Annotated in this window: 55 protein-coding genes and 1 pseudogene (1 of these 56 running past the window's edge); 33 read left to right on the forward strand and 23 right to left on the reverse strand. The window is 66.9% G+C overall.

Annotated features, from left to right (window positions below):
* On the reverse strand, positions 1-124 hold the 5' end (the start) of the coding sequence (locus tag AC07WJ_RS21425) for a pyridoxamine 5'-phosphate oxidase family protein (RefSeq protein ID WP_494936669.1). 488 nt of this gene lie to the left of the window's left edge; 124 of the gene's 612 nt are visible here — the first part of the coding sequence; the start codon lies at positions 122-124; its stop codon lies off the left edge, out of view.
* 149 nt (positions 125-273) lie between these two features.
* Positions 274-1188 carry an NAD-dependent epimerase/dehydratase family protein gene (locus AC07WJ_RS21430; RefSeq protein ID WP_494936670.1) on the reverse strand — a complete coding sequence of 305 codons (915 nt, stop codon included), beginning with the start codon at positions 1186-1188 and terminating at the stop codon, positions 274-276.
* Between the two features lie 105 nt (positions 1189-1293).
* Between AC07WJ_RS21430 and AC07WJ_RS21435 the strand changes: the two genes are divergently transcribed.
* Positions 1294-1860, forward strand: a complete 567-nt coding sequence (locus AC07WJ_RS21435; RefSeq protein WP_494936671.1) for a helix-turn-helix transcriptional regulator — start codon at positions 1294-1296, stop codon at positions 1858-1860.
* Between the two features lie 88 nt (positions 1861-1948).
* Positions 1949-2335, forward strand: coding sequence for an OsmC family protein (locus AC07WJ_RS21440; RefSeq protein WP_494936672.1), 387 nt, complete (start codon positions 1949-1951; stop codon positions 2333-2335).
* Positions 2336-2367: 32 nt separating this feature from the next.
* On the opposite strand, the gene AC07WJ_RS21445 is transcribed toward AC07WJ_RS21440, so the two are convergent.
* From AC07WJ_RS21445 to AC07WJ_RS21470, 6 genes are all read right to left on the reverse strand, one after another.
* Positions 2368-3708: an acetyl-CoA hydrolase/transferase family protein gene (locus tag AC07WJ_RS21445; RefSeq protein ID WP_494936673.1), complete on the reverse strand. Its 1341-nt coding sequence runs from the start codon at positions 3706-3708 to the stop codon at positions 2368-2370.
* A gap of 232 nt (positions 3709-3940) precedes the next feature.
* Positions 3941-7090 carry an efflux RND transporter permease subunit gene (locus AC07WJ_RS21450; RefSeq protein WP_494936674.1) on the reverse strand — a complete coding sequence of 1050 codons (3150 nt, stop codon included), beginning with the start codon at positions 7088-7090 and terminating at the stop codon, positions 3941-3943.
* A 34-nt stretch (positions 7091-7124) separates the two neighbouring features.
* Positions 7125-8567 carry an efflux RND transporter periplasmic adaptor subunit gene (locus tag AC07WJ_RS21455; protein WP_494936675.1) on the reverse strand — a complete coding sequence of 481 codons (1443 nt, stop codon included), beginning with the start codon at positions 8565-8567 and terminating at the stop codon, positions 7125-7127.
* Between the two features lie 46 nt (positions 8568-8613).
* Positions 8614-9288 (reverse strand): response regulator transcription factor, encoded by a 675-nt coding sequence (locus AC07WJ_RS21460; RefSeq protein WP_494936676.1) that lies wholly within the window; start codon positions 9286-9288, stop codon positions 8614-8616.
* 282 nt (positions 9289-9570) lie between these two features.
* Positions 9571-10161, reverse strand: a complete 591-nt coding sequence (locus tag AC07WJ_RS21465; RefSeq protein WP_494936677.1) for a hypothetical protein — start codon at positions 10159-10161, stop codon at positions 9571-9573.
* A gap of 163 nt (positions 10162-10324) precedes the next feature.
* Positions 10325-10978: a GntR family transcriptional regulator gene (locus AC07WJ_RS21470; protein ID WP_494936678.1), complete on the reverse strand. Its 654-nt coding sequence runs from the start codon at positions 10976-10978 to the stop codon at positions 10325-10327.
* A 137-nt stretch (positions 10979-11115) separates the two neighbouring features.
* On the opposite strand from AC07WJ_RS21470, the gene AC07WJ_RS21475 reads away from it, so the two are divergent.
* The 17 genes from AC07WJ_RS21475 (at position 11116) to AC07WJ_RS21555 (ending at position 29361) form a co-directional block, all read left to right on the forward strand.
* Positions 11116-12234, forward strand: a complete 1119-nt coding sequence (locus tag AC07WJ_RS21475; RefSeq protein WP_494936679.1) for an ABC transporter substrate-binding protein — start codon at positions 11116-11118, stop codon at positions 12232-12234.
* 4 nt (positions 12235-12238) lie between these two features.
* Entirely contained in the window at positions 12239-13963 is a 1725-nt protein-coding gene (locus AC07WJ_RS21480) for an ABC transporter permease (protein ID WP_494936680.1), read from the forward strand.
* Complete coding sequence (locus AC07WJ_RS21485; protein ID WP_494936681.1) at positions 13956-15056, forward strand: ABC transporter ATP-binding protein; 1101 nt, start codon at positions 13956-13958, stop codon at positions 15054-15056. Before AC07WJ_RS21480 ends, AC07WJ_RS21485 begins: the two co-directional genes overlap by 8 nt.
* A complete protein-coding gene (locus tag AC07WJ_RS21490; protein WP_494936682.1) occupies positions 15040-16299 on the forward strand; it encodes a CaiB/BaiF CoA transferase family protein in 1260 nt (419 codons plus the stop codon). Before AC07WJ_RS21485 ends, AC07WJ_RS21490 begins: the two co-directional genes overlap by 17 nt.
* On the forward strand, positions 16296-17192 hold the full coding sequence (locus AC07WJ_RS21495) for an HpcH/HpaI aldolase/citrate lyase family protein (protein WP_494936683.1): 897 nt from the start codon (positions 16296-16298) through the stop codon (positions 17190-17192). The genes AC07WJ_RS21490 and AC07WJ_RS21495 overlap by 4 nt, the downstream gene beginning before the upstream one ends.
* Positions 17193-17321: 129 nt before the next feature.
* Positions 17322-17582 (forward strand): hypothetical protein, encoded by a 261-nt coding sequence (locus AC07WJ_RS21500; protein ID WP_494936684.1) that lies wholly within the window; start codon positions 17322-17324, stop codon positions 17580-17582.
* Positions 17579-18538: a metallophosphoesterase family protein gene (locus AC07WJ_RS21505; RefSeq protein ID WP_494936685.1), complete on the forward strand. Its 960-nt coding sequence runs from the start codon at positions 17579-17581 to the stop codon at positions 18536-18538. The genes AC07WJ_RS21500 and AC07WJ_RS21505 overlap by 4 nt, the downstream gene beginning before the upstream one ends.
* A 10-nt stretch (positions 18539-18548) precedes the next feature.
* Positions 18549-18881: a cupredoxin domain-containing protein gene (locus AC07WJ_RS21510; RefSeq protein WP_494936686.1), complete on the forward strand. Its 333-nt coding sequence runs from the start codon at positions 18549-18551 to the stop codon at positions 18879-18881.
* Between the two features lie 29 nt (positions 18882-18910).
* Positions 18911-19450, forward strand: a complete 540-nt coding sequence (locus AC07WJ_RS21515; RefSeq protein WP_494936687.1) for a sigma-70 family RNA polymerase sigma factor — start codon at positions 18911-18913, stop codon at positions 19448-19450.
* Positions 19447-20235: an anti-sigma factor family protein gene (locus AC07WJ_RS21520; protein ID WP_494936688.1), complete on the forward strand. Its 789-nt coding sequence runs from the start codon at positions 19447-19449 to the stop codon at positions 20233-20235. Before AC07WJ_RS21515 ends, AC07WJ_RS21520 begins: the two co-directional genes overlap by 4 nt.
* A gap of 350 nt (positions 20236-20585) precedes the next feature.
* Positions 20586-21686, forward strand: a complete 1101-nt coding sequence (locus AC07WJ_RS21525) for an efflux RND transporter periplasmic adaptor subunit (RefSeq protein WP_494936689.1) — start codon at positions 20586-20588, stop codon at positions 21684-21686.
* Positions 21683-22774, forward strand: coding sequence for an efflux RND transporter periplasmic adaptor subunit (locus AC07WJ_RS21530; RefSeq protein ID WP_494936690.1), 1092 nt, complete (start codon positions 21683-21685; stop codon positions 22772-22774). The genes AC07WJ_RS21525 and AC07WJ_RS21530 overlap by 4 nt, the downstream gene beginning before the upstream one ends.
* Complete coding sequence (locus tag AC07WJ_RS21535; RefSeq protein ID WP_494936691.1) at positions 22771-25854, forward strand: efflux RND transporter permease subunit; 3084 nt, start codon at positions 22771-22773, stop codon at positions 25852-25854. Before AC07WJ_RS21530 ends, AC07WJ_RS21535 begins: the two co-directional genes overlap by 4 nt.
* Before the next feature lie 351 nt (positions 25855-26205).
* Positions 26206-26895 (forward strand): hypothetical protein, encoded by a 690-nt coding sequence (locus AC07WJ_RS21540; protein ID WP_494936692.1) that lies wholly within the window; start codon positions 26206-26208, stop codon positions 26893-26895.
* Between the two features lie 42 nt (positions 26896-26937).
* On the forward strand, positions 26938-27255 hold the full coding sequence (locus AC07WJ_RS21545) for a hypothetical protein (RefSeq protein WP_494936693.1): 318 nt from the start codon (positions 26938-26940) through the stop codon (positions 27253-27255).
* Positions 27256-27386: 131 nt separating this feature from the next.
* Complete coding sequence (locus AC07WJ_RS21550) at positions 27387-28682, forward strand: hemolysin family protein (RefSeq protein WP_494936694.1); 1296 nt, start codon at positions 27387-27389, stop codon at positions 28680-28682.
* Between the two features lie 46 nt (positions 28683-28728).
* Positions 28729-29361, forward strand: coding sequence for a hypothetical protein (locus tag AC07WJ_RS21555; RefSeq protein WP_494936695.1), 633 nt, complete (start codon positions 28729-28731; stop codon positions 29359-29361).
* A gap of 156 nt (positions 29362-29517) precedes the next feature.
* Here the strand turns inward: AC07WJ_RS21555 and AC07WJ_RS21560 are convergent, their stop codons facing one another.
* The 3 genes from AC07WJ_RS21560 to AC07WJ_RS21570 form a co-directional block, all read right to left on the reverse strand.
* Positions 29518-30336 (reverse strand): hypothetical protein, encoded by an 819-nt coding sequence (locus AC07WJ_RS21560; protein ID WP_494936696.1) that lies wholly within the window; start codon positions 30334-30336, stop codon positions 29518-29520.
* Positions 30337-30382: 46 nt separating this feature from the next.
* Positions 30383-30733: a DMT family protein gene (locus tag AC07WJ_RS21565; RefSeq protein ID WP_494936697.1), complete on the reverse strand. Its 351-nt coding sequence runs from the start codon at positions 30731-30733 to the stop codon at positions 30383-30385.
* A 92-nt stretch (positions 30734-30825) separates the two neighbouring features.
* Positions 30826-31671: a hypothetical protein gene (locus tag AC07WJ_RS21570; protein ID WP_494936698.1), complete on the reverse strand. Its 846-nt coding sequence runs from the start codon at positions 31669-31671 to the stop codon at positions 30826-30828.
* Between the two features lie 163 nt (positions 31672-31834).
* On the opposite strand from AC07WJ_RS21570, the gene AC07WJ_RS21575 reads away from it, so the two are divergent.
* From AC07WJ_RS21575 to AC07WJ_RS21585, 3 genes are all read left to right on the forward strand, one after another.
* Positions 31835-32515: a response regulator transcription factor gene (locus AC07WJ_RS21575; RefSeq protein ID WP_494936699.1), complete on the forward strand. Its 681-nt coding sequence runs from the start codon at positions 31835-31837 to the stop codon at positions 32513-32515.
* Positions 32502-33842 carry an ATP-binding protein gene (locus AC07WJ_RS21580; protein WP_494936700.1) on the forward strand — a complete coding sequence of 447 codons (1341 nt, stop codon included), beginning with the start codon at positions 32502-32504 and terminating at the stop codon, positions 33840-33842. Before AC07WJ_RS21575 ends, AC07WJ_RS21580 begins: the two co-directional genes overlap by 14 nt.
* Before the next feature lie 75 nt (positions 33843-33917).
* A complete protein-coding gene (locus AC07WJ_RS21585) occupies positions 33918-35531 on the forward strand; it encodes an outer membrane protein (RefSeq protein ID WP_494936701.1) in 1614 nt (537 codons plus the stop codon).
* 107 nt (positions 35532-35638) lie between these two features.
* Here AC07WJ_RS21585 and AC07WJ_RS21590 read toward each other — a convergent pair whose 3' ends face one another.
* Complete coding sequence (locus AC07WJ_RS21590) at positions 35639-36082, reverse strand: MaoC family dehydratase (RefSeq protein ID WP_494936702.1); 444 nt, start codon at positions 36080-36082, stop codon at positions 35639-35641.
* Between the two features lie 67 nt (positions 36083-36149).
* Here AC07WJ_RS21590 and AC07WJ_RS21595 point away from each other — a divergent pair, with 67 nt between their 5' ends.
* A complete protein-coding gene (locus tag AC07WJ_RS21595; RefSeq protein WP_494936703.1) occupies positions 36150-36671 on the forward strand; it encodes a winged helix-turn-helix transcriptional regulator in 522 nt (173 codons plus the stop codon).
* Positions 36664-37404, forward strand: a complete 741-nt coding sequence (locus AC07WJ_RS21600) for an SDR family NAD(P)-dependent oxidoreductase (RefSeq protein ID WP_494936704.1) — start codon at positions 36664-36666, stop codon at positions 37402-37404. Before AC07WJ_RS21595 ends, AC07WJ_RS21600 begins: the two co-directional genes overlap by 8 nt.
* A 16-nt stretch (positions 37405-37420) precedes the next feature.
* On the opposite strand, the gene dmeF is transcribed toward AC07WJ_RS21600, so the two are convergent.
* The 3 genes and pseudogenes from dmeF to AC07WJ_RS21615 form a co-directional block, all read right to left on the reverse strand.
* A complete protein-coding gene (dmeF, locus tag AC07WJ_RS21605) occupies positions 37421-38380 on the reverse strand; it encodes a CDF family Co(II)/Ni(II) efflux transporter DmeF (RefSeq protein WP_494936705.1) in 960 nt (319 codons plus the stop codon).
* A 29-nt stretch (positions 38381-38409) separates the two neighbouring features.
* Complete coding sequence (locus AC07WJ_RS21610) at positions 38410-38691, reverse strand: metal/formaldehyde-sensitive transcriptional repressor (RefSeq protein ID WP_494936706.1); 282 nt, start codon at positions 38689-38691, stop codon at positions 38410-38412.
* Between the two features lie 153 nt (positions 38692-38844).
* Positions 38845-39546: pseudogene (locus AC07WJ_RS21615) on the reverse strand (YoaK family protein); the annotation flags it as partial.
* Between AC07WJ_RS21615 and AC07WJ_RS21620 the strand changes: the two are divergent.
* Positions 39442-40338, forward strand: coding sequence for a hypothetical protein (locus AC07WJ_RS21620; protein WP_494936833.1), 897 nt, complete (start codon positions 39442-39444; stop codon positions 40336-40338). The pseudogene AC07WJ_RS21615 and the gene AC07WJ_RS21620 overlap by 105 nt on opposite strands.
* A gap of 66 nt (positions 40339-40404) precedes the next feature.
* On the opposite strand, the gene AC07WJ_RS21625 is transcribed toward AC07WJ_RS21620, so the two are convergent.
* The 3 genes from AC07WJ_RS21625 to AC07WJ_RS21635 all read right to left on the reverse strand — a co-directional run bounded on the left by AC07WJ_RS21625 (position 40405) and on the right by AC07WJ_RS21635 (position 43276).
* Complete coding sequence (locus AC07WJ_RS21625) at positions 40405-41247, reverse strand: ABC transporter permease (RefSeq protein ID WP_494936707.1); 843 nt, start codon at positions 41245-41247, stop codon at positions 40405-40407.
* Positions 41225-42079, reverse strand: a complete 855-nt coding sequence (locus AC07WJ_RS21630; protein WP_494936708.1) for an ABC transporter ATP-binding protein — start codon at positions 42077-42079, stop codon at positions 41225-41227. Before AC07WJ_RS21630 ends, AC07WJ_RS21625 begins: the two co-directional genes overlap by 23 nt.
* 66 nt (positions 42080-42145) lie before the next feature.
* Positions 42146-43276 carry an ABC transporter substrate-binding protein gene (locus AC07WJ_RS21635; RefSeq protein ID WP_494936709.1) on the reverse strand — a complete coding sequence of 377 codons (1131 nt, stop codon included), beginning with the start codon at positions 43274-43276 and terminating at the stop codon, positions 42146-42148.
* A gap of 272 nt (positions 43277-43548) precedes the next feature.
* On the opposite strand from AC07WJ_RS21635, the gene AC07WJ_RS21640 reads away from it, so the two are divergent.
* The 5 genes from AC07WJ_RS21640 to AC07WJ_RS21660 all read left to right on the forward strand — a co-directional run bounded on the left by AC07WJ_RS21640 (position 43549) and on the right by AC07WJ_RS21660 (position 48097).
* The gene (locus AC07WJ_RS21640) at positions 43549-44706 is read left to right on the forward strand and encodes a M24 family metallopeptidase (RefSeq protein ID WP_494936710.1); all 1158 of its coding nucleotides are present in this window, start codon (positions 43549-43551) and stop codon (positions 44704-44706) included.
* Positions 44707-44859: 153 nt separating this feature from the next.
* Positions 44860-45513 carry an NADPH-dependent FMN reductase gene (locus AC07WJ_RS21645; protein ID WP_494936711.1) on the forward strand — a complete coding sequence of 218 codons (654 nt, stop codon included), beginning with the start codon at positions 44860-44862 and terminating at the stop codon, positions 45511-45513.
* A 5-nt stretch (positions 45514-45518) separates the two neighbouring features.
* On the forward strand, positions 45519-45845 hold the full coding sequence (locus tag AC07WJ_RS21650) for an antibiotic biosynthesis monooxygenase family protein (protein ID WP_494936712.1): 327 nt from the start codon (positions 45519-45521) through the stop codon (positions 45843-45845).
* A 67-nt stretch (positions 45846-45912) separates the two neighbouring features.
* Positions 45913-47082 carry an acetylornithine deacetylase gene (gene argE / locus AC07WJ_RS21655; RefSeq protein ID WP_494936713.1) on the forward strand — a complete coding sequence of 390 codons (1170 nt, stop codon included), beginning with the start codon at positions 45913-45915 and terminating at the stop codon, positions 47080-47082.
* 76 nt (positions 47083-47158) lie between these two features.
* Positions 47159-48097 carry a LysR family transcriptional regulator gene (locus tag AC07WJ_RS21660; RefSeq protein ID WP_494936714.1) on the forward strand — a complete coding sequence of 313 codons (939 nt, stop codon included), beginning with the start codon at positions 47159-47161 and terminating at the stop codon, positions 48095-48097.
* A 6-nt stretch (positions 48098-48103) separates the two neighbouring features.
* On the opposite strand, the gene AC07WJ_RS21665 is transcribed toward AC07WJ_RS21660, so the two are convergent.
* Together AC07WJ_RS21665 and AC07WJ_RS21670 are read right to left on the reverse strand one after the other, a co-directional pair.
* A complete protein-coding gene (locus tag AC07WJ_RS21665; protein WP_494936715.1) occupies positions 48104-49258 on the reverse strand; it encodes a M24 family metallopeptidase in 1155 nt (384 codons plus the stop codon).
* A 35-nt stretch (positions 49259-49293) separates the two neighbouring features.
* Positions 49294-50379, reverse strand: a complete 1086-nt coding sequence (locus tag AC07WJ_RS21670) for an LLM class flavin-dependent oxidoreductase (protein ID WP_494936716.1) — start codon at positions 50377-50379, stop codon at positions 49294-49296.
* A 159-nt stretch (positions 50380-50538) separates the two neighbouring features.
* Here AC07WJ_RS21670 and AC07WJ_RS21675 point away from each other — a divergent pair, with 159 nt between their 5' ends.
* The 3 genes from AC07WJ_RS21675 to AC07WJ_RS21685 all read left to right on the forward strand — a co-directional run bounded on the left by AC07WJ_RS21675 (position 50539) and on the right by AC07WJ_RS21685 (position 53938).
* Entirely contained in the window at positions 50539-51459 is a 921-nt protein-coding gene (locus tag AC07WJ_RS21675; protein WP_494936717.1) for a dihydrodipicolinate synthase family protein, read from the forward strand.
* Between the two features lie 70 nt (positions 51460-51529).
* Entirely contained in the window at positions 51530-53257 is a 1728-nt protein-coding gene (locus AC07WJ_RS21680; RefSeq protein WP_494936718.1) for a SulP family inorganic anion transporter, read from the forward strand.
* Positions 53258-53290: 33 nt separating this feature from the next.
* Positions 53291-53938 carry a glutathione S-transferase family protein gene (locus AC07WJ_RS21685; protein WP_494936719.1) on the forward strand — a complete coding sequence of 216 codons (648 nt, stop codon included), beginning with the start codon at positions 53291-53293 and terminating at the stop codon, positions 53936-53938.
* Positions 53939-53951: 13 nt separating this feature from the next.
* Here the strand turns inward: AC07WJ_RS21685 and AC07WJ_RS21690 are convergent, their stop codons facing one another.
* The 3 genes from AC07WJ_RS21690 to alkB all read right to left on the reverse strand — a co-directional run bounded on the left by AC07WJ_RS21690 (position 53952) and on the right by alkB (position 55953).
* Positions 53952-54575 (reverse strand): LysE family transporter, encoded by a 624-nt coding sequence (locus tag AC07WJ_RS21690; RefSeq protein WP_494936720.1) that lies wholly within the window; start codon positions 54573-54575, stop codon positions 53952-53954.
* A gap of 85 nt (positions 54576-54660) precedes the next feature.
* Positions 54661-55182, reverse strand: coding sequence for a methylated-DNA--[protein]-cysteine S-methyltransferase (locus AC07WJ_RS21695; protein ID WP_494936721.1), 522 nt, complete (start codon positions 55180-55182; stop codon positions 54661-54663).
* A gap of 120 nt (positions 55183-55302) precedes the next feature.
* Positions 55303-55953 (reverse strand): DNA oxidative demethylase AlkB, encoded by a 651-nt coding sequence (alkB, locus tag AC07WJ_RS21700; protein WP_494936722.1) that lies wholly within the window; start codon positions 55951-55953, stop codon positions 55303-55305.
* Positions 55954-56040 lie beyond the last annotated feature (87 nt).

Here is a 56040-nt window from a genome sequence, read left to right on the forward strand (position 1 = left end):
AGGGTGACAACGCGATGAACCGGCGGGCGTGGCCGTCGAGCCGGGGCATCACCTTCTTCAGCACGAGTTCACCCGGCTCGGCATAGGACTGCCGCAACGCCGTGGTGTCCTTGATCTCACTCATCGTCATCGCTTCCGGCCGTGGTTCTCGGGCGCGGGCCGCCCGATCGCGGCCATCATCCGCCCGGCGATAGCACGCCGGTTCCAGTGGCACAGCTTCGGCAGGGCCAGGAACTGTCGCGTTATGGCCATCGCCGACGGGAAGCCAGGGCTTCAGGCATCGCCGGCCAGCCCGCGAAGGACCTCGGCGAAGCCGGTCCTGCAAGTGAAGCCGAGCCGGCCGGCGGCGTGCGAGGCGTCGTAGACCCGATCGATGGAACTGAACATGGTCCAGCCGCGGCGCGCGTAGAGCGCCGGATAGTCGGGGAAATAGCGCGCCACCACGGCGGGGGCGTCGACCATCAGCGCCGCGCAGTCGTCCGGCCGGAACGGCGTCGGCGCCGAGACGATGAACAGGCCGAAGCCGAGGTCGGGCGCACGCTGCAGTGCCACGACATGGGCCTCCGCCGCGTCGGCGACGGTCAGCCTGCGAAACAGCAATTCGTTCGCCTTGGTGTTCTCGTCCGACTGGTCGATGGCATGGGCCATATCGTCGGCTTCAGGGAAGAACCGGGCGGTGCGCAGCACCACCACGGCGAGACCGAAAGCGTCGTGATAGAACCGGCAAAGCTTTTCGGCGGCGAGCTTGGTGACCCCATAGATATTACGCGGCTCGGGCGCCATGGCCTCGGTGAGCCAGGAGGCCTCGCGCATGCCCCCTGCCCGGCCGGCCCTTATCGCCGACGAGATCATCAGCGAGGTGGTCGAGGTGAAGACGAAGCGCGGAACACCTTGTTCGACCGCCTCGTCCAGCAGGTTGAAAGTGCCCTGGACGTTGACCGCCATGAAGGCATCGCGCGAATTCCTGTCGATGTCCGGCTTGTGCAGGCCACCGGCATGGATGATCGCCTCGAAACGCCCGTCGCGGAGCACCGAGCGCACCATTCCGCGGTCGGCGACCGAGCCGGTGATGGTGGTATGGTCGGCGGCGACGGGATCGAGCCCGATCACCTGATGGCCGAGGGCCTTCAGCCGTGGCGCCAAGGTCTGGCCGAGCCAGCCGGATGAGCCCGTCAAGAGAATGCGCATGCCTGTATCCTGTTCGATCCGCAGCGGCATTGTCGCGATGGCAGGCCGGCATGGCCACGTATAAATGATGCGCGCGGGTGGCAACCCGCATGTGGAGGCTTGATCATGACGGATCGGGAGACATCCAGGGTCGTGCCCCGGTTCGGGCCGGCCCTGAAGACGTGGCGGCTGCTGCGGCGGATCAAGCAGAGCCATGCAGCCGAGCTGATCGGTGTCTCACAGGCAACCATTTCGCGCTGGGAAAGCGGCGTCCAGGAGCCGGCCGGCAGCCAGGCCGAGCGGCTTGCCGCGCTGTTCGAGACCAGGCTCGACAGTGCCGCGGACCGGGCTTTGGCCGAGCTCGTCATGCATGCGTCGAGCGAAATCCATCTGATCTGTGACAGCACGCACAGGCTCCTGGCCGCCTCCGCGGCCCGCGAGCGGTGTTGGCGGGCGAGCGCCACCGAGCTCGCCGGCACCTCGCTCTGGCGCTTTGCGAGCGCCGAGATCGTCGAAGCAGAGGGGAAGCTCGGCGAGGCCGGCTGGTTCGAGCCGGTCGCTCCGGCGATCGAGCTCGCCACGGGATCGAATGCCTCGCCGATCGTGCCGATCCGGCCTGGCCGCGTGCGCTGGACACGCATGCGCCTGGCGGACGGTTCATTCGCCAGGCTGGTTCAGGCTGTCGCCGCTTGACCACTCGGGCTCTAGCGGATCAGGGCCCGCCGGTGCGATGATGCCCAGCCCGTGCCGTCCGGCCCGGATCTCCAGCGGAGGCGGTTCCATGGCCCACGTGCATGCCCATATCGGCAAGGAGCAATATGCGGTCGCGATCGAGGCGCGCGGCCACCAGCTGATCTCCGACGAACCCGAAGCGCTGTGCGGCGGCGACAAGGGCCCGGCGCCGTTCGACCTGCTGCTCTCGTCCCTCGGCGCCTGTACCGCCATCACGCTGAAAATGTATGCCGAGCGCAAGCAATGGCCGCTCGAGGGCCTTGGTGTCGAGCTGCGCTACATCAAGACGATCGAGGCCGTTCACATCGAGCGGGTGCTGACGCCGGAGGGCGAACTCGACGCCGAGCAGCGCACCCGGCTCGCCGAAATCGCCGAGAAGACGCCGGTGACACTTGCCCTGAAGCCGGGCATCGAGATCCGGACCGAGATGCGCTGAGGCGACGGAGCAGTCGCCGTCCCTCCCCTTGCTCAGGCGAGCGTGAGCCCCTTGGGGATCAGGCCATGGTCGCGCGCCTGGCGCTCCAGGGCCTCGCGGAAATCCGGGTGGGCAATGGAGATCAGCGCCTTGGCCCGCTCCGCCACCGACTTGCCCTTCAGATTGACCATGCCGTATTCGGTGACGACATACATCGTGTCGGTGCGCGGCGTGGTGACCACATTGCCGGGCGTCAGGTTGAGCACGATGCGGCTGCGGCGGTCGCCACGCTTCTCATAGGTCGAGGACAGGCAAATGAATGACTTGCCGCCGCGCGAGGCATAGGCGCCGCGGACGAATTGCAGCTGGCCACCGGTGCCGCTGAGATGCCGGTGTCCATCCGATTCCGAAGCCGCCTGGCCCTGCAGGTCGATCTGCGTGGTGTTGTTGATGGAAACGACATTGTCGTTCTGCATGATGTTGTGCGGCAGATTGGTATAATCGACCGGGTGGCACTGGGCGTCCGGATTGCGGTCGATCACCTCATACTGCCGGCGAGAACCGGCGGCGAAAGTGTAGACCATCTGGCCACGATCGAGGGTCTTGCGGGCGCCCGTCACCAGGCCGGCGTCGTAAAGCGCGATGATCCCGTCGGACATCATTTCGGTGTGAATGCCGAGATCGCGCACACCCGCATCCTTCAGCGTCGAGCAAACCGCATTGGGCATGCCGCCAATGCCGATCTGCAGGCAGGAACCGTCGGCGATCTCCTGGACGATGCGGGTGGCGACCAGCCGGTCGACCTCGGTCGGCGCCGGGTTACCGATTTCCGGGATTGGTTCGCCGTCACCCTGAATGACGTAGTCGACCTCGCTGGCATGCACGCCGTTGCCGGGCCCGAAGCAATAAGGCATGGCCGTGGACACCTCGACGATCACCCGGCGCGCGCGTTCGACCAGGGCGCGCTGGTAGGTGGCGGCGGCTCCGAAATTGAACATGCCCTCGGCATCCATCGGGCAGGTCTTCAGCACGACGATATCCACCGGCTCGATGAAGCGGCGGTAATAGTCCGGCGCCTCGCCGAAATTCATCGGGATGTAGTTGCAGCGCCCGGCATCGTGGCGTCCGCGGTCATAGCCGGAAAAATGCCAGCTGAACCAATGGAAATGGCGACCATCCGGGTCGCAGTCATGGGTCGGGCGGGCGCGCATGGTCAAGGCGGAACGGATCTTGACGTCGTGGAGCTCGTCGCGCCGTGCCGCCAGCGCCCGCTCGAAGACATCGGGCTGGCCCATGCCGAACCCATAGTCGAGCCACATGCCCGACGTGACCAGGGCCGCCGCCTCGGCCGCCGAGATCTGGATAGCCTGTTTCGCCGAAACCGCCGTCATCATGCTCATTCCTCTCCTGAGGACCAAGGCCCGCTCCCGCCCGGTCCATCCTGCCGTGGTCGCCGGGTTCTGCCGCCCGGCTTGATCGTTGCGCTCCAATAGCCGGCGTCCACGGCATGATAGCCCCGGGCCGGCACGAAGCCGCTATCGGTAGCGCAAGAGGCAGGCCTCGTCTTCTGCAAAAATGGCCGGCCGGGCGACGCCGCGCGATGACCTCGCGGCGCCGCGACCGCGGCTATTCAGCCGGGACCACCCGGGGCTGACGCGTCGGCGCCGGCTGGCGCCGCGAGAAGGTGGCGATCAACGCCGGCAGCACCAGCAGGATGAGCACCGGCGCCACCACAATGCCGCCGACCACCACGAAAGCCAGCGGCCGCTGCACCTGGCTGCCGATGCCGGTCGACATGGCCGCCGGCAGAAGGCCGACGCAAGCGGCCACGCAGGTCATCAGCACCGGGCGCATACGCACCCTGCAAGCCTCGGAAATGGCGTCGAAACGTGCCCGGCCGAGCTCGATCATGCTGTTGTAGTAGACGATGACCAGGATGCCCTCCATGACGGCGATGCCGAACAGGGCGATGAAGCCGATCGCCGCCGAAACGCCAAAGGGCGTGCCGGTCACCGCCAGCGCCAGGATGCCGCCGACCAGCGCCATGGGGATGACACTCAACGCCAGCAGCGTATCGGTGAAGGAGGCGAAATGGGCATAAAGCAGGAGAGCGATCAGCAGCAGCGTGATCGGCACGATCACCTTCAGACGCGCCACCGCGTCCTGCAGATTGCCGAATTCACCGACCCATTCGAGCCGTGAGCCGAACGGCAGGCTCACCTGATCGGCGACCCGCGCCTGGGCCTCCAGCACCGTGCTGCCGAGATCGCGGCCACGCACCGAGAACTTGATCGGCACGTAGCGCTGCTGGCCCTCGCGATAAATGTAGGAGGGGCCGGCGACGAGCCGCACGGTCGCGACCTCGCGCAGCGGGATCTGGGCGACGCCGCCATTGCCGTCGGGTACGCCGATGCGCAATTCGCCGATCGCCTCGGGGCTGGCGCGGTATTTTTCGGCGAGCCTGACCATGATCGGGAAATGCCGGTCGGAGCCCCGCTCATAGAGATCGCCCGGTGTGTCGCCGGCGATCGCGGTCTTGATCGCGGTGTTGATGTCGCCGGGCTGCAAGCCGAAGCGGCCGGCCTTCTCGCGATCGACCTCGATCTCGACGGTCGGCTGCCCCAGCGTGTTGAACACGGCGAGATCGCGCACGCCCGGCACATCGCGAATGGCGTCCCGGATCAGCGTCGCCGTGCGGGTCAATTCGACAAGGTCGTTGCCGAAGACCTTGATCGAGTTCTCGCCCTTCACGCCGGATGCGGCTTCCGCGACATTGTCTTCCAGATATTGCGAGAAGTTGAAGGCGACGCCGGGCAGTTCCTCGGTCAGCCGGGCATTGATCTCTTCGATCAGCTTTTCCTTGGTCAGTCCGGCCCGCCATTCGGTCTGCGGCTTCAGCGGCACGAAGACTTCGGCATTGTTGAAGCCGGCGACATCGGTACCGTCGTCAGGCCGACCCTGCTGGGAAATGGCCGTCTGGACCTCGGGGAATTCGGCGATCACCCGGCGCATCCGGTTGACGTAGCCATTGCCCTCCTGCAGCGAAATCGTCGGGTGGAAGGTCGCGCGCACCCACATATTGCCTTCCTCGAGCTTGGGCAGGAACTCGAGCCCGAGCGAGCGCAGCACCATGCCGGTGCCGGCGAGCATGAAGAGCGCCAGAAGCATGACCACAAGGCGCCGTTGGATCGCCAGCGCCAGCAGCGGTTCATAGACGCGCCGGATGACCCGCACCGCGATCGTCTCGGTCTCGTCGAGCCTGCCCCGGAGCAGGATCGCCGAGAGCGCCGGCGTCACCGTGAAGGTGGCGAACAGGCCGCCGGCGAGCGCATAGGCATAGGTCTTGGCCATGGGCGAGAAGATGTGGCCCTCGACGCCGCTCAGCATGAACAGCGGCAGGAAGCCGGTAATGATGATGGCGGAGGAGAAGAAGATCGGCCCGATCACCTCCTTGGCCGCGCCGAGCACGGTCGAGACGAAGTCGTCATGCCCCTCTTCGTCCGGCTTGAAGCGGCCATGGCCGCTGCTACGCTCGGCGAGATGCCGGAAGATGTTTTCGACCATGATGACGGTGGCGTCGACGATCAGGCCGAAATCGAGCGCACCGACCGACAGGAGATTGGCCGATTCCCCCATCATCACCATGACGATCACGGCGGTGAACAGCGCGAAGGGAATGGTGGCGGCGACCACCACCGCGCTCCTGAAATTGCCGAGGAACACCCATTGCACCAGGAACACGAAGAGCACACCGAACAGGAGACTGTGCAACACCGTATGGGTGGTGATGTCGATCAGTTCCTTGCGGTCGTAAAGGCGCTCGATCTTGACCCCCGCCGGCAGCACGCCGCCGGCATTGATCCTTTGAACCTCCGCCTCCACCCGCTGCAGCGTCGGCATGCTCTTTTCGCCGCGGCGCATCAGCACGATGCCCTGAACCACGTCGTCGACGTCGTTCATGCCGGCGATGCCAAGCCGTGGAAGGTGGCCGATCGTGACGGTCGCGATGTCGCGAACACGCACCGGAGTGCCGTTCGACTGGGTGATCAGCGTGCCGGAAATGTCCTCGATCGAGCGGATCAGGCCGACGCCACGCACCACGCCCGCCTGTGGCCCGATCTCGATGGTATTGCCGCCGACATTGATATTGGCGTTCTGCAGCGCCTGCATCACCTGGGTAAGGGTCAGGCCCGAGGCGATCAGCTTCTGAAAATCGACCGTGACCTCATAGGTCTTGGTGGTGCCGCCCCAGCCGGTGACGTCGACGACGCCGGGCACCGACTTGAACCGCCGGGACAGGATCCAGTCCTGGATGGTCTTCAGGTCGGTCAGCGAATAGCCTGGAGGACCAACGACGCGATAGCGGAAGATTTCGCCGATCGGGCTGACCGGCGAAATCTGCGGCTGGGCACCGCCCGGCAGGGCGGGAATCTGGCCGAGCCGGTTCAAAACCTGCTGCAGCGCCTGATCATAGGTATAGTCATAGGTGAACTGCAGCTTGACATCCGACAGGCCGAACACCGAAGTCGTGCGCATCACCTTGAGATTGGGCAGGCCGGCCATCTGGTTTTCGATGGGAATGGTGATGTAGCGCTCGATCTCCTCCGCCGAGAGCCCGGCCGATTGCGTGATGACATCGACGAGCGGCGGCACCGGATCCGGATAGGCTTCGATGTTCAGCCGGGTGAATGCGACCACGCCACCGGCAAGCACCAGCACGAAGGCGAGCGCCACCAGGACGCGGCGGTCGAGTGAAAAAGAAATGATCGCGTTCACGGATAGTCCCCGCTCATGATCGACAAGCCGCGGCTCAGCGGGCGTCCGATGCCATCTGATCGAGGAACAGGCTGCCCTGCACCACCACTTGATCGCCGGCGGCCAGGCCCTCGGTGACCTGGATGAAACCGCTCTGAATCATCCCGGTCTTGATCTCGCGCAACGCCACGCGGCCTTCGCCCGACACCAGCCAGACATGGGCGCGCTCGCCCTGGCGGATCACGGCTCGCCGCGGCACGGCCGGCCAGTCGGTCGCCTGCTCGGTGAAGATGGTGACGGTGGCGAACATCTCGCGCTTCAGGATGCCGCGCGCGTTGGGCACGGAAGCGCGCACCACCAGCCGGCGCGTCGCCGGGTCGAACAGAGGACTGACATGGCTGATGGCGGCGCGGAAAGTCTGGTCGGGACGGGCCAGCACCCGGAATTCGATCTCGTCGCCGATATCCACCGCCGGGCTGTCGCCTTCGCGCACGAAAGCCTGCAGCCAGACCGACGAGGTATCGTCGACCAGGAACAAGGCGTCGCCGCCCGACCCCTGGACGAACTGGCCAGGGCCGACCTTGCGCTGGGCGATGAGGCCGCCGATCGGCGCGACGATCGGGGTCTCGGAATTGATCGTGCCGCGCTCGCGCAACTGGTTGAGATCGGCCTCGGTCTTGCCCAGGATGCGCAGCCGGTTTTCCACCGCTCTGAGCGCCGCCACCGCGGCGCGTTCATCGGCCTGTGCGCCCTTCTGGTCGGCCTGCGCCTGTTCGAAGTCGCGCAAGGTCGCCGCGCGGCCGTTATAGAGATCGCGCTGGCGCCGTTCGTTGATGTCGGCAAGCCGCAACGCGGTACGGGCCTTTTCCAGCCCGGATACGGCGGCCACATAGTCGTTCTGGGCGGCCACCATGTCGGTCGCCTCGATCGTGCAGAGCACCTGGCCCTGCTGCACGATGTCGCCGGGCTTGACGAGAATGCGAACGACCTTGCCGGCATAGGGCGAAAGCACCGGGGTCGCCCGATCCTCATCGGTGGCGATCTTGCCTTCGGTGGTGAACTGCGGACGGAACGGCTTCAGCGAAACCGGTTCGATCACGATGTTGCGCCGCTCGTTGTTCGACAGCGCAATCGAGCCGTCGCCCTTGCCGGTCGACGGCGGCGGCGTCTCCGCGCTCGGCCGCCCGCCAACTCCCAGGCGATCGAGCAGCGACGCCGACAGCGTATTGGCGCGTCCCTCCGGAACCATGTCGCCCAACGCGAAATAACCGGCGGCCAGCGCCAGCAGCAGGGTGCCGGCCAAGACCAACGGCACGCTGGGCGCGCCAAACAGGGGGAATTGACGGCGGGCCATCGGCGAAACCTTGAGGATCATGGGAGCCCGGCCTGCGCCGAGACTCGCTACTCCGCCGCCCGCAGCATGGCTGCGAGCGGCGGAACTTGCTGTGAAATCACATGCTTGTTCTAAGCGATCCGGCTTTGCCCTTGCCTGACGCATGCCGTCAGGCTTCTGAAAGCTGAGGCCCGCAGCTCCAGCAGACGCCTCACGCGGCGCTCCCGACATCAGCCTCGACGACATAGCCGTGGCCGCGCACGGTCTTGATCACCGGCATGTCGAGCTTGCGCCTCAGCCGCGCGATCAGAACTTCTATGGCATTGGAATCGTTATCTTTATCATCGCTGTAGATATGTTCGCGAATTTCGCCCTGCGACACCACCCGCCCGCCCTGGTGCAGGAGATAGCTCAACAGCCGATATTCGAGCGGGGAAACGGCGACGGCGCTGCCATTCACCGTGACCGCCTTGCTGCGCGTATCGATCTCGAGCGGCCCCGCCGAAAGAATAGCCGACGCGTGTCCCGTGGCACGGCGTGCCAGGGCACGGACGCGCGCCACCAGCTCCTCCATGTGGAATGGCTTGGACACATGGTCATCGGCGCCGGCATCGATGCCCAGGACCTTTTCCCGCCAGCCGTCCCGGGCGGTCAGCAGCAGGACCGGCATGCCAAGCCCGGCCTGTCGCCAGCGGCGCAAAACGCTGATGCCATCAAGCCGCGGCAGGCCGAGATCGAGCACCACCACGTCGAAACTCTCATGCGCGCCACGGAACCAGCCGTTTTCGCCATCGGCACAGACTTCGACGACGAAGCCAGCGCCTGACAGCGCCTTGCTGATATCGGCGACAATGCGCCGTTCATCTTCAACCAGAAGGACGCGCAAGCCACATCTCCTTGCCGGGGGTCGGAGCCGGGCCGTCCATGGACGGGCCGGCAGCCCGACCTTCGGGACGCCGCCATCGCTATGAACCGGTCCGGCTTGCTGCGGCCTGACGCGCGCTGCAGGGCAATCGACAGCCAGCCTGGCAAAGATGGCGGCGACCGCGGCGAGAAGCATTCATGGTGAAGCCCCGTCGCGCCGGCCGGGCCCGAGCCGACGCCACCACGACCGCAAGGACATCGGCCGGCCCGACCAGGACCTCCCAGGTCCCTCGCTTGGCGAAACCTATTCGAACAGCCGCGAGACCGCGTTACGCGCCGATGTCACGGACTGGACGACCTTGTCCTCGAACGGCAGTTGCGGCAATTGCAGGCCGAACAGCCGGTGGCGCGGCGCTTCCGCGACGGGCGGCTGGAGCGTCATCATCGCCGCGAGCTCGAGCGGCGCGGCGGGCCGCGGCGGCGGCATCGGCATCGGCACCGGCATGGGCGCCACCGACGCCTGCGTGCCGGTCCGGCGAACCTCGCAGCGCTGGCCGCAGCCACGCGCCGCCGCCGCGGGCTGAACGCTTGCGGCCGTTTCCACCGCGATATTGGCCGGCAGGGTCGCCGCCCGCGCTGGTTCGGAGGTCGCCTTGCCGATATCCTCCAGCGGCGGAGCCGCCGGCCGGACAAAGGCCGCGTCGAGATCGGCGGTCGGCGGCGCCAGCGGCACGACGACCCGGGCGGGCGCCATGGTCAGGCCGAAGCGCGGCAGCAGCTGCGGCACGACGACCGTCGCGCAGACGGTCGCGGCGACCGAGATAACGACCTGGGCGGCAAGCTTGCCGCTGCTCGCCATGACGGCGGCGAGCGCGCGGTGAAGGACGTTTGCCATGACGGCTCCGTGCATGTCTGTCGCGGCCCTAACAAACAAGGATTTGGGGCGGCAATACGGTGCCTTTCGCACCATCGGCGGCCTGTTTCTTGTCTGATTGTTTCGCATAGGCGCCGCTCATGCGCGGACATTCGGCCGCCCGTGAGCCACCGGCGCGCGATGGTCAGCCGAGCCCCGTCTCACCGCTCGGATAATTGGCCCCCGAACCGCTGATGTGCTGGCGCACGGCAGCCACCAGCGCGTCGATATCGCGAGCCTCGATCGCCGCCACGATGGTGCGGTGATCGGCGGCACTCTTCTCCAGCGAGGCATGGGACGGCCATAGCGCGATGGGCCAGCGAATCGAGCGATTGCGCATTTCCGTGGTCAGCTCGCCGAGCGTCCGGTTCGACGCGCAGCCATAGATGGCATCATGGAAATCGGCATTGGTCCGGGCCTGGTCGACCCGGCTGCCATGCGCAATGGCCGTCTCGAAGGCCTGCTGCGTGGCCTTGATCCGCGCCAGCTCGGCCGGACCGATCTTGGGCAGCGCCTCGCGCGCCGCCGCGGTCTCGACGAGGATGCGGATCGCCAGGATCTCCCTGATGGCCGTCATGTCGGGTACCGCGACCCGATAGCCGCGATTGACGACGTGCTCGACCGTACCGCGCACGGCCAGTTCGCTCAGCGCGCTGCGCACATCGAAGCGCTTGGCGTGGAAGCGCTCTTCCAGGTCGATCTGGCGCAGCCATTCGCCCGGGCGGTAGGCGCCGTCGCGGATCGCCGCCGCCATCTCTGCCGCCAGGTGGCGCTTTTGCTCCTGCCTGCCCGCAGTCATGCGTCCCCCATTTCCTCTGCAGCCCGGCGCCCATCTGCCCGCGATTCTTCCGACTTGACAGCCCAAAGTACGGCGCCCAAATTGGCGCCAATATATGCGCAAAAAAGACAAAACGCGAATCCGGGAGGAAATGCACGATGCCGACGATCGACCGCAGAGAAGTTCTCGCACTGTCCCTGGTGGGCGCCCTCGGCATTCCCGCGGCACGCGCGCAAGCTGCGCCGGCCGGCTATCCGGAGAGTTACCGCGACACGATTGCCCAGGCGGAACGCGAAGGCAGCCTGCTGATCTATTCGATCATGTCTCCGGAAAACTGGCGACCGGTGATCGAGGCGTTCAACAAGCTCTACCCGAAGATCAAGGTCGAGACGCTCGACCTGCCGGCCTCACGCGAAAGCTTCGAGCGCTATCTCGCCGAGCGCTCGACCAACAGTCGAACCGCCGACCTGATCGCCACCGCCGATCCGGGCGGCTGGATCGACTTCCAGGCGCGCGGGGAGATCCTCGACTATGCCTCCCCCGAGGCCAAGGCCTGGCCGGATTGGGCGAAGCCCTTTGCCGGTCTCTACACCGTGTCGTCGGACCCGATGGCCTTCATCTGGAACAACACGCTGGTGCCGGACGGCAAACGCCCGAAGAGCTTCGCCGAGTTCCTCACGCTCGCCGCGTCCAACGAGCGGACCTGGCGCAACAAGATCACCAGCTATGGCGCACACCAGACGACCTTCGGCTACGGCATCAACTATGCCTTCGTGAAGAAGCATGGCGAGAAAGCCTGGGCCTGGTTTGCCGAACTCGCCAAGCTGCAGCCGCGCTTCGAGCGCTCGGGCGGGCCGATGACCGAGAAGGTCACCGCCGGCGAATATGCCACCGGCTGGTTCGTCTCGGCGATCACCTTCTGGCCGAGGCTCGCCGACCCGGCGCGCGCCCGCATCCTCGGCTGGAGCTTCATCGCCGACGGCCAGCCCATGGTGCTGCGCGGCGTGGCCATCCCCAAGGGCTCGAAGAACATCAATGCGGCCAAGCTGATGCTCGATTTCATCATCTCGGAGGAGGGCCAGCGCGCCTTTGGGCGCGGCGGCCTGACGCCGGCCCGTCCGGGCATCAAGCCCGGTGACGGCATCCGCCACACCTATTCCTCGATCGCCGAGATCGTCGGCGAGCAGAACATGATCTATGTCGGCTACGATGCCGATGCCTTGAAGGATTACGACGCGTTCCTGGCGCGTTGGAAGCAAACCTTCAACATCCGGTGACGGCGTGACCCTTGCCCACCACGCCACGCCGGATGCGCTTCCGAAACCGAAGGCAGGTCGCGACACGACGATCCAGTACGGACTGGCGCTGCTGACCGTCGTGCTGGTCGCGGCCCCGCTCCTGCCGGTGCTCTACCAGTCGCTGCTCGACCGCGCGCTCTATGACCCCGGACAGTCGTTCACGCTGGCCAATTTCGGCCGGCTGTTCGGGACGCAAGGCTTCGGCCTGGTGATCTGGAACACCTTCGTCTTCGCCGGTCTCACCACGCTGATCTCGCAAACCCTGGGCACATTGGCCGCCGTGCTGTTCGGCCGTACCGACATGCCCGGCGCCCGCGTTTTTGGTGAGCTGTTCCTCTGGCCGATCTATCTCTCGGCGCTGGTCCTGTCGTTCGGCTGGTACACGATCTACGGGCCCGCCGGCTATCTGACCCTGCTCGCCCAGGACTGGCTCGGCGGCGCGCCCTGGGACCTCTATTCCCTGCCGGGCATGGCGATGATCGCCGGCGTCTCGCAGGCTCCGGTCGCCTATATCTATTGCATGTCGTCGGCGACCATCACCGACCCTTCGCTGGAGGAGGCGGCACGCGTCGCCGGCGCCGGCACGTTTCGCACCTTGCGCCGCATCACCTTGCCCCTGCTCATGCCGGCGATCGCCTATAGCGCGGTGCTGAACTTCACCGTCGGCCTGGAACTCCTGGCGATTCCGCTGGTGTTCGGCGATCCGGCCGGTATCACCGTGCTGACCACCTTCCTTTACAACAATGGCGTCGCCTCGGCCCGGCCGGACCATGGCCTGGTGGCGACCGCCGCCGTGCTGATGCTGGCGGTGGTCTGCGTGCTGGTCTGGCTGCAGGGCCGCCTGCTCGGCAATACCCGCCGCTTCGTCACGCTCGGCGGCAAGGCGACCCGCCCCCGGCCGTTCCGGCTCGACCGGCTGCGCTGGCCGCTCTTCGCCGTTTCGGCGGTCTATATCGCCGCGACCGTGATCGCCCCGATCGGTGCCCTGCTGTTGCGCGCCTTCACCAGCCTGCTGTCGCCCATGGTGCCGCTCGCCGACGTGCTGACGACGGCGAACTTCGCCAACATGTTCGAATATCCGGTCTATCCGCGCTCGATCTGGAACTCGTTTCTGATCAGCGCGCTCGGCGGGATCATCGCAACGGCGCTGATCGCGCTGATCGCCGTCATCGTGTTGCGCTCGGAGTTCCGCTGGCGCGGCGCGCTGCATTACGTGGCGCTGTTTCCGCGCGCCGTGCCCGGTGTCGTTGCGGGCATCGGCTTCTTCTACGCCTTCGCCCTGCTGCCGGGGCTCGGCGGCATGCGCAACACCATCTGGATCCTGATCATCGCCTTCACCATGCACTACATCCCGGTCGGGCTCGGCGCGGTCGCGCCGATGCTGATGCAGATGAGCCCGGATCTCGACCGCGCGGCGCGCGTCCAGGGCGCCGACTGGTGGACGACGAGCCGGCGCATCGTGCTGCCCTTGATGCGGCCGGCGCTGGTCGCCTGTTTCACCATCCTCTTCATCACTTTCTTCAAGGAATACACCACCGCGATCTTCCTGTTCGCGCCAGGCAGCGAGGTGATCGGCACCACCTTGCTGCAGGCCTGGACGCAGGGCGAAGTCGGCCTGGTGGCCGCACTGGCAACCATCCAGGTCGTGGTCATCGGCACCTGCGTCACCCTGGCACGCGCGGTATTCGGAGTGCGCCTTCATGGCTGAACTGACGATCGAGAACCTGAACAAGCATTTCGGCTCCGTCCGCGCGGTCGACGACGTCAACCTGACGGTGGCGGATGGCGAATTCGTCACGCTGCTCGGCCCGTCGGGCTGCGGCAAGTCGACCACGCTCGGTGCCATTGCCGGCCTGGACCAGCCGACCGGCGGCCGCATCACGGTGGGCAGGACGACCTATTTCGACGGCGAGCGCGGCATCTTTCTGCCCCCCGAGGCGCGCAATTGCGGCCTGGTGTTCCAGAGCTACGCGCTCTGGCCGCACATGACCGTCTACGACAATGTCGTCTTCCCGCTCACACTGCGCAAAGTTTCCGGCCCCGAGCGCAAGCGGCGGGTAGAGGAGGCCCTGGCGCTGGTCGAGATGGAGCGCTTCCAGGCCCGTTATCCGCACGAATTGTCCGGTGGCCAGCAGCAGCGTGTGGCGCTCGCCCGGACCCTGGTCTACAGCCCGGAAATCCTGCTGCTCGACGAGCCGCTGTCGAACCTCGACGCCAAGCTGCGCGACCGCGCGCGCACCTGGCTCGGCGAACTGCGCACTCGGCTCGGGCTCACCACCATCTATGTCACCCATGACCAGGTCGAGGCGCTGGCGCTTTCCGATCGCATCGTGGTGATGAATGGCGGCCGCATCGCGCAGATCGGCACGCCTCAGGAGATCTATCAACGGCCCGCCGACGGTTTCGTCGCCGACTTCATCGGCACGACCAATTTCCTCGCGGGCGAGGTTGCCGAAGCTGCGCAGGGCGGAGAAACCACCGTGACCTTGCCCGGCGGTCAGCGCATCGCCATCGCCACCGAGCGGCAAGCGGCCAAGGGGGACAAGGTCACCCTCGCCTTCCGTCCAGAGCACATGCGCGTCGTGCCCGAAGGCCCTGCCGACCCCGGCGGCTCGGTGATCCGGGCGCGCGTCACCAGCCACGCCTATGTCGGCGGGCGCTGGCAGATCGGCCTCGACCTCGGCGGAAGTCCCCTGCGCATCGAAACGGCGGACGCGACCGGCGCCACCGAACTCAGCCTCTGGCTGCCGGTTTCCGGCGGCCTTCTTTTCCCAGGACAAGCGCATGCCAAATCCCTCTGACAGCAAGGCCGGCGCCGGCCTGCCGCAGGCCGATTACACCCCCGGCGTTCGTGGCCCGCTGAGCGGCCTGCGCGTGGTCGACCTGTCGCGGCTGGTCGCAGGCAACCTCTTGACCCAGCATCTCGCCGATTTCGGTGCCGACGTGATCAAGGTCGAACCGCGCGAGGGCGACACCTTGCGCGGCTGGCGCATCAACAATGTCGAGACCACCTGGAAGGTCCATTCGCGCAACAAGCGCAGCCTCTGCGTGGAGTTCCGCCATGACGAGGCCGTGCCGCTGATCCGCCGGCTGGTGCCGGGCGCGGCCATGCTGATCGAGAGCTTCCGGCCGGGCACCCTGGAGCAGATGGGCCTCGGCCCGGATGAACTGCTCGAGCTCGAACCGAAACTGGTGATCGTGCGCATTTCCGGCTGGGGCCAGACCGGCCCCTATCACCGCCGCCCCGGCTTCGGCACGCTGGTCGAGGGCTTTTCCGGCTTTGCCGAGATGAATGGCTTCGCCGACCGCGAGCCGGTGCTGCCACCGATGTATCTCGCCGACGCCTTGTCCGGCCTTACCGGCGCCTTCGCCGCCATGGCGGCGCTGCGCGAAGTAGAGGTCAACGGCGGCCGCGGCCAGGTGATCGACCTGCCGCTGCTCGACCCGATCTTCAATTCGCTCGGGCCGCAGGCGGCCAATTACCGGCTGACCGGCAAGCTGAAGCCGCGCAGCGGCAGCCGCTCGACCGGCTCGGTGCCGCGCAACGTCTATCGGGCCAAGGACGGCGGCTGGGTCTGTCTCTCCGCCTCGACCCAGGGCATGGCCATGCGTGTGCTGCGCTCGATCGGCCGCGCCGAGCTCTGCGAGGATCCGCGCTTCAAGACCAATGAACAGCGGCTCGTGCATGTCGAGGAACTCGACCGCATCATCGGCGACTTCGTCGGTGCCCGCACCGTCGACGAGAACGTCGCCTTCTTCGAAGCCGAGGAAGTCACCATCGGGCCGGTCAACGACATCGTCCGTTTCATGCAGGACCGGCACGTGCGCGACCGCGCGCTTCTGGCCGACTATCCCGACGAGGACATGGGCAGCTTTCCGATGCACGCCGTGCCGGCCCGGCTTTCCGCGACGCCCGGCAGCATTCGCGCCCCGGCGCCGAAGCTCGGCCAACACACCCGCGACATCCTGAAAGAGGCCGGGCTCAGCCAGGCGGAGATCGAGGCGGCGCTCGCGTCGGGCCTCGCCAAGGAGAAGACGGCATGACCACCGGTTCCAAATTCCCCATCTGGCGCTCGGCGCTGTTCGTGCCCGCCAATGTCGAACGCTTCGTCGCCAAGGCGACCGAGCGCGGCGCCGATGCGCTGATCATCGATCTCGAGGACAGCATTCCGCTGGCGCAGAAGGAGGCGGCGCGCGCGCTGGTGCCTGGCATCGTCGCGCGCTTCCGGGCGCAGGGCCGTTCCGACGTGATGGTGCGCATCAACCAGCCGCTGGAACTGGCCGTACGTGATCTCGAGGCTGCCGTCATCGCCGGCGTTGACGCCATCAAGATCACCAAGGTCGAGGGGCCGGAACATCTCCGGCTGCTCGACGAGATGGTCACACGGCTCGAACAAGCGCGCGGACTGCCGCTCGGCAAGATCTGGTTCATCGGGCTGATCGAGGCACCGGGGCCGCTGGCCCGCGCCCATGAGATCGCGCGCTCCACGCCCAGGCTCGCCGGCATCTCGCTCGGCGCCGAGGACTATGCCACCGCCATCGGCGCCAAGCCTTCGGAAGAGACCATGCTGATGCCCAAGCAGCAGATCATCCAGGCCGCCACCGCCGCCGGCATCCTGCCGCTCGGCACCATCGGCTCGGTGGCCGATTTCGCCGACATCGAAGGTTATACGCGTATCGTCCGCCGCTCCGCCGATTTCGGCTTTGTCGGCTCGGCCTGCATTCACCCGTCCCTGGTGCCGATCCTCAATGCCGGTTTCAGCCCCTCGGCCAAGGAGGTGGCCGAGGCCGAACGCATCGTGACGCTCGATCGGCAGGCAGCCGCGGAAGGCCGAGGCTCCTTCGCCATCGACGGCAAGATGATCGACATCCCGATCGTGCAAAGGGCGGAGGCATTGCTCGCACGCGCCAGGGCGATCGCCTCAAGGGCGGGGTGAATCTGGTGGCCGGGCGCGCCGGCCGACGCACGCAAGCGTGAAGCCATGGCAAGCAAACCTCGGGAATAGCTGCACGGCCCGACGAGTCTGTTCCTCGCACGCCGCAATCAGGCGTTCGAGGAGCATCCGATGAAAACACGCCGTCACGACGATCATGAGAAAGAGCGGCGGGCCTGCCGCCATGCCCTGGACTGCATGCTCTGGGATTGCCTCGTCTCGGGCATGGCCGGCTTGCCGGCCTTGTCACAGCAAAATGCCGGATCCCGACAGGTCGCGCCGCCGGATCACGCCAGTGTGAAGTCCGGCAGCCTCCGGCGCGGGAATAAGGCTGCGCCCGATCAGGTCTCCTCCCTGCACGCCGCCGATCGGCGGTCCGGGAGGGCGAGATGAGCGCAAACGATCACCACGGCCATCACGACGACGGGCAGACCCGCCGCCACGCGCTGGAATGCATGATCTGGGCGGGAACCGGCATTCTCTGGACGGTGGCCGGCGGCGTGCCGCGCTCACTCAGCCTGCTGGATCGCGCCGAGGCGGCCGAGGCCGCCTCGGCCGGCTTCACCTTCCTGCAGATCTCCGACAGCCATATCGGGTTCGACAAGGCGGCAAACCCGCATGCCATCGACACGTTGCAGGAGGCCATCGACAAGGTCAGGGGCCTGCCGGCCAAGCCGGCTTTCATGATCCATACCGGCGACATCACCCATCTGTCGAAGCCTGCGGAATTCGACGACGCCGCCCGCATCATCGGCAGCGCCGGCCTGGACGTCCATTACGTCCCGGGCGAGCACGACGTCATCGACGAAAGCAACGGCAAGGCCTATCTCGACCGCTATGGCCGGGGCGCCAGGGGCGCCGGCTGGTATTCCCTCGACCAGAACGGCGTGCATTTCATCGGCCTGGTCAATGTCGTCAATCTCAGGGCCGGCGGTCTCGGCATTCTCGGCCCCGACCAGCTCGCCTGGCTCGCCGATGACCTGAAAGGCGTCAGCGCTTCAACCCCGATCGTAGTGTTTGCCCATATCCCGCTCTGGACGGTCAGCGCGGAATGGGGCTGGGGCACCGACGACGGCGCGCAGGTGCTGGCTCTGCTCCGACGGTTCGGCTCGGTCACCGTGCTCAATGGCCATATCCACCAGATCATGCAGAAGGTGGAAGGCAACGTCACCTTCCACACGGCGCGCTCGACCGCCTTCCCGCAACCGGCTCCCGGAACCGCCCCGTCGCCCGGCCCTCTGGTCGTCGCGCCGGGCGAATTGCGCAATCTGCTCGGGATCACCCGCGTATCGGTCACCCGCGGTCAGGAGCGGCTGGCGATCGTCGACACGACACTTTCCGGCCAATGAGGAACAGCGCATGACCCGCCCCGCACTTTTCGCCGCAACGGCTCTCGCGAGCCTCAGCCTCGCCATGGCGCCCATGCCGCTTTCGGCAGCCGCCGACACCCACATCACCATCGACAACTTCGCCTTCGCGCCCAAAAGCCTCACCGTGAAGACCGGCACCACCGTGATCTTCGACAATGCCGACGATAGCCCCCACACGGTGGTGGCCAGCAACGGTGCGTTTCGGTCACCGGCCCTCGATACCGGCGGCAAATATGCCTTCACATTCACGACGCCGGGGATTTTCGCCTATTATTGCAGTCTCCACCCGCATATGCAGGGCATGATCGTGGTCGAGCCGTGAGCCAAGAGCGATAAGGTGGCGCGAGCCTGATGAGCGAGCTGTCGCGCGCCCGATTTCGCGACGTGGTGCTGCCCCATCTCGGCGATGCCCTGGCGCTTGCCCGCTGGCTGACCGGCAATGGCCATGACGCCGAGGACGTCGTGCAGGAGGCCTGCATCAAGGCGCTCGCCGGCATCGACGGTTATGCCGGCGGCAGTCCCAAGGCCTGGCTGCTCGCCATCGTGCGCAACGCGGCCTTCACCTGGCTTGCCAGAAACCGGCCGAAAAGCCTCGTCCTGGTCGGCACGGCCGAGGCACTCGAACAGACCACACCTCAGGCCGACGCCATGCTCCGGAGCCTGGCCGACGGGCCGGAAGCCAGCCTGATCGCCAAGGCGGAGGCGGCGGCGGTGGAAACGGCGATTGCCGGCCTGCCGCAGCCCTTTCGCGAGGTGCTGGTGCTGCGCGATATCAACGAGCTGAGTTATCGGGAGATCGCGGCCATGCTGTCCATTCCCATCGGCACCGTCATGTCGCGCCTGTCGCGAGCCCGCGGCCTGGTGCTTGCCGAACTCGAGCGATCGACATGACAGAGCCCGACCCCATGGCTCCCGATCCGGGTGACCATCGCCTGATGATCCAGGCGCTTGCCGACGGCGAACTCGATGCCGCGACCACGCTCGCACTGGAGCGCCGCTTCGCCACGGATCCCGCGCTCAAGGCGGAGTATGAGCGGATTGTCGCCTTGAAACGGATGATCGGTGGCCTGCCCCGCCCGACCGTGCCGGCAGGTTTCGAGGCCCGGATGATGGCCCTTGGCCAACCGGCCGCGGCGGCGGCGGGCCCGAAGCCGTGGTCTTTCGACTGGCGGGCCCTTGCCGCCTCGATCATCGTCGCCGCCGTCCTCGCCGGCGGCGCGACCTATCTGGCGCTCAGGCCCGACCCCGGCCTGGTGGTGGCCGAAGCGGTTGCCACCAGCCATCGCCGCGCGCTGCTGGCCACCAGCCCGGTCGACCTCGTTTCCTCCGACCGCCACCGGGTGAAGCCATGGCTCGATGCCAAGCTGGGTATTTCTCCACCCGCCACGGACCTCAGCGGCGACGGCTTCGTGCTTGTCGGCGGCCGCGTCGACGTCATCGCCGATCAGCCGATTCCCGCGCTGGTTTATCGCCGGGGCGAACATCTGATCACGCTGCTGGCGATCCCACGGTCGCCGCGTGAAGCGGCAATGCCGACCGCGCGGCCGCTTGCCGCCGGTGGCCTGATCATGACCCATTGGACCGATGGCGCCTTCGCCTACTGGGCCGTATCGGACCTGGAGCGGGCAGACCTCGACCATTTCGTCGCGCGGTTCCGCGCCGGCGCCGCGAACTGACGGGGAGTAGCGACGGCAGGCTGGCCCGCTCCGGCATGTGCGCCTCGCCTTGCATGGGAGAGCCGCACATGCCGGCTCCCGAACCCGAGTGGATCGTTCCCAGGATCAGCAGCCCTCGTCTACCGAGCGGCGCCAATAGCGCGCTCGCATCTCTCCCCATCGTGATTTGCCCGATGACGCGCCCCCTTCCGGCCGATGCGCCCGCGCTCTAGCATGAGCCTGGGCCATGAGGGGCGGTAGCCTGCCCTATCGTTGCGAAACGGCACGGAAGCGAATTCGACGCGCCGCCTGGTGCATCGGATCGGACGGTCCGCGCCGATGGCGCAGGTCGGATTTGGGAGGAGACGGCGATGCGACGCGCAGTGATAGGGAGGCTCGTCCTGGCCCTCGGCCTCGGCTCGACGGTCGGAGCCTGCCAGGATCGCGCGGTCGAACCGGCAAGACCCGCCGCGCAGGTCAAGGTGGAGGCGGTGGTATTCACGGACTACGCTCCGGCGGTCAGCCTGACCGGCGAGATCAGGGCACGCTTCCAGGCCGATCTGTCGTTTCGGGTCTCCGGCCGGATCACCGAACGCAATGTCGATGTCGGCGCCCATGTGACCGCCGACCAGATCCTTGCCAGGCTCGATCCCCAGGAGCAGCAGGCCGACGTCGATGCGGCGCAGGCCAGCGTCCGCGCGGCGGAGGCACAGGTGCGCCAGACGTCCTCGGCTTTCGAGCGACAGAAAACCTTGCTCGGCCAGGGTTTCACCACGCGCCGGGACCACGACCAGGCGGAAGCCGCGCTCAGAACCGCCCAAGGCTCGCTCGATGCAGCCCGGGCACAGCTCGCGACCGCTGAGGAGGCGCTGTCCTATACCGGCCTGAGAGCGGGGGCCGCAGGCATCATCACCGCCCGCAGTGCCGAAGTCGGCCAGGTCGCGCAGGCAGCGCAGGCAATGTTCACGCTCGCCCAGGATGGTCCGCGCGACGCGGTGTTCCAGGTCTATGAGTCGATCTTCTTCCAACAGCCCGAGGACGCGCGCGTCAGCCTCGCCCTGGTCAGCGACCCCAATGTCAGCACCACCGGTACGGTCCGCGAGATCTCGCCGACGGTCGATGCCAGGACCGGCACCGTGAGGGTGACCATCACAGTCAACGACACGCCCAGCGCCATGACGCTCGGGGCCGCGGTCTCCGGCACCGCCCGGCTCAAGCCGCGGCACGCCGTGATCCTGCCCTGGAGCGCGCTGGCCTCCGACGGCGGCCGGCCAGCGGTCTATGTGGTCGACGCGGCCTCGAAGGTGGTCGCGCTCAGGCCGGTGACCGTGCTTGCCTACCAGACCGGCAAGGTCGTCATCTCGACCGGGCTCAGGGCCGGAGACCTGGTGGTGACCGATGGCACAAAGCTGCTCCGGCCCGACGAGGTCGTCGCCATGATCCAGAGCGGCACGAATGGAGCGCCCCGATGAAATTGCGCCGGAACCGATTGCTCGCCCGCGCCGCGCTGCCAATGCTCCTGCTTGCTGTTGCCGGCTGCCAGAACCGGGAGGCGGCCGAGCCGGCACCGGTCAGACCGGTCCTCTCGATCATTGCTCAGGCCCGTTCGGAGCAGAGCCTGACGGTCGCAGGTACGGTTCAGCCGCAAGTGCGTACCGATCTCAGCTTCCGGGTGCTCGGCCGCATCATCGCCCGCGATGTCCGGGTCGGCGACCTCGTCACCAAAGGCCAGTTGCTCTCGGCCGTCGATCCCACGCAACTCGAGCTGGCGGTCCGCGCGGCGCAGGCCAATCTCAACAGCGCCCAGGCCCAGTTCGCCAACGCCCAGTCGACCGAGGCGAGGCAGCGCAGCCTGCTGGAAACGCGGACGGCCAGCGAAGCGACATACGAAAGCGCGCAGCAGGCGCTCGAAGCGGCCCAGGCATCGGCGACGCGGGCCGAGGCCAGCTTGGCAAAGGCCCAGGAACAACTCGCCTATGCCCAGATCAGGGCGGAATATGACGGCGTGGTCACGGCGGTCGGCGCCGAGGTCGGCCAGGTGGTATCGCCCGGCGTGCCGGTGGTGACGGTGGCCCGGCCCGACCTGCGCGACGCCGTCGTCGATATTCCCGAATGGGTCGGCGACCAGCTGAAGATCGGCACGCCGTTCGAAGTGACGCTACAGATCAACCCGGCGCTCCGGGTGAAGGGCGCGGTCCGCGAGATCGCGCCGCAGGCCGACCAGGCCACCCGGACGCTCAAGATCAGGATCGCGCTCGACGATCCACCGGTGCCGTTCCGGCTCGGCACCACCGTGACCGCCACCGTAACGGCCAAGGCGCAGCCGCAAATCGAGCTGCCACGCTCGGCGCTGCTGGAGCGCGACGGCAAGACGATGGTCTGGATCGTCGATCCCGCAACCAGCAGCGTGGCATTGCGCGAAGTGAAGCTCGGCCGAAGCAACGAGCAGACGATCGCGGTTACCGGCGGGCTGGAAACCGGCGCCCGCGTGGTCACCGCCGGGGTCAACAGCCTGACCGCCGGCCAGAAGGTGCGCATCGAAGAGGGACCGCGCGCGTGAAAAAATTCAACCTCTCCGACTGGGCGCTGAACCACTCCTCGCTGGTCTGGTATTTCATGCTGGTCTTCATGGTGGCCGGGCTGTTCTCCTATCTGAGCCTCGGCCGCGAGGAGGACCCCTCCTTCACCATCAAGACCATGACGATCTCGGCGCAGTGGCCGGGCGCCTCCGTGGAGGAAACGACCCGCCAGGTCACCGAGCGCATCGAGAAGAAACTCGAGGAGCTGGACAGCCTCGACTACACGCGCTCGACCACGACACCCGGGCAGACGCTGATCTTCGTCAACCTCAAGGCCACGACCAAAGGCCGCGACGTTCCGGGCATCTGGTTGCAGGTGCGCAACATGATCGGCGACATCAGGGGCCAGTTCCCGCAGGGCGTCGTCGGCCCGGCGTTCAATGACCGGTTCGGCGACGTCTACGGCAATATCTATGCGTTCACCTCCGACGGACTGACCCAGCGTCAGTTGCGCGACTATGTCGAAAATGCCCGCACCGCGGTCCTGACCGTGCCCAATGTCGGCCGGGTCGATGTCGTCGGCGCCCAGAACGAGGTGATCTTCCTCGAATTTTCGACCCGCCAGGTGGCCGCTCTCGGTCTCGACCAGCAGGCGATTCTCGCCACCTTGCGGGCGCAGAACGCGATCACGCCCTCGGGCGTGATCCAGGCCGGGCCCGAGCGCGTCAGCATCCGGGTCAGCGGCCAGTTCGCCTCGGAAGAGAGCCTGCAAACGATCAACCTGCAGGTGAACGGCAAGTTCTTCCGGCTGAGCGACGTCGCCACCATCACCCGTGGCTACCAGGATCCGCCGACGTCATTGTTCCGCTTCGACGGCCAGCCGGCGATCGCACTTGCCATCGGCATGAAACCGGGTTCGAACCTGCTCGAATTCGGCAAGGCGCTGGAAGTGGAGATGCGCCGGATCCAGGCCGACCTGCCGATCGGTGTCGGCGTCCACCTGGTCTCCGACCAGCCCAAGGTGGTCGACGAGGCGGTCTCCGGCTTCACCCGTGCCTTGTTCGAGGCGGTCGCCATCGTGCTGGCGGTCAGCTTCATCAGCCTGGGCTTCCGCGCCGGCTTCGTGGTGGCGCTGTCGATCCCGCTCGTGCTCGCCATCACCTTCCTGGTCATGGCCTATCTCGGCATCTCGTTGCAGCGCATCTCGCTCGGCGCGTTGATCATCGCGCTCGGCCTGCTGGTCGACGATGCCATGATCGCGGTCGAGATGATGGTGGCCCGGCTGGAGGCCGGTGATACGCTGCGAAAGGCCGCGACCTATGTCTATACGTCGACGGCCTTTCCGATGCTGACCGGCACCCTGGTGACGGTCGCCGGCTTCATCCCGATCGGTCTCAACAATTCCAACGCCGGCGAGTTCACCTTCACGCTGTTCGTGGTCATCGCCGTATCGCTCGTCGTCTCCTGGGTCGTCGCGGTGCTGTTTGCGCCGCTGCTCGGCGTCGCCATCCTGCCCGCCACGATGAAGCGGCATCACGACCAGAAGGGCCGGTTCGAGAGGATCTTTGCCGGCATGCTCACCGCCTGCATGCGCTTTCGCTGGATCACCATCGCCGTCACCGTGCTGGTCTTCCTGCTCTCGGTCTTCGGCATGCGCTTCGTCCAGCAGCAGTTCTTCCCGGCCTCCGACCGGCCGGAGCTGATCGTCGACTGGAATCTGCCGCAAAACTCCTCGATTGCCGAGACCGATGCCCAGATGGCACGGTTCGAGCGGGACATGCTGGCCGGCAATGCCGATATCGAGCGCTGGTCGAGTTATGTCGGCCAGGGTGCGATGCGCTTCGTGCTGTCGTTCGACGTGCAGCCGGCCGACCCATCCTTCGGCCAGACCATCATCGTCACCAAGAGCCTGGCGGCCCGCGACCGGCTGCGCGTCAAACTGCAGGACTACCTGAAGAAGACCTTTGTCGGCACCGACTCATTCGTGAAATTGCTCGACATCGGTCCGCCGGTCGGCCGGCCTGTGCAATATCGCCTGAGTGGTCCCGACATCCAGTCCGTGCGAACGCTCGCCGTGAGCCTCGCCAGCGCCATGAGTTCCAATCGCCATCTCGGCGACATCACCTTCGACTGGAACGAGCCGGCGCGCGTGGTCAAGGTCGAAGTGCTCCAGGACAAGGCGCGCCAGCTCGGCGTCACCTCGCAGGATATCGCCGGGGCACTGGCCGGCATCGTCGGCGGCACCGCCGTCACCCAGGTCCGCGACGACGTCTATCTGATCGACGTGCTGGCGCGGGCGCGAGCCGACGAGCGCGGCTCGATCGATACGCTGCAGAACCTGCAACTGCCCGCCGCCGGCGGCCAGTCGGTGCCGCTCGCGGCCATTGCCTCGTTCCGCTACACGCTCGAGCAGCCGGTGGTCTGGCGCCGTGCCCGCCAGCCGACCATTACCATCAAGGCCGGCATCGTCGACGACGTCCAGCCCGATACGGTGGTGAAGGAACTCGACCGCACGATCCAGGCCTTCCGGGCGAAACTGCCGGCCGGCTACAAGGTCGTGGTCGGCGGCAGCGTGGAAGCAAGCGCCGAAAGCCAGGCGCCGATCGCCGCGGTCGTGCCGATGATGCTGTTCATCATGCTGACCATCCTGATGATCCAGCTGCAGAGCTTCCAACGCCTGTTCCTGGTGGTCGCGGTGGCGCCGCTGGCGCTCATCGGCGTGGTCGCGGCCCTGCTGCCGAGCGGCGCGCCCCTCGGTTTCGTCGCCATCCTCGGCGTTCTCGCGCTGATCGGCATCCTGATCCGCAATTCGGTGATCCTGATCGTTCAGATCGAGGAGCTCAGGGCGGAAGGCCGGCCACCCTGGGAAGCGGTGATGGAGGCGACCGAACACCGCATGCGCCCGATCATGCTGACCGCCGCGGCGGCCAGCCTGGCGCTGATCCCGATCGCCCGGGAGGTGTTCTGGGGACCGATGGCCTATGCGATGATGGGCGGCATCATCGTCGGGACGGTGCTGACGCTCCTGTTCCTGCCGGCGCTCTATGTCGCCTGGTTCCGTATCAAGGAGCCCGAGACGGAAACGCGTCCCGCGGAGATCATTGCCGCGGAGCCAGTATAGGGCGCGGGTGGGCTGAAACGATACGGCTCCCGTGACGGAGCGGCGGCCCTGATGACCTGGGGTATCGCCGGCCCGGCCGGCCGGTCCGAGAGCCCGCATCAAAGCGCGCGGCCGGGTGTTCGCGCTGCCGGTCGGCGCAGGACTGGCCGCGTGCGGGGCTTCGGCCGAGATCAACGCGTTGCCGCCGACGGAACTCATCCGCGACTTGCATGGCGCAACACGGGAAATCCACCTCGCGCGCCCGGGTGATTACCCGATGGTTCCCGGCCGCCGCGAGTGTTCGGCTCTCCGCTTCAAGACCGGTGCGTCCGGCGAAGGCGCCTCGTGAACCCGCACAATCAGGGATCCGCCATGATCGCGAAGACCCCAGCACTGGCCCTCCTTGTCCTGGCGGCGACCACCGGATTCGCCCTGGCCGAGAATGCGCCCTCGACGTCGCCGGCACCGCCGCATGTGCCGTTGCAGAAGACCATCGGCCAATCCAGGCCGCATGTGGTGCCGTCGCTGATCGTCATGAACGCGCGTGGCGCCACGCTCGACGCCGGCAAGCTCACACTGATCGGGCTCTCGCCCAATTCCATCGTCTTCGCCGACCGGCCGGTGCGCGCGGCCGGCCACGACCTCACGGCGCGCCTGCTGGAGCAATGGGCACCGGCCAACACCAGTCCGGGCAGTTTCACCCGGACCCCACCCAACGCCACCGTCTCGGTGTTCAGCCGCGACGGCTCGGCCGTGCGCGATGCCGTCGTCGTGCTCAGGACACCAAAAATCGAAGGCGACCGGGTGACCTTCGACGTCGATGTCCTGGAAGGTGATCTTGCCGGGGGCGACGGACCCGCTTCGATCTTCATCGACACCGTCGGCCTGCAACTGCCGCCCGAGCCCTATCCGGGCGCCAATACCCGCAACGCCTATCGCGGCAGCGCGTGGTATGCTGGCGCCGCCGTTGATGGCGGGGTCGCGGCGGCGGTCGCCGCAGCGCCCGCCTACCCCTTCCAGCCAACCGGCTGCGGCCGCTACGGCCAGCCGATTTGCTACTGAGCCGAACGGCCGCGCGGGAATGCGGAGACAAGGTGGATCATCATGTGGCTCGGCACGGTGAAACTCACGATTCTCGGCGCACAGTTGCTCGTCACGGTCGCCGACGACATGCCACGGCTCGACCCGACGGCGACCTGCCGGGCCGCGACGCGGGTCTCCGCCGCGACCTTCGAAGGCTGCATGGCGGATGAGACCAAGGCGCGTGCCGATCTCGCCGCCCAATGGTCACGCTTCCCGGCTGCCGACCGCAGAAGCTGTGTTCCGGCCGATCGGGCCCTGCTGAGCCAGAGCTATGTCGATCTCCTGACCTGCTTGCAGATGGCCGGCGCCATGCGCGCGACGCCACGGCAGAGTCAATGACGAATTCCCTGACGCCGTTCGACCGCGCCCGCCGCTCAGTTGACGCGCCCCGTCCGGAATGCGACTTTCCGGCTGTCGTCAACAACCAAGGATAGGTCCGGTCGCCGTTCGCGAACGGGTCCTCTGGATCAGTGATCGAACTTCTTGTCGCGATTGGACTTATCGCTCTCAACGGCGTGTTTTCGCTGTCTGAACTGGCCATTGTCTCGGCCCGCAAATCCCGCCTGAAAAGCATGGCCGAATCGGGACGCCGCGGCGCCGCGACGGCGCTCGCGCTGGCTGAGGATCCCGGCCGCTTTCTGTCGACGGTGCAGATCGGCATTACCTTGATCGGCATCCTGGCCGGTGCCTTTTCGGGCGCGGCGCTCGGCCGGCGGCTGACCGAGATTCTCGGCGACTATGGCGTGCCGCCGACGGTCGCCGAACCGCTCGGCTACGGCCTGGTCATCGCCGTCATCACCTATTTGTCGGTGGTCATCGGCGAGCTCGTGCCGAAGAACCTGGCGCTGCGCAATTCGGAGCGGCTCGCCTGCCTGGTGGCACCGCTGATGTCGCTGGTCTCGCGTGTCGGCGCGCCGGTCGTCTGGGTGCTCGACGCCTCGACCAAGCTGATCTTTCGGGCGCTCGGCAGCTCCGGCGATGCGGCCCACACGGTGACACATGAGGAGATCCGCATGATCGTCGCCGACGCGGAAAGCGCCGGCGTGATCGAGACCGACGAGCGTGCGATGATTTCGGGTGTGCTCAGGCTCGGCGATCGTGCGGTGCGCGCCATCATGACCCCGAGGACCGATGTCGACTGGATAAACCTCTCCCAATCGGATGGTGAGATCAAAGCCGCGCTGATGAACACCCGGCAGTCGCGACTGCCGGTGGCCGACGGCGACCCCGACAACATGATCGGTGTCATCCAGGCGCGCGACCTGCTCGCCGCCGCGCTTGCCGGCCGCCCGCTGGATATCCGCGCCCATGTCCGGGTGGCGCCGGTCATTCCCGATACGATCGATGCGCTCGACGTGTTGAACGTGCTGCGTGAGGCGCCGGTGCCCATGGCGCTCGTCCATGACGAATACGGCCATTTCGAAGGTATCGTGACGCCGGCCGACATCCTCGACGCCATTGCCGGCGCGTTCCAGTCCGATCTCCATTCGCATGACCCGGAAGCGGTCGAGCGCGCCGACGGCTCCTGGCTGATCGCCGGTTCCATGCCGGCCGATGAAATGGCCGACAGGCTCGGCATCGTCCTGCCGCGAAAACGCAGCTATGAGACCGCCGCGGGCCTGGTGATCGCCGAATTGCACCATTTGCCGGAAACCGGCGAGGCCGTGGAAACACTTGGTTTTCGCTTCGAGGTGATCGACCTCGACGGCCGCCGGATCGACAAGATCCTGGCCTCGAGGCTGCCCAATGAAGGTTTCTCCTCTTGAGCTGGCCACCTTGCCCATGATCGACGGAGCCCCTAACTCTTTGGCCATGGCACGTACCCGGGTTCTCGTTCTCGCGGCCACTATGCTGCTCGGCATCGTCACCCACGCCGCGGCCCAGGATGACCCGCGCGCGGCGCTCGGACGCTGCGCCGGCATCGCCGCCGATCCCGATCGCCTCAAATGCTTCGATCTGATTGCGCGGCCGGTGCAGCCGGCGCCCGGGCGCGTCGGCAATTGGGAGGTGCAGACGGCAACGTCGCCAGTCGACGATTCACGCATCGTCAGTGCCACGCAGAAACCGGTCGAGCCCTGGGGCGAAGAGCGCATCGCGCTGAATATCCGCTGCTTCGAGGGCCAGACGAGCGTTTCGGTCTCGCGCGACTCGCTGCTCGCGGTCGGACGCACCGCCAAAGTGATCATCCGGATCGACTCTCAGCCGGCGACTGACAGCCAATGGGCGATCGCCAATACGTCCCAGGAGGCGCTCCTTCCGGAGAATGCCGTCGGTTTTCTCAGGTCGCTGCCGGCCGCCGGCCGGCTGTTCGTCCGTGTCGAAGGCGTTCGCAACATCCGCTTCGAAGGCACTTTCCGGCTGGAAGGACTGAACGAGATCCGCCGCAATGTCGGCGAGGCCTGCCGATGGCCGGCCGCCGCCGGCAGGCCGGCGCCAAGCCGATAGCCACGACTCGAATTGCCGGGCCGCGGCGTCTTCAGCCACGCCCGTGACGCCACTTTCCACTCGCCATGGCCCATCCGGGCCGCGCGTAGAGCCCTCACCGGCATGCCCGGCTTCGTCCGGCGCAATCGCGTCAGACGCAGCGATCCGCAACGGCGATCAACGCAGCCAGACCTGCTTGTAGATCTGGCCGGCGAAATCGACATGCAATTCGACCAGCTCGGATCGGACGTTCAGCACCAGGATCTCGAAATGCTGGGGCCGGCGCTCGGCGGCGGCCTGCGGCCGGAAACCCTCGCGCGCGACGCGCTGGGCGACATCAGCGAGAGCGAAGGCCGGCCTGTCCGGAACACTGTCGTCGTCATAGTCGGCGATCTCGATCTCCTCGATGCGACCGAAACGGTCGAGCGAGGCGACCCATGCCTTGCCGCGCGCGTCGCGCACCGGAATTTCCGTCGACTTCTCATGGCGCACCGGATTGCCGGCCGTGCGAAAGCCGACAGCCTCCAGCGTCGCACGCATGACGGCGATGTCGGCTGGCCGCGTCAGTGCCTGCATCAAGGCGCTGGTGGCGGCCTGGTCGGCTAGGCGCCCGGATCCGACCGCCGGCTCGCCGTGCGTGACCGGCTCGCCTTCGGTGGGCGTCACGCGCCGCGCCTCCAACACCCGGCCGCGCAGCCGCCCCTCGATGACCAGCGTCTGGCCGGCCTCGATCGCCGCCGGCCTGTCGGTCGCGCCCGCCAACTCCACCAGCACCCGCCCCGTGGCATCCTCGAACAGGAGGCGGTCACCGAACACGTCCGCCACGCGGCCGCGCAGCACGATGCCGCCGGCCAGCGCTTCCTCGATCGTCAACTGCGCGAATGCCGGGGCGGCCGAAACCACCGGCATGCCCCCCAGAAGAACGGCACCGAGACCGACGACATGCCACCACCGGGCGCCCCCCGGGGGGCTGCCATTCGACCGAATTCTCAACATGATGCTCTCCCGATCGATCCGGGTGGAAGACGGCCATGACCGGGTTTCAGCCGATCGGTCCCTTGAAGATGAAAAAGGCACCGAGGCAAATGAAGGCGAAACCCACGAGGTGATTGGCGGTAATGCTTTCGCCCAGATAAAAAACCGAGAAGACGGAAAAAACCACCAGGGTGATGACCTCCTGCATGGTTTTCAGTTCGGCCGCGCTATAGACCGAATGGCCATAGCGGTTCGCCGGCACGGCAAAGCAATATTCGACGAAAGCGATGCCCCAACTTGCGACAATGACGACGTAGAGCGGCTTGTTCTCGAATTTCAGGTGCCCGTACCAGGCAAAGGTCATGAACACGTTGGAAATGATCAGAAAGCCGATCGGCATGATCTGCTGGACGGACATGCAATCCTCGCATCAAGGGGCGGCGAAAGCCGGTAGCATAGCCAAGGGCCGCGACCGGCGCGGCCCTTGGTGAACCATTGCACCCAATTCGGCTAGCGAACCCAGACCTGCTTGTAGATCTGGCCGGCGAAATCGACATGAAGTTCGATCAGCTCGGACCGGCGATTGAGCGCCAGGATCTCGAAATGATCGTCGTGGCGCTCGACGAGACCGCGGGCCTGGAAACCCTCCCGCGTGATCGCCTGGGTCACCTCCTGGGCGGCGAAACCCGGCCGCTCCGGCACATTGTCGTCGTCATAGTCGGCCAGTTCGACCTCTCCCAGCCGACCGAAACGATCGAGCGAGGCGGTCCATCGCCTGCCCTGGCTGTCGCGGACAGCGACCTCCGTGTCCTTGCCGTCACGGACGGGAACGCCAATGACGGCGAAGCCCGCGGCCTGCAGCGTCGCGTCGACCGCGCCGGCATCCAGCGGTATCCGCGAGACGAGTTGCGCCTCGGATCCGGGGGGCGGCGGCATGGGTACCCCCATCGCCGCCGACGGAGGTGATGCCATCGGGGCCACCCTCGGCGAACCGACGGTCGGCGGCCCGCCTTCGGCGACGGCGATCCGGCGCGCCTGCAAGACCCTGGCGCTCAGCATGCCTTCGACGACAACCGCCTGGCCGGGCGCAAGATCGACCGCCTGTCCCGGCACCGCCTGGACATCGACGAGGATGCGGCCCGCGAGGCCCTCGATCAGGAGACGATCGCCGAAGCGGTCGAGGATGCGTCCCTGGACGACGGTCTCGCCGGTGGCGGCTCCGGCCGAGACGGCCTGCGCTGATGCCGGCAGCGAGCCGACAAGCGTGCCCCCGGCGATGACCGCTGACATGAGGCCGGCCAGCGGAGCCGACCGAAAGCTGCTGCGGCGGATATGCGGGATCAGGATCTTGACCATGGAAACCTCCTTGTCATGGCGTGGCGATGCCTTCTCTGGACCTCTGTCCCCCAACCCAGCTTGCCGCTCGCGGTTCAAGCAGGGTTAAGGTTGGACGTCCTAACTCCAGGGGCATTGGCTTGCCGGCCGATCCACCTGCCCCCAAATCCGGATGGTCCTGCGGATGCGCCTGCTCCTGGTCGAAGACGATGCGCCTCTGGCGGCCGAGATCGTCTCGCGCCTATCGGCCGAGCGTTACGTCATCGACCTCAGCCGCGATGGAGAAGATGCGGCGCATCAGGCGACGACCGGCCCCTACGGCGCCATCATTCTCGATCTCGGGCTGCCGAAGATCGACGGCGTCGGCGTGCTCTCGCGTATCCGCGCGGCAGGCGTCGCCACCCCCGTGCTGGTCCTGACAGCGCGCGACCGGCTGGCCGACAAGGCCGCCGCCTTCCGGGCCGGTGCCGACGACTACGTCACCAAACCGTTCCGCATAGAGGAGCTGCTGCTGAGGCTCGATGCCTTGATCCGTCGCAGCGCCGGCCACGCCTCGCCACGCATCAGCCTCGGCCCGGTCACTCTCGATACGGTCACCGGGACGGCGGAGCGCGAGGGCGTGCCGGTTCGCCTGACGGCGCTCGAGACGCGCGTCCTGAACTATCTGGCTCATCGCCCGGAGCAGGTCGTTTCGCGATCGGAGCTGACCGATCATGTCTATGATCACGACAGCGACCGCGATTTCAATTCGCTCGAGGTCATCGTCAGCCGTCTGCGCCGCAAGCTCGGTGCCGATCTGATCGAAACGGTGCGGGGCGCGGGCTATCGGCTGAGGCGTGGAGGGGCCGGGAATGCGCTCGCTTGAGGGCCGGCTGATGCTGATCGCCGCGATCTGGACCATCGCGGCGATCGCGGTCGTCACCGCCCTGCTCGGCGGCTTCGCCGAACGTTCCGCCCGGCGCTCCCTCGACCTCAGGCTGGCTGCCGCGGCCGACCAACTGGCGACCAATATGGATATCGGCAGCGACGGCACGGTGTCGGTCGGGCGGCAGCCGGACGAAGCCGGTTTCGGGCGGGCCCGCTCCGGCTGGTACTGGCTGGTGGAGACCGGCGGGAAGGCCATCGCACAGTCACGTTCGTTCGCCGGCCGGGATCCCGCACATTTCCTGGCCAGCGCCAGGGGAGAGACCGGCGCCGGCACGCTCGGCGAGCGCGTGACATTCATGAGGCGCCCGATTGCCGACGAGGCGACACCCGCGCAGCTCCTGGTGACCGCGCCGCTCGCCGAAATCGAAGCCGAAGTCACCGGCATCCAGGTCACCATTCTGTGGACCATGCTCGGCCTGGCATGCGCGCTGCTCGCCGGCCTGACCGCCCAGATCCGCTGGGGCCTGCGGCCCGTGCGCCAGCTTGCCCACGACATCGAACAGGTTCGTGAAGGCGACGCCGAAACCGTGGCACGACCCGGTATCGCCAATCTGGAAGGCGTGGCCGACGCCGTGAACCGGTTGATCACGCAACTGGCGACGGCCGCCGAGCGATCACGCCAGGATGCCGGTAATCTCGCCCATGCCATCAAGACCCCCCTCAGCGTCGTCATTCTGCGTGCCGGACGGGACGGGGCTGCAGCCGACCCGATCATCCTGGCCAGCGCCGAACAGATCCAGCGGCAGATCGATCGCCGCCTGAAGCGTGCGCGCAGCCAGCAGGCCGGCCTGGGCCATCCAAGCGCATCGGTCGCGGCCGTCGCCGATGACGCGGCCTTTGCCGCCGGCCGTGTGCACGGCGCGCGCGGCATCAGGACCGAAGCCGCCATCGATCCGGCCATCACCGTTCAGGCCACCCGGGAAGACCTCGAGGAAATCATCGGCAATCTCGTCGACAACGCGTTCAAATGGGCCAGGAGCCAAGTGGTCATCACGGCGAAGCACGAGCACGGCCAGGTCACGGTGACTGTTGCCGACGACGGCCCCGGCATCGCCGAGACCGCGATGGTCGCGGCCGGCGAACGCGGCAGACGGCTGGACGAGACCGTGCCGGGAGCGGGCCTGGGCCTTGCCATTGTCGGCGACATCGTCGCCGATCTCGGCGGAACCCTGGTCTTCGGCCGAGCCGCGCCTGGCGGCCTGCAAGTAGCGGTCACGCTCGCCGCCGGACGCGCTCTGCCGTCATCGACACACCACTCCGCCTGAGCCCCGTCCGGCGCACGGAAGCCGATCGACGACGACGCGTCGGAATCGGCGCCGTTGGTCTGACGCCTGAACTCCGTGAACCGGATTTGCGACGCGAAGGACGGCGACCTCGCCGCCACCGTGGCGGTTGGGCAACGCGTCGCCGAAATGCACGCTTATGCGCTCCACATAAAATTTCTGGCGGTCCGGCCCAAGACGACCCCATGGCCCGATGCGACGACTGGGCCGGCGCAAAGCCAGATGATGGCCATTTCGGAGATCTGTGAAATGCATGTGGGTCGATCCAGCAGCGACGATAAGCCGACCGCTCCACAACGAGGCAGCGCAGCATCGCAACGGCAGGCGCGCTGGGCACCTCTCCTCGCAGCTGTGGCCTTGGCGGTGCTTGCCTCCGGCGCTCGGGCCGCCGACCTTGGCAGGCGCCAGGTCGCGGTCCCCCACGAAGCCCTCCGGCCGGTATTCGACTGGACTGGATTCTACCTGGGCGCCCATGCCGGATTTGGTTCGGGCGACAACAGGTTTGACCGCTCACTCGATGTCACGCTTGCGAGCCACCGCTATCGGGGCGCTCTCTTCGGCGGCCAGTTCGGCTGGAACTATCAGATCAACCGGTTCGTCCTCGGCCTCGAGGGCACCCTGGCCTGGGCCGATCTCGCCGGCTCGTCGCCCTATCAAGATGGTGCGGCCAGACTTGGAACACGCGTGACGTCAATGGCGACGATGGGACCACGGTTCGGCTTCGCCGTCGACCGCGCGTTGATCTATGGCAAGGGTGGCCTCGCATTTGTCGGCTATCGCTCGCTGATCTCAGGCCTGCCGGACCCGGTGGCGCCGGCGTCCGGCATGCGGGCCGGATGGTTTCTCGGTGCCGGTCTCGAATATGCCCTGACACCCAACTGGACCGCCCGGATCGAGTACAATTATGTCAATACCGGCACCGGGGTCTGGCTCGTCGCGGCCGGCCCCGGCCTCACGGGCTATCGCGCGCGGCATGACATCCAGACCGTCACCTTCGGCCTCAACTACCTGTTTCCAACGGCCACACGCCTAGCCACCGAGCGCCAACCGACCTCGACGGCCGGCCTCTGGACCGGCTTCTACGCCGGCCTGCATGCCGGCTATGGAACAGGCGACACCACCTTCTCTCCCTCATTCGGCGTGATGGTGTCCCCGCATCGCTTCCAGGGTGGGCTGATCGGCGGTCAGTTCGGCTGGAACCAGCAGGTCGATCAAGTCGTCGTCGGGATCGAAGGCACCCTCGCCTTCGCCAATCTGGCCGGCTCGGCCGCTGATCCCGTGATGGGGGTCTTCGGCAGCAAGGCGGCGTGGATCGCGACCATGGGCCCAAGGCTCGGGTTCGCCATCGACCGCGCGCTCCTCTATGGCAAGGGCGGGTTTGCCGCCGGGTTCTTCGACAACCGCTACGAGGTCGCCGGCCTCTCCCGTGCCTCGTCGGCGAAAAGCCTCGGCTGGTTTGTCGGCGGCGGCGCGGAATATGCCTTCGCACCAAACTGGAGCGTGAAGGTCGAATATAACTACATTGCCATGGGAAGCGGCTTTTTCACCGTCTCCGATCCGGCCCAGCCACTCACCGGCGGCTTTCAATCCAATCGGAACGTCCACACGGTCACGCTGGGCGTGAATTACCTGTTCAACACGGGGGCGTCTCGGGTCGTGGCCCGCAACTGACCCCGCGGGATGCGGGCCCGCATGTCCGGCAAGGCGCCGGCTCGCGGGCCACCGCAGTTCGGGCCGGCCGCCTCATTCGCGTCCGGCCGCCCGACGCCCACCCGGCGTCACGGACGTCTCGGCACCACCAGTTTCACGATGAAGATCTGCACCGGCTCGCCGCGCTGATTGCGCGTCTCGTTGCGCATCGTCACCATGCCGCGGTCCGGCTTCGACCTGGACGGCGTCACCTCGAGCACCTCACTGACCACGGTCAGGACGTCGCCGGGGCGGGTCGGCCGCGGCCAGGCGATCTCGCCACCGCCGCCGATGATGCCGCCGGCGATCGGCGCACCGCCATCGACCAGCAGCCGCATGGTCAGCGCCGCGGTGTGCCAGCCGCTCGCCGCGAGGCCGCCGAAGAAGGTGGTCTTGGCCGCTTCCTCATCGAGATGGAAGGGCTGCGGGTCGAACTGGCCGGCAAAAGCCTTGATGGCCGCCTCGTCGACAGCGAGCGAGCCGCTGGTGAAGGTCTGGCCGACCTGAAGATCGTCAAGATAGAGCGCCGTCATCGGACACCTCCGAGCCTCAATCTCCCAGTTACTTGCATGATGATAGTAACCTGTCTAGGCTTCCGTCATGCAACGGAAGTCGCTTGAAGGATCGCTGTGTCCGATCGCCCGCAGCCTGGAACGGGTCGGCGAATGGTGGAGCATGATGATCCTGCGTGATGCCTTTCATGGCCTGACCCGCTTCGACCAGTTCCAGCGCAGCCTGGAGATCGCGCCCAACATGCTGACCCGCCGGCTCAACGGCCTGGTCGAGGCCGGGCTTCTCGCGCGCCGACGCTACAGCCACCGCCCACCGCGCTACGATTATGTGCTGACGCCGCGCGGCCGCGACTTCTGGCCCGTGCTGGTCGCAATGGCGACCTGGGGCAACCGCCATCTTGCCGATGAAGGCATCGCGAGCCAGGTGGTGGATGCCGCGACCGGAGCGGTGGCGGAACCGATCATGGTCGACGGCACGACCGGCCGGCGGCTCGATGAAGCCGCCTATGCTTTCGCCGCAGGACCGGCAGCCGATGACGCCGTGCGCAGGCGCATGGCCTTCGCCAGACGTCAGCGCGAGCAGATGCAACAGGAGAATGGCCGTGGATAAGCCAACAGCGGTGGTGATCGGCGTCGGCGCGGAACTGGGCGTCGGGGCAGCGGTGAGCCGGCGCTTCGCCCGTGAGGGCTACCACCTGCTGGTGGTCGGCCGGACACAAGCGAAGCTCGACCAGGTCGTGCGCAGCATCGAAGCGGCCGGCGGCAGCGCCGAGGCCGTCGCCGCCGATGCGACGCAGGAGGACCAGGTCATCAGCCTGTTCGACCGCGCCATGGCGCCAGGCCATGGCCGCGCGCCCGCCGACGTGGTGGTGTTCAATGCGGCCAACAACCGGCGGATCGACTTCCGCGAGGTCGAGGCACAACAGTTCGAGGATTTCTGGCGCGTCGCCTGTTTCGCCGGTTTCCTGGCCGGCCGCGAGGCGGCGCGCCGGCTGGTGCCGCTCGGCCGGGGCACGGTGCTGTTCACCGGCGCTTCCGCCAGCCTGCGCGGCAAGCCGGGATATGCCCAATTCGCCGCCGCCAAGGCCGGCTTGCGCATGGTGGCGCAGAGCATGGCGCGCGAATATGGCCCGCTCGGCATCCATGTCGCCCACGTCATCATCGACGGCGGCATCGATGGCGACCGGCTGCGCAAATCGGCCCCGGACGCGGTCAAGGCGCGCGGCGAGGATGGCCTGCTCGGGGTCGAGCCGATCGCCGAGGCTTATTGGCAGCTCCACCGGCAGCATCGCTCGGCCTGGAGCCAGGAGATCGACCTCAGGCCGTTCAAGGAGCCGTTCTGACGGGCAGGTTCCGCGGTCAGGCCGGCTCGACCTCGATGGTGACATGGGAGAGTTCGGTCAGGTGCGCGAGCCTTGCCCGATAGGCCGAAGGCGCTTCGGGCCTTGGCGCGACCAGCGCGACGATGGCGGCGTGATGGCCAGGTCCGACCTGCCAGACGTGCAGGTCGGAAATGCGTTCGCCGTCCTGTTCGATCGCCCGGCGAATCTCCTCGGGCAGATCCTCGCCCACCGGCATCAGGTCGACCAGCACGCCGCCCGAAGCCCGGATCAGGCCGAATGACCAGCGCGCGATGACCAGCGCCCCGACCAGGCCGGTCAAGGGATCGAGCCAGAGCCAACCGTAGATGCTGCCGGCGGCAAGCGCCGCAATCGCCAGCACCGATGTCAGAGCATCGGCGAGCACGTGCAGATAAGCGGCGCGCAGATTGTTGTCACCGTATCGATCGCCGGCGCCGTGCGGCCGCCCGTGGTCGTGGTGGCCATGACCATGATGGTGGCCGTGGTCGTGACCGTGATGCTGCTCACCTTGCAGCAACCAGGCGCTGACCAGGTTTACGACAAGGCCGACGACCGCGACGCCGATGGCCTGAGCGAAGCTGATCGGCACCGGATCGGCCAGGCGCACCAGGCTTTCCCAAGCGATCAGGACGGCGACCAGAGCCAGCACGATGGCGCTGGCGAAGGCGGCGAGATCGCCGAGCTTGCCCGTGCCGAAGGTGAAGCGCGGATTGCGGGCATGCCGGCGCGCGTAGAGATAAGCCGAAGCGCTGATCAGCAGGGCCGCGGCATGGGTCGACATGTGCCAGCCATCGGCCACCAGCGCCATCGAGCCATAAACCGTGCCGGCGACGATCTCGACCACCGTCATGGAAGCCGTCAGCGCAATGACCCACCAGGTCCTGCGCTCATTGCGGTCATGGTCGCGCCCAAGGAAGACATGGTCGTGGCCCGTCGTCATCGCCCGCGCATCGCTCATCGCTGTCACCCTTCGATCGTCACGACCTGTCACTGCCGGAAATAGGTCCGCACCACGCCGATCAATTCCTCTGCGCCCCGCGCCTTTTCGGCATCCGGCTCGCGCGCCGGATCGACCACATGGAAGCGGATGTGATCCTCGATCAGTTCGGCGGTCAGGCCGTTCACCGCGCCACGGATGGAAGCGACGAGTTGCAGCACCTCGGCGCAGCCGGCTTGCACCTCGAGTGCCCGCTCCACCGCCTCGACCTGGCCGCGGATGCGCCTGACGCGGGCGAGCAGCTTGTCCTTGTCCTTGGTCGTATGGCCCATGCCCGAGACATCGCTATAATATAGGGGGGTACCCTATATTGATCGACTTTTCGACGCGTGTCGAGCGACCGTGATCCACCGGTTTCGACCAACCAATCGCCGACCGGATCAGGCGGTTCCGCCGCCTCAACCGCGGCCGCGGCGGGCCGCCACGAGATCGTCGACCAGCGGCACGCCGGCCATCAGCAAGAGCAGGCCCGCCAGCGGCACGGTCGCGAAGAACCCGATCGTCTTGAAGCCGATCGCACCGAAGACCCCGCCGACGAAGAATGCGCCGAGCAGCGCGCCCAACAGGCGCAGCTTGTCGCGATCCGCAACGACCGCCGGCAAGCCGTCGCCGCCGCTCCGGTTCCAATAGGCGAGCTTGCCGAGTTCGATGCCGATATCGGTGACGATGCCGGTGACATGGGTGGTGCGGATTCGAGCCTGCGAGACCTTGGTGATGATCGCGTTCTGCAGCCCCATGATGAAGCACAGCAAGGGCACGGCGATCACGGCAAAGGCCGGCATGTGCTGGCGGAACCCGCCGACAAGCCCGAAGCAGAGCAGCAGCAGCGCCTCGAGCAGCAAGGGAAGGGCATACTGGCCACGGCCATGATGGCGGCGGGCCCAATTGATGAGGATCGCCGAGGTGGCGGCTCCCGCGATGAAAGCCAAGACCGAGCCCAGGCCGGCCAGCACCAGGGCAACCCCGCCGAGCGCCAGATTGTCGGCCATCGCCGAGATGATGCCGGACATGTGGGACGTATATTGGGCGACGGCCAGAAAACCGCCGGCATTCACCGCCCCGGCAACGAAGCACAGGGCAAGGCCCAGCCTGAGGTCGGCACGGTGGTCACGCTCGGCCCCGACCACATGGCGCAGGAAATCGACATAGGCGGGGCGCGGCCGGCGGCTGTCCCGATTCAGATGCATGTCCATTGGCGACAGTCACCGGCATCGGACCAGGCAGGTCAAGCCTCGACCGGCGGCGCGGCGCGCGGGGCGGCCTTGCGCATGCGGCACGGGCGCGGCGCGGCGAGCGCCTGCCGCCATCCAGCGCGATGCGGTCGTGGCACGCCGAAGGTCCAGCAGCCGATCGGCCGGGCCGATCGCCTCCTCGCACACCATCGGCTCCGTCATTCACTGCAATCGTCGCGGGGCTACGCCGCGTGGCGGTTCATCCGAGTCCAGATCCTCCGGATCGCCGCAAGCCGTTTCGGTGACACCATCGTCGAAGACACCGACTTCCAGGGCACTCGCCTCATGGACAAGGGCGGCGAACTCCTGCAGGAGCGCCAGGATCGCCGCGTGGACATCGCCGCCGAACCGCTCGAGCACGGCCTCGACCTCCGCGTCGATGCGCTTTTCCTCATCCGCCGAAACGTCCTGTCCGCACAGCTTCGCCATGGTCTTTCCGCGCCCCGCAATGAGAATGTTCTCTTTATGTTCCTATTCCAGGGCGGCTGCAAGAGCGTGCCGACCGCCGCGCGCAAAACCGCCGTCTTGACCATCCGCCGGCGGTTGCATGTCGCGACCGGGGTCGAAGCCGCGCGATCACGGCGGCCGGCCCGATCGTCGTTCGAAGGCGTTGATGTTCAACCTGAGGAGCAGCAGGCTCCGACCGCTGCCCCTCAGCTTTCGATTCAGATTCCGCCGGCTCAATAAAGTCCGGCGAAATCAATGGCCTGGATGCACTTTCCGCAACCATCCGGCTCGACTGCGACAGCCCCCTCAGATCCCGTTGCGTGCTTCGATGTTGATCCAGAACACACAGCGCCGCTCGAGCCATTTCAGCGAGCCGTGCAGCGCCACGCCCATGACCGAGAGCACGACGAACAGCGAGAAGGCACCCGCGATGTCGAGCTGGTAATTGGCCTGCAGGATGAGGAAGCCGAGGCCGTAGTTCGAACCGACGAACTCGGCCACGATGGCGCCGATCACCGCCAGCACGATCGCCGTGTTCAGGCCGGCGAAGATGAACGGCAGGGCGTTGGGAAACCGGACATAACGGAAGACCTGCCAACGCGACGCGGCGAGCGCACCAAGCAGGTCGAGCCGGTCCTGGTCGATCGACCGAAGCCCGGCCATGACGTTGACCAGCACCGGGAACAGCGAAACCAGGGCCACCACCAGGATCTTGGAGGTGATGCCGAAGCCGAACCAGACCACCATGAGCGGCGCGATGGCAACCTTCGGCACGGTCTGCAACGCCACCACATAGGGGTAGACGATGCGCTCCATGGTCGGGAACACCACGATGACGGTGCCGAGCGCCAGGCCGAGCAGGCTGCCGATGCCGAAACCGACGACGGCCTCGAACATGGTGACGGCGGCGTGGGAGAAATACAGCCCCGTGGCAAGTCCGGACCAGAGCGCCTGAACGATGGCCGACGGCGCGGGCACCAGGAAGCCGGGCACGTCGAGCAGCTGGATCAACGCCTCCCAGGACCCCATCAGCACGACAAACACCGTGAGCGGCATGCCGAAGCGGGCCCAGAGATGCCGATTGGGCTGTCCCTCGGCGATCGCCGCGCCAGCCTCGGTGGCTTTGTCACCAGTCAGAACTTGATCCATTGCTTTCCCCGGCAACATAGCTTCCCAACAGCCCGCGAATTTCGCGCACCTGCGCGCCGAATTCCGGCCGCAGCATGTCGTCCAGCGTGCGCATGCGCGGGATGGGATTGTCGATGATCTTGAGGACCCGGCCGGGCCGCGGCGACATGACGACGATCCGGTCGGCCAGGAATACCGCCTCGGGGATCGAATGGGTGATGAAGATCACCGTCTTGCCGCTGGCGCTCCAGATCCGCTGCAACTCGGAATTCATCTGTTCCCGGGTCAGCGCGTCGAGTGCGCCGAAAGGCTCGTCCATCAGCAACAGCGGCGCGTCGTAGACGAGCGCCCGCGCGATCGCGGCACGCTGCTGCATGCCGCCCGACAATTCGTTGGGATAGGCCTTTTCGAAACCGCCGAGGCCGACGAGCTTGAGCAGTTCATGCGCCCGCTCGCGACCGGCCGTCTGATCCTGTTTCAACACGTCGATCGGCAACATGACATTGTCGAGAATGGTCCGCCACGGCAGCAGGACCGGGCTCTGAAACACGATGCCGACGTCGCCACGCGGCTTCATCACTTGCCGGCCATGGACCGCGAGCCGCCCGGCGCTCGGCGGCCGCAAGCCCGAGACGAGCTTGATCAGGGTCGACTTGCCGCAGCCGGAGGGGCCGACAATGGCGATGAACTCGCCGTCGCGCACCTCCATCGACACCTGATCGAGGGCATGGACCGCCGCGGCGCCGCGGTTGAACACCATGCTGACATTCTGCACTGAAAGCGCGCTGACCGGGCCGGGCGTCTGAACTGCCGTCGCCCGCGTCACCGGCTCACTTGCGATCGCGCTTGCCATTCACGCTTTCTCCCACCTGCCTGGCCGAGGCCAGTTCCGTGCCATTTTCGCCCGTGCCGCCTGGGCTCAGCGGGCGGCTCTCGCCACGGCCACCACCGCATCCTGGTCGAACTTGTTGACCTCGGCGGTGAGTTCGTTGGTGAACAGCGCCTCGATCGCCACCGGTTTGTCCTGCAGCTTCTGCTCGATCAGGAACTTCTGCATGTCCTCCCACTGGCGCGCGGTCATGTCGCCCCAGGGCACGGACTTGTCCTTGTAGTCCTTCCACAGCTCGGCGGTGGAGCTCAGAATATATTCGGACCGCTTCATCGCCTCGTCCTCGCTCAAGCCCTGCGGCTTGCCGAACAGGCCCCAGAACTGGCGCACGGTCGCGGCCGGATTGACCTCGGCGAAGATCGAGGATTTGGCGACGCCGCGCAGCGTCTTGATGACGGCCTCGCGATTGTCTTTCAGGAAGGCGGTATTGACGGCGATCACGGCACTCGGCGCGTCGCGGGTGAAGCGGCGAAACTTGAAGCCGAGCGTCTCGATCAAGGCATGCTGGGCGCGAAACAGGGAGAGTGCCTGGATGCGCCCGGCTCTCAGCGCCGCAGCCGCCTGCGCGCCATTGCCGACCGGGATCAGCCCGACCGACGAATTGGGGTCAAGCCCGGCATCGGTCAGCGTCGCCCGCAGCGAAGGAATGGCGCCGGAAGCGAGATTGGCGACGCCGATGGTCTTGTCCTTGAGATCGGCCACGGTCTTGATCCCGCTGTCCTCGGGAACGACGATTTCGTAGATATTGCCGCGGTCCTGCAGATAGACCGCCGTGACCGGCAGTTGCGGATTGCGCGCCTTGGCCAGGATCAGCACGTCCATGCCGATATAGCCCATCTGCACCTGGCCGGCGGCGATCAGCTGGAGCGTCGCGGCGGACCCCGCGGCCGTGCCGAACTCGACGTCGACGCCATCGTCCTTGAAGAAGCCGAGCGGATTACCGAGGAACAGGAAGCCGTGATAGGCCTCAACCGTTGCCGAGGCGCCCCAGAGCCGCACCTTCGGCCGGGCCTGCGCATGCACGACCGGCGCCGCCAACATCATGGTGAGCGCGGCAGCGCCCAGCGCCAGGCTGCGCCGGGTCAGGCTGGCGTCACCTGACATTCCGGCGGCAAGACGACCGGCAGCAGGGTTATTGCTGGAGATAATTTTTCCCGACATCAGAACTTCCCCTATCGTCTTCCCCAAGCGGCCTTCGGCCTGTCGCGAGCCAACCAGCCTCGGCCGGTCGACGCTGCGCCGTAACGCGAGACGAGCTCGTGAAGCGCGACGGCGAGATTGGATCAACAGGCGGCCCCCGCATAATGCCAAGGGGCTATAACTGCTATAATCTAAAGGCTTTAGACGGGCCGCCCGGCCGGTCGCTAGGGTCAGCGCCATCCCTGAGATGCCCGTGGCGCTGGATGCGCGCCTGACCCGAGGACCGCGTCACCATGTCGAAAGCCGATTTCTCCAGCGCCGAGTTCGCCGCGCGCCTGCAGCGGGTACGCCAGGCGATCGCCGCCGCCGAACTCGACTGGATGGTGCTGTTTCATCCCGTCTCGATCCACTGGCTCACCGGCTCCGACGCCAAGAGCTATCAGGCCTTCCAATGCCTGATCGTTTCGGCCGAGGAGCGGCCATGCGTGATGCTGACGCGCGAGTCGGAGCGTCATGAGTTCGAGCAGGACGCCCTCATCGACCAGCTCGAGACCTGGGGCGGCGCGGAACCGGAAGACCCGATCGGCGTGTTCGAGCGGATCGCCGGCCGGCTCGGCCTGAAACGAGGCCGCGTCGGCATGGAAGTGCCGGCCTATTACCTGCATCCGCATCACTATCTGCGCGTGAAGACATTTCTCGGCGCCGCCCTTAAGGCAGAGCCGAGCAATCTCGTCCACGATCTGAAGCTGGTGAAGTCGCCGGCCGAACTCGCCTATGTCAGGCAATCCGCACGGATCGCCGACGAGGCGCTCGACGTCTTCGTCGCCCAGCTCAACGAAGGAACGACCGAACTCGCCATTGCCGGCGAAGTCTACGCGGCCCTGCTCAAGCGCGGCAGCGGCTTGCCGGCAAGCACGTTGAACCTGGTTTCCGGGGAACGCTCCTGCTTCAGCCACGGCGCACCGACCGAGCGGCGGCTGCGGCGCGGCGATTTCGGCAATGTCGAATATGGCGCCGCCTTCAAGCGCTATACGGCAACGCTCGGGCGGCAGTTCTGCATGGGCACGCCGACACCGCGCATGAACGAACTGCATGCCATCGCGCTGGAAGCGGCCGATGCCTTGATCGCCGAGATTCGCGACGGCGTGCCGGCGCTCGTGCCGCACGAGGCCGCCAAGCGCGTGATCGGCCGGGAGGGCCTGGACCGCTACCGGATCCACACCTCGGGCTACGGCCTGGCGCCCGGCTTCCCGCCGTCCTGGGGCGAGCCGGTCAACATGTTCGGCGGTGCGACCTATACATTGCGGGCCGGCATGGTGGTCTCGGTCGAACCGCCGATCTTCATCGGCGAAGAAGGCCTCGGCGTCCGCCTGATCGACAATGTGCTGGTGACCGCGACCGGCGCGGAGCTGCTGTCGCGCCAGCCGCGTGGGCTGATCATGGCCGGCTGAGTTGGCCATAGGGCAATAAATGCCCGATCATTCCAATTATAACAGCTATAGGTGCTTTGCCTTGGACGTATAGGCCGGAGCTCCGCACAGTATGGCGATGCAGGTGCCCATGGGCACCGCCGCAGCGCAACCGAAGCCCGTGCGAGGACGTTCATGCACCAGGCCCCACGCCCCCTCATTCTCGGCATCGGCGGCACGCCGCGCGCCGGCTCGTCGACCGAGCGCGCCCTGGCCTTGAGCCTCAGGGCTGCGGCCGAGGCCGGCGCGGACACGCTGCTGATCAGCGGCCCCGAGCTGATGCTGCCCATGTACAATCCGGGCGAGACCGAGCGTTCCGCCGAGGCGACCCGCCTGGTCGAAGCCTTCCGCCGCTGCCATGGCGTGATCGTCGCCTCGCCGGCCTATCACGGCACTTTGTCGGGTCTCGTCAAGAACGCCCTCGACTATACCGAGGACCTGCGCACCGACTCCCGGGTCTATTTCGACGGACTGGCGGTCGGGCTGATCGTCTGCGCCGGCGGCTGGCAGGCGGGCGGCCAGACGCTCGCGACACTGCGCGGCATTGCCCATGCGCTGCGCGGCTGGCCGACGCCGCTGGCCGCCATGCTCAACACCTCGACCCGCCTGTTCGACGATGCCGGCGAGTGCCTGGACCTGTCGTCGAAGTTCCAGCTGCAGGCGGTCGGCCAGCAGGTCGTCGAATTCGCACGCATGAAAATCGGTTCCCGCGTCGAGGCCGCCGCGCCGCCGCATACGCCGATGGCCGGCTCGGGCGAACCGCCTCGCCTGTCGCTGTCGAGAGGATGACGCCCATGTTCGTTCGCATCTATTGGGGCAAGATTTATCCGGGCGCCTGGAGCTCGATCGAGCAGAAATACCGCGAGCTGATGGCGGTCGACACGCCGGGGCTGCTCGGCCGCATGGTGAGCCGGGACGTCAACGACGCGGAGAGCATGTTCACCATCACGCTGTGGCGCGACATGGAGAGTGTGCAGCGCTGGGAGGCCTCGCCTGCCTATGCCGAGACCTTCTCCGCTGCATTGAAGCCATTCATCGTCGGCTCGCAATCGGTCTCGCTTTGCGAGGTCAAAGTGGCGAATATCCAGGGCCTGCTGGAATCGTTTCGCCCGGCGACATGAGCTGCATCGCCGGAGCCTTGGCTCGGGATGCGTCCCGACCATGCCCTTGACCCCTGCGGATGCCCTGATGTCCCCTGCCCCCGTCACCTTGACCGCGCGCGCCATGCTCGACCGGCTGGTCGGCTTCCCGACGGTGTCGAGCGTCTCCAATCTCGACTGCATCGGCTTCATCAAGGACTATCTGACAAGCCATGGCGTCGAGAGCCGGCTGGTGCCGAGCCCCGATGGAACCAAGGCCAATCTCTACGCGACCATCGGGCCGAATGTCGCCGGTGGCGTCGTGCTCTCGGGCCATACCGACGTGGTGCCGGTGGAGGGCCAGGCCTGGACCAGCAGTCCCTGGACGGTGACCGAACGCGACGGCCGGCTCTATGGTCGTGGCACCTGCGACATGAAAGGGTTCGACGCCCTGGTGCTGGCGGCCGTCCCCGCCATGGTGCGGGCCAGGCTGACCCGGCCGATCCATATCGCCTTGTCCTATGACGAGGAGGTCGGCTGTATCGGTGCGCCCTTCATGGTGGCCGAGATGGTCAAGACGGTGCCGACGCCGGCCGCCGTCATCGTCGGCGAACCGACCCGCATGCAGGTGGTGACCGGCCACAAGGGCTCGCTGTCGTTCCGCACGCAGGTCACCGGCCATACCGTGCATTCGAGCCGCATCGACCAGGGGGTCAGCGCCGTCATGGTGGCCGCGCGCCTGGTCACCTGGCTCGCCGACACCATGGCCGAGAATGCCCGCAAGGCGGACACCGCCAACCCGTTCGAACCGCCCTATACGACGCTTCATTGCGGCACGATCCACGGCGGCACGGCGGGCAATGTAGTGGCATCCGACTGCGTCTTCGTCACCGATATCCGCGCCATTCCGAGCGAGGACCCGGTGGATTTCCGCGACCGCTATCTCGCCTATATCCGTGATGTGATCGAGCCCGAGATGAAGCGCATCGCGCCGCATTCAGGCGTCGAGCTGCTGCCGCGCGCCTTCGTGCCCGGCCTGAAACCCGAGAACGACGGTGCGGCCGAGCGCCTGGCCCGGCGCCTGACCGGCGACAACGGCGTACATGTCGTGTCCTACGGCACCGAGGCCGGCCAGTTCCAGGAGCCCGGCTGGTCGACGGTGGTGTGTGGCCCCGGCGACATCGCCCAGGCGCATCAGGCCGACGAATTCATCGAGATCTCGGAATTGGACGCCGGTGAACGCTTCATGGCGCGGCTGATCGAGGATTGCACGGCATGAGGTCCTGCCTGTCCCTCACATTCCGGCATGGCCCTCCGCCATGCTATGCCTGAAATGACCTGAGGGGACGCAAGCCTTGGATATCAGAGCGCTCCGCTATTTCCAAACTGTCGCCGAAAGCGGCAGCTACAGCCGCGGCTCGGAGTTGCTGCGCATCTCGCAGCCGGCGGTCAGCCGGACCATCCGCAATCTCGAGGACGAACTCGGCCGCCCGGTGTTCAAGCGCCACGGCCATGGCGTGACGCTCACCGAGGCCGGCAAGCTGCTGCTCGAGCGCAGCCAGCTGCTGCTGCGCCAGCTGGAACAGACCAAGGCCGACATCCGCAGCGGCCATGCCGGCCTGTCCGGCGTGATCTCCTTCGCGGTGCCGCCGGCGGCCGGCCATTTCATCGCTCCGCCGCTGGTCGAGCGCTTCGGCGAAGCCTATCCGCACGTCTTCCTGAAGATCGTCGGCGGCTTCAGCGGCTATATCCACGAGTGGCTGGTGCGCGGCCAGGTCGACCTCGCCTGCCTGCACGATCCGGTGCCGCAACGCGGCTTCGAGGTGACGCCGCTGCTCAACGAAGAGGTCTATCTCGTGGGACGTGCCGGCAGTCTGGGAGCTTCCGCCGGCCGCATTCGCACCGAGGATCTCGCCAAACTGCCACTGATCCTGCCGAGCCGTCCCAATGCCTCGCGCCGGCTGCTCGACAAATGGACCGCCGCGCGCGGCATTTCGCTTTCGGCCAAGGTCGAGGTGGACGACACCACCATCACCCGCGCCATGCTGCGCCAGGGCGTCGGCTTCAGCCTGCTCACCCGCGGCGCCGTCGAAGGCGAATTGAGCCGCGGCGAACTGGAAATCCATTCATTCGAACCGCCGGCCTATTGGCCCTTCGCCATGCTCACCTGCCAGAACGTGCCGCGCACCGACATTCAGCACACGCTGATCGGCAAGCTGGCCGAGACGGTCAAGGAGGTGGTGCGCGATCTCGTCCAGTCCGGTGTCTGGTCGGGCGAGCTGCCGGCGGAGTGAGGCCGGTCAGGCGACGATCAGGTCGCGCGGCGAATGACACAGCCGCTCCGCGCCGGTCTCGGTCACCAGGACATTGTCGACCAGGCGCGCACCGAGGCGTTCCTCGGTGATAAACACCGGCGGGCAGACGGACAGCACCATGCCGGCTTCGAGGCGATACGAACTGCCGCCGAACAAATGGACCGGTTCGCCCGAGGCCGGGGCAAAACCGGGCGCGACGCCATAGCCCGACGTATGCACCCGCGCTTGGTCGAGCCCGGCCTCCGCAATGACACGCTTGGCCGCCTCGTGCGGGACGGTCGCCGGCACGCCGGCGCGGATTTCGGCGATCGCCGCGTCGCTCGCCCGGCGCACGACGTCATAGAGCTCCAGCATGCGCGCGGAAGGCCGGCCAATCGAAAACTGCCGGCCGATCGACACCGAGTAGCGCCGATAGGGCACACAATATTCGGCATTGCCGAAATCGCCAGGCTCAAGCCGCCTTTCGGTCGGCGCGCCGTGGCTGAAGCCGGCCCGCGGGCCCGACACCAGGTTGACCGGCGTCACCGGCTGGCCACCGCCGGCGGCGAGCAGGGTCTGATAGATCGCCGCGGCGACCTCCAGCTCGCTCCGGCCCGGACGCAGCGCGGCGGCCAGGGCCTCCACCGTCAGGTCGGCGATGGCCGCGGCCTTGCGGATCAGAACAAGCTCACGCGCCGACTTCCTGAGCTTCAGGTCGTGCACGAGATTGCTCGGCTCGGCGACCAGCGCCTCGCCGAGCAAGGCCTTGACCGCGAGGTAGTGGTGCGGATGCAGATAGAAGGCGGGCACTTCCATGCCGACGCGGGTGCCTGAGAGGCCGAGCCGGTTGACCAGCGTCGCGAAGGCCGCGAGCGGATCCTCCGGCTCCGGGCCGCCCCAGCAGACCAGATCGCCGGTCAGCGCGTCGTCGAGAAACTCGGCCTGCTCGGACAGCCTGGTGAACATCACCGGGCGAGGTCCAGAAACCGGCACCAGCAGGCACTGGAAGGCCTGGTAGCCCTTGGCGTCCGAGCCGGTCAGCCAATGGATCGACACGGGATGGAAGACCAGGAGCCAGTCGAGATCGGCTTTCGCCATCGCCTGACGCACGCGCGCCAGCCGATCATCGAACTCCTCGGGCGGAAAGTCGGATTTCGACATGCGCGGCCGGTCCCTCGTGTCGCGAACAAGCAGGCTCAGACCGCGATGGCATAATCCTTGTCGGCGAAGCGCGGGATCACCTTCTCGCCGATCAGCTCGATCGAGCGCATTACCTGGTCATGATTGGTGTTGCCGGCCTGGATCATGAAGATCATCTGGTCGAGCCCGCAATTGGCCCATTTCTCGACCTGCCGCGACAAGGTGTCCGCGTCGCCGCCGAGCGCCATGCCGTTTTCGATCAGGTCGTCATTGCTCAGGCCCGAAATGCGCTCGCGCACCTTGGCGACGCCACCCGCCGTGGTGAAGCGCATATGATTGAGTTCCGCGTCGTTGTCGCCGTAATACCAGCGTGCCGCGGAGCAGGCGAGTTCGCGGCCGACCCGATCGTTCTCGTGGCAGCAGGCAATGCCGAACACGGCGACCTGGTTGTTGACCACCTTGCCGATCTGGCTCGACCGGTCGCTGCCGGTCGCCGCCGCCCGATAGCGCTGCACGGCTGTCTTGGTGTCTTCCTGGCTGTTGCGGGTCACGCCGATGACGCCGAAGCCCTGGCGCCCAGCGAACTCGTAGGTTTCCAGATTGGTGGCGGCGATCCACAGCGGCGGATGCGGACGCTGGATCGGGCGCGGCGTGACATGGCGGGCCGGCAGGTCGAAATGCTGGCCCTTGTAGCCGGTGAAGAACTCGCCCTCATACATTTTCAGGATCGCCTCGAGCGATTCCTTGCCGAGTTCGCGCCCCTTGGCCGGGTCCACGCCCATGCCCTCGAGGATGTAGGAGGTCGTGCCGCGGCCGGTACCGAACTCGACCCGGCCATTGCTGAGGATATCGAGGGTGGCGACCCTTTCGGCGACGCTGAAGGGATTGTGCAGCGGCAGGAGCACGACGCCGAGGCCCATGCGCAGGGTCTTGGTGCGCTGGCTCAGCGCCGCCAGGAACATGTCGGAAGCCGGTGCGTGACCGATCTCGATCAGGAAGTGCTGCTCGGTGATCCAGAAATATTCGAAGCCGGCGGCCTCGGCGGCGACGCCCTGGGCAAGACCATCCCAATAGGCGTTGCGCTCGGTCGTCTCGGTCCAGGGGCGAGGCATCTGGATCTGCGTCATCAGACCGAATTTCATCGCGCTTTCCTCAAACAGTGGCCGTGCGATGATTGCTACGATGCGGCGGCACCCAGGTCTAAGAGAGAGATCCTATAGGTGCTATAACCGGATCGTTCAGTCGGCATCAGGCAGGGCCGGACCGGCCGGCGCGAGGCTGCGAATCTGAAGGAGGCCTGTTTGATCTCCCATTTTGCCGGCGTCTATCCCGTGCTCTACGCGTTTTTCGGCCCCGATGGCCGGTTCGACCGGCACGCCATGCGCGCCCAGGTGGAGCATTGCGTCGCCGCGGGCGCCCATGGCCTGATGCTGCTCGGCCTCGTCACCGAGGCGAACAAGCTCTCGGTCGAGGAACGGCTGGAACTGACCGCGCTGGTGGCCGAGGTCAATGGCGGCCGCCTGCCCTATGCCGTGACGGTCGCCGGCACGACGGTCGCGGCCCAGACCGAGTTTGCCCGGGAGGCCCGGGCGCGCGGCGCCGACTGGGTGATCCTGCAGCCGCCGCCACGGCCCGATGATGGCGAAGCCGGCCTCATCCGCTTCTTCGGCAGTGTCGCCGATGCGCTGGATTGCCCGGTGGCGATCCAGCACAATCCGTTCAATCTCGACGTCTGGCTGTCGATCCCGGCCATGGCGGCGCTGCACCGCAATCACCGCAACATCACCGTGCTGAAAGGCGAAGGCACGGCGGTCGATACCGAAACGCTGGTGGCTGCGACCGAAGGCAAGCTCGCGGTGTTCGGCGGTCATGGCGGCATCGAATATCTCTCGGTGCTGCGCGCCGGCGCCGCCGGGCTCATCCCGGCGCCGGACTGCCTGCCCGTGCAGGTCAGGATCTACGAGCTGTTCCGCCAGGGCACTCCCGAAGCGCTGGCCGAAGCCGAACGCCTGCACAAGGAGCTGCTGCCGTTGATCGTCTTCATGATCCGATCGATCCCGGCCCTCCTCTGCTATGGCAAGCGCTTCATGGCGCAGCGGATCGGCGCCGGCGAGGTGTTCGAGCGCCAGCCGGCGCAATCGCCGACCGAATTCGGATTGAGCGAGATGCGGCGGCTGTTCCTTGGCCTCGCCGATCTGGAACGTTCGATCGGGCTCGGTTGAGGGCGCCCGTCGGTCTTCCGTTCGTGGCTCCCCAGATGTCGCCGGCCGGCAATCCGCCTATGCTCACCGCATGAATGACGACGCTTCCGGCTCTTCACCCTCGCGCCCTGCCGCCGGCCCCAGGCCGGCAGGGGCCACGGCTTCACCAGGCTACGCGGCATTCGGGCGCGATGTCCTGACCGGCCTGACGCTTGCCGCCATCACGATCCCCGAGCAAATGGCGACCGCCAGGCTCGGTGGTTTCGAACCCCAGATCGGTTTCTACGCCTTCATCGGCGCGACGATCGGTTTCGCTCTGGCCGGCGCCAGCCGCATCCTCACCGTTGGGGTCGATTCGACCATCACCCCGATCTTTGCCGGCGCGCTCGCGGCATTGGCGGCTTCCGGCTCACCGACGCTCAGCGCGGCGGCCGTCACGCTCGCCCTCATCGTTGGGCTCCTGCTCATCGTCGGCGGCAGCCTGAAGCTCGGCTGGGTCGCCGACCTGCTGTCCGAGCCGGTGGTGACCGGCTTCCTCGCCGGCATATCGGTCCATATCGTCGTATCGCAATTGCCTGGCCTGTTCGGCCTGACGGCCGGCCCCGGCGACATGTTCAGCAAGCTCTCGTCGATCATCAGCCAGATCGCCGCGATCAATCCCGTCTCGACCGGCATCGGCCTCGGCGTATTGGCGATCATGCTCGTCTCGGAACGGATCAGCGGCCGGATTCCCGGCGCGCTCATCGCGGTCGCGCTCGCCACCCTCGCCGTCGTCGCTTTCCAGCTGGAACGCCGTGGCGTGGCGGTCATCGGCACCTTGCCCGGCGGCCTGCCCCATCCCGTCATGCCCGACCTCGCTTTCGAGGACCTGCGCCAGCTCGTGCCGCTGGCACTGACGATCGCGCTGGTCATCATGATGCAGACCGCGGCCGTCAGCCATTCCTTCCCCGGCCCAGGCGGTCGCGGGCCGGACATCAATCGCGATTTCATTGGGGCTGGTGCGGCAAACCTCCTGGCCGGCGCGCTCGGAACCATGCCGGTCAATGCCAGCCCGCCGCGTACCGCCGTCGTGTCCGAAACCGGCGGCGTGTCGCAAGCCGGTCCCCTGGTCGCGGCCGGCATCGTGCTCCTGCTCGTGCTGTTCGGCGGGGCCCTGCTGGCCCATGTGCCGGAAGCGGCGCTCGCCGGCGTGCTGCTGTTCGTCGCCCAGCGCATCTTCCGGTTCGGAACCATGGTCACGATCGCCCGGCAGGCGCCGGCCGAATTCGCGCTGATCGTGCTGACCGCGGCCGCGATCATCGTGCTGCCGATCCAGACCGGGGTCGCGATCGGTGTCGGCCTGTCGCTGCTGCACGGCGTCTGGATGACCATCCAGACCCGGCCGATCGAGTTTCAACGCATTCCCGGGACAACGGTCTGGTGGCCGCCCGGGGCGCGCGCCTCGGGCGAACTTCACCCTGGTGCCCTGGTCATCGGCTTCCAGGCGCCGCTGCTGTTCGCCAATGCGCAGATCTTTCAGCGCGGCGTGACGGCACTGATCGCCACCTGCAAACGGCCGATATCAGTGGTCGTCCTGGAGGCCAGCGGCATCGCCAATGTCGACTATACCGCGGCGACCGCCTTGCGGGCGGTGATTACAACCTGCAAGGACTCGGGTGTCGGCTTCGCGATCGCGCGGCTGGAATCGGTGCGCGCCCAGGAGGCGCTCGACCGGTTCGGCATTCTCGCCGATCTCGGCGAGGACAAGCTCTTCCACAGCGTCCAGGAAGCCGTCACGATACTGGCCAGCGCCACGCCAGCCTCGCTGTCGCCCGGCTGATCGCCGGCGGATGGACTCGCACAGGGACAATCGATGCTCAGGGTCTGGGGCCGACGCAATTCCTTCAATGTGCAGAAAGTCATGTGGCTGATCGGCGAATTGGGGCTCGATCACGCGCACATTCCCGCCGGCGGGAGCTTCGGCGGCCTCGATGCGCCTGAATTCCTGGCGATGAATCCACATGGGCGCGTGCCGCTGATCGATGACGACGGAACCATTGTCTGGGAATCCCATGCCATCCTGCGCTACCTCGCGGCGCGCCACGGCGGGCCGGGCTTCTGGCCTGAGGCGGCCGGGGCAAGGTCAAAGGCCGATGGCTGGATGGACTGGGCGCAGACGACCCTCCAGCCGGCCTTCCTGACCGGGGTGTTCTGGGGCTTCTATCGAACACCGGAGCATCAGCGAAACTGGCCGGCCATCCGTGACAGCGTCGCCCGTTGCGCTGCGCATGTCCGGCTGCTGGACCGGGTTCTCGATGGCCGCGAATTCCTCTCCGGCGATCGCCCCGGCCTTGCCGATATCCCTGTTGGCACGACGCTCTATCGCTATTTCGAACTCGATATCGATCGCCCGCCTGTGCCCCATGTCGAGGCCTGGTATCGCCGCCTGCAACAACGGGCGGCCTATCGCGAGCACGTCATGATCCCCTTCGGGGACCTGTACGGTCGCCTGGACTATTGAGGGATGGTCCACCTCAGCGTGCGATCGCCAGCCGAATCCCGAGCAGGATCAACACAGTGCCGACGACACGGTCGATCTTCGACTTCGCCTTGCGATAGCCGGCCTGGACGCTGCCGACCGAAAAGACCAGCGCCAGGCCGCAATGCCAGAAGGCCGACAGCAGCGCGAGCAGGATCGCTGCCGCGCCATAGACCCAGGACGGCGCGTGAGCCGGCAGCATGACCGCGAAAATACTGCCGAAAAAGGCAGCCGCCTTCGGATTGGTGATGCTGGTGAGATAGCCACGGCGAAACGAGGCCCAGGCCCCCGTCCCACCGCCCCGCGGCGCCTCGATCGTCCGGCCAGGCGCGGCGGCGTTCCGGATCATCGACAGCCCAATCCAGATCAGATAGGCGGCGCCCGCCAGCCTGATGCCGGTATGGAGCCAGGCGACCTGGGTCATGATCACGCCGAGGCCGAGCATGGTAATCGAGGCCCAGGTCAAGGTCGCGCCGGCGACACCGAGGCCAACCAGGACCCCCGCCTTGCGCGACACGGCAATGGCGGTCGAGGAGATGACGACAAAAACCGGGCCGGGGCTGAGGCAGGCCATGAGAAACACGCCGCCAATGGCCGCCAATGTGCCGATATGCTCCATGGATCGCCGCCCTGCTCCTGCTCGCCAGATGTTTCACCATGAGCAGGAGCATGTCGTTTTGTCCATGCCGCCCCGGCTTGCCTGATCAGGCAAGCTGGAATGCCTGGACCGTCTGTTCGCGTGCGATCAGCTCGCGCTTGCGCTTGAAGCCCCAGCGATAACCCGAGAGCGAGCCGTCCTTCTTCACCACGCGGTGGCAGGGGATCAGGATCGCGATGCTGTTGGCCGCGCAGGCTTCCGCCACTTCGCGCGCCTCGCGCGGGGCCCCAAGCCCGGCGGCGATCTCGCCATAACTCACCGTCCGGCCGGCCGGGATCCGGCGAAGCGCCTGCCAGACGCGCATCTCGTAATCGGTCCCGCGCGGGTCGAGTGCGAGGCCGGGGTCCCGGTCGGGATGGGCGATGACTTCGGCAAGTTTTTCGATGATTGCGGCGAGCCCCGCCGTGTCTTCGATGACCCGGCTGTCCGCGAAACGATCCTCGAGTGCGCGAACGGGCGACGGTCCCCGCTCGGCGAATTCGAAGGCGACCAGACCACGGACGGAGGTGGCGGCGATGAAGGCCCCGAGCGAGCTCTCGCCGAAAGCATAACGGATGGTGCTGGACATCTTGATCTCCTCGTCTTCGGTTCCCTCGAAGCTGGAGTGACCATAGGCTGTCGTGAGTGCCGCGACGCTCCGGTCCTTGCTTTCAAATTCGAAAGCCGGTGAGCAGGGACGCTGGCGGCGTCAAAGCGCCTTGCGGAAGGTCAGGTTGAGCCTGACCCGGCCAAGCCTTGGATGATCGCCCTCCTTCAGGGCTGGCACGCCATGAAAGAACAGGCGCGACGGCCCGCCCCAGACCACGACATCGCCGTGTCGGAGCGGGATCTTGCGCACAGGGTCGGTCCGGCTGAGCCCGCCGAACTGGAAGGTCGCGGGCAGCCCCAGCGAGACGGAGACGATCGGATTGTCGAAGTCGCGCTCGTTCCGGTCCTGGTGCAGCGACAGCCGGGCGCCCGGCTCGTAGCGGTTGATCAGGCAGGCGTCGGGCACGAAGCCGGCATAGCCCGCCGCCGCCGCCGCTTCGGTCGCCAGCGCGAGGAACGCCTCCGGCATCGGCGGCCAAGGCTTGCCGCTGTCCGGATCGATGGCATCGTAACGATAGCCTCGCCGGTCGGTGACCCAGCCCGCTGCGCCGCAATTGGTCATTGCGACGGACATTTCGAAACCGCCCGGCGTCACCATGCGGCGGAACGGCGCCGCGGCGACGATGCCATCGATGGCTGTCAGCACCAGGGTTTCGCGCGACAGCGCCCGGCCGCGCAGGATCATCGCACCATCGGCCAGTTGCTCACGCTCCGGCATGCCGGCGGCGATGTCGCCGAAAAGATCGTCCATGTCAGTCGCTCCTGCCTGTTGCCGTGGCGGGCCGACCCGCGACGTGTCGGGCCGCGTCATCGGTTTTGGGGGCGCCAAGTAACCAGG

It is taken from the genome of Phreatobacter sp. GW821-FHT04C01 (assembly GCF_059420385.1).

Bases quoted from the DNA above. Each gene is read 5' to 3' on its own strand.
- AC07WJ_RS21430 (WP_494936670.1), bottom strand. From the start codon at position 1,188: ATGCGCATTCTCTTGACGGGCTCATCCGGCTGGCTCGGCCAGACCTTG.
- AC07WJ_RS21435 (WP_494936671.1), top strand. From the start codon at position 1,294: ATGACGGATCGGGAGACATCCAGGGTCGTGCCCCGGTTCGGGCCGGCC.
- AC07WJ_RS21440 (WP_494936672.1), top strand. From the start codon at position 1,949: ATGGCCCACGTGCATGCCCATATCGGCAAGGAGCAATATGCGGTCGCG.
- AC07WJ_RS21445 (WP_494936673.1), bottom strand. From the start codon at position 3,708: ATGATGACGGCGGTTTCGGCGAAACAGGCTATCCAGATCTCGGCGGCC.
- AC07WJ_RS21455 (WP_494936675.1), bottom strand. From the start codon at position 8,567: ATGCGTCAGGCAAGGGCAAAGCCGGATCGCTTAGAACAAGCATGTGAT.
- AC07WJ_RS21465 (WP_494936677.1), bottom strand. From the start codon at position 10,161: ATGGCAAACGTCCTTCACCGCGCGCTCGCCGCCGTCATGGCGAGCAGC.
- AC07WJ_RS21470 (WP_494936678.1), bottom strand. From the start codon at position 10,978: ATGACTGCGGGCAGGCAGGAGCAAAAGCGCCACCTGGCGGCAGAGATG.
- AC07WJ_RS21475 (WP_494936679.1), top strand. From the start codon at position 11,116: ATGCCGACGATCGACCGCAGAGAAGTTCTCGCACTGTCCCTGGTGGGC.
- AC07WJ_RS21485 (WP_494936681.1), top strand. From the start codon at position 13,956: ATGGCTGAACTGACGATCGAGAACCTGAACAAGCATTTCGGCTCCGTC.
- AC07WJ_RS21490 (WP_494936682.1), top strand. From the start codon at position 15,040: ATGCCAAATCCCTCTGACAGCAAGGCCGGCGCCGGCCTGCCGCAGGCC.
- AC07WJ_RS21495 (WP_494936683.1), top strand. From the start codon at position 16,296: ATGACCACCGGTTCCAAATTCCCCATCTGGCGCTCGGCGCTGTTCGTG.
- AC07WJ_RS21500 (WP_494936684.1), top strand. From the start codon at position 17,322: ATGAAAACACGCCGTCACGACGATCATGAGAAAGAGCGGCGGGCCTGC.
- AC07WJ_RS21505 (WP_494936685.1), top strand. From the start codon at position 17,579: ATGAGCGCAAACGATCACCACGGCCATCACGACGACGGGCAGACCCGC.
- AC07WJ_RS21510 (WP_494936686.1), top strand. From the start codon at position 18,549: ATGACCCGCCCCGCACTTTTCGCCGCAACGGCTCTCGCGAGCCTCAGC.
- AC07WJ_RS21515 (WP_494936687.1), top strand. From the start codon at position 18,911: ATGAGCGAGCTGTCGCGCGCCCGATTTCGCGACGTGGTGCTGCCCCAT.
- AC07WJ_RS21520 (WP_494936688.1), top strand. From the start codon at position 19,447: ATGACAGAGCCCGACCCCATGGCTCCCGATCCGGGTGACCATCGCCTG.
- AC07WJ_RS21525 (WP_494936689.1), top strand. From the start codon at position 20,586: ATGCGACGCGCAGTGATAGGGAGGCTCGTCCTGGCCCTCGGCCTCGGC.
- AC07WJ_RS21530 (WP_494936690.1), top strand. From the start codon at position 21,683: ATGAAATTGCGCCGGAACCGATTGCTCGCCCGCGCCGCGCTGCCAATG.
- AC07WJ_RS21540 (WP_494936692.1), top strand. From the start codon at position 26,206: ATGATCGCGAAGACCCCAGCACTGGCCCTCCTTGTCCTGGCGGCGACC.
- AC07WJ_RS21545 (WP_494936693.1), top strand. From the start codon at position 26,938: ATGTGGCTCGGCACGGTGAAACTCACGATTCTCGGCGCACAGTTGCTC.
- AC07WJ_RS21555 (WP_494936695.1), top strand. From the start codon at position 28,729: ATGGCACGTACCCGGGTTCTCGTTCTCGCGGCCACTATGCTGCTCGGC.
- AC07WJ_RS21560 (WP_494936696.1), bottom strand. From the start codon at position 30,336: ATGTTGAGAATTCGGTCGAATGGCAGCCCCCCGGGGGGCGCCCGGTGG.
- AC07WJ_RS21565 (WP_494936697.1), bottom strand. From the start codon at position 30,733: ATGTCCGTCCAGCAGATCATGCCGATCGGCTTTCTGATCATTTCCAAC.
- AC07WJ_RS21570 (WP_494936698.1), bottom strand. From the start codon at position 31,671: ATGGTCAAGATCCTGATCCCGCATATCCGCCGCAGCAGCTTTCGGTCG.
- AC07WJ_RS21575 (WP_494936699.1), top strand. From the start codon at position 31,835: ATGCGCCTGCTCCTGGTCGAAGACGATGCGCCTCTGGCGGCCGAGATC.
- AC07WJ_RS21580 (WP_494936700.1), top strand. From the start codon at position 32,502: ATGCGCTCGCTTGAGGGCCGGCTGATGCTGATCGCCGCGATCTGGACC.
- AC07WJ_RS21590 (WP_494936702.1), bottom strand. From the start codon at position 36,082: ATGACGGCGCTCTATCTTGACGATCTTCAGGTCGGCCAGACCTTCACC.
- AC07WJ_RS21595 (WP_494936703.1), top strand. From the start codon at position 36,150: ATGCAACGGAAGTCGCTTGAAGGATCGCTGTGTCCGATCGCCCGCAGC.
- dmeF (WP_494936705.1), bottom strand. From the start codon at position 38,380: ATGAGCGATGCGCGGGCGATGACGACGGGCCACGACCATGTCTTCCTT.
- AC07WJ_RS21610 (WP_494936706.1), bottom strand. From the start codon at position 38,691: ATGGGCCATACGACCAAGGACAAGGACAAGCTGCTCGCCCGCGTCAGG.
- AC07WJ_RS21625 (WP_494936707.1), bottom strand. From the start codon at position 41,247: ATGGATCAAGTTCTGACTGGTGACAAAGCCACCGAGGCTGGCGCGGCG.
- AC07WJ_RS21630 (WP_494936708.1), bottom strand. From the start codon at position 42,079: ATGGCAAGCGCGATCGCAAGTGAGCCGGTGACGCGGGCGACGGCAGTT.
- AC07WJ_RS21635 (WP_494936709.1), bottom strand. From the start codon at position 43,276: ATGTCGGGAAAAATTATCTCCAGCAATAACCCTGCTGCCGGTCGTCTT.
- AC07WJ_RS21640 (WP_494936710.1), top strand. From the start codon at position 43,549: ATGTCGAAAGCCGATTTCTCCAGCGCCGAGTTCGCCGCGCGCCTGCAG.
- AC07WJ_RS21645 (WP_494936711.1), top strand. From the start codon at position 44,860: ATGCACCAGGCCCCACGCCCCCTCATTCTCGGCATCGGCGGCACGCCG.
- AC07WJ_RS21650 (WP_494936712.1), top strand. From the start codon at position 45,519: ATGTTCGTTCGCATCTATTGGGGCAAGATTTATCCGGGCGCCTGGAGC.
- argE (WP_494936713.1), top strand. From the start codon at position 45,913: ATGTCCCCTGCCCCCGTCACCTTGACCGCGCGCGCCATGCTCGACCGG.
- AC07WJ_RS21665 (WP_494936715.1), bottom strand. From the start codon at position 49,258: ATGTCGAAATCCGACTTTCCGCCCGAGGAGTTCGATGATCGGCTGGCG.
- AC07WJ_RS21670 (WP_494936716.1), bottom strand. From the start codon at position 50,379: ATGAAATTCGGTCTGATGACGCAGATCCAGATGCCTCGCCCCTGGACC.
- AC07WJ_RS21680 (WP_494936718.1), top strand. From the start codon at position 51,530: ATGAATGACGACGCTTCCGGCTCTTCACCCTCGCGCCCTGCCGCCGGC.
- AC07WJ_RS21685 (WP_494936719.1), top strand. From the start codon at position 53,291: ATGCTCAGGGTCTGGGGCCGACGCAATTCCTTCAATGTGCAGAAAGTC.
- AC07WJ_RS21690 (WP_494936720.1), bottom strand. From the start codon at position 54,575: ATGGAGCATATCGGCACATTGGCGGCCATTGGCGGCGTGTTTCTCATG.
- AC07WJ_RS21695 (WP_494936721.1), bottom strand. From the start codon at position 55,182: ATGTCCAGCACCATCCGTTATGCTTTCGGCGAGAGCTCGCTCGGGGCC.
- alkB (WP_494936722.1), bottom strand. From the start codon at position 55,953: ATGGACGATCTTTTCGGCGACATCGCCGCCGGCATGCCGGAGCGTGAG.